Annotated in this window: 42 protein-coding genes (2 of these 42 running past the window's edge); 34 read left to right on the forward strand and 8 right to left on the reverse strand. The window is 61.7% G+C overall.

Annotated features, from left to right (window positions below):
* The 26 genes from HRU71_15570 to msrB form a co-directional block, all read left to right on the forward strand.
* Positions 1-1,304, forward strand: partial view of an oligosaccharide flippase family protein gene (locus HRU71_15570; GenBank protein QOJ04821.1) — the 3' portion only. The gene continues 163 nt to the left of window position 1, outside the view; only the last 1,304 of its 1,467 coding nucleotides appear in the window; its start codon lies off the left edge, out of view; it ends in the stop codon at positions 1,302-1,304.
* A gap of 15 nt (positions 1,305-1,319) precedes the next feature.
* Complete coding sequence (asnB, locus tag HRU71_15575) at positions 1,320-3,230, forward strand: asparagine synthase (glutamine-hydrolyzing) (protein QOJ04822.1); 1,911 nt, start codon at positions 1,320-1,322, stop codon at positions 3,228-3,230.
* Between the two features lie 68 nt (positions 3,231-3,298).
* Positions 3,299-4,249, forward strand: coding sequence for a GDP-mannose 4,6-dehydratase (locus HRU71_15580; protein QOJ04823.1), 951 nt, complete (start codon positions 3,299-3,301; stop codon positions 4,247-4,249).
* 45 nt (positions 4,250-4,294) lie between these two features.
* Complete coding sequence (locus HRU71_15585; protein QOJ04824.1) at positions 4,295-5,482, forward strand: glycosyltransferase family 4 protein; 1,188 nt, start codon at positions 4,295-4,297, stop codon at positions 5,480-5,482.
* A 210-nt stretch (positions 5,483-5,692) separates the two neighbouring features.
* On the forward strand, positions 5,693-7,045 hold the full coding sequence (locus tag HRU71_15590) for a hypothetical protein (GenBank protein QOJ04825.1): 1,353 nt from the start codon (positions 5,693-5,695) through the stop codon (positions 7,043-7,045).
* A gap of 20 nt (positions 7,046-7,065) precedes the next feature.
* A complete protein-coding gene (locus tag HRU71_15595) occupies positions 7,066-8,238 on the forward strand; it encodes a glycosyltransferase (protein QOJ04826.1) in 1,173 nt (390 codons plus the stop codon).
* Positions 8,239-8,259: 21 nt separating this feature from the next.
* A complete protein-coding gene (asnB, locus tag HRU71_15600) occupies positions 8,260-10,179 on the forward strand; it encodes an asparagine synthase (glutamine-hydrolyzing) (GenBank protein QOJ05043.1) in 1,920 nt (639 codons plus the stop codon).
* The gene (locus HRU71_15605) at positions 10,176-11,321 is read left to right on the forward strand and encodes a glycosyltransferase family 4 protein (protein QOJ04827.1); all 1,146 of its coding nucleotides are present in this window, start codon (positions 10,176-10,178) and stop codon (positions 11,319-11,321) included. Before asnB (HRU71_15600) ends, HRU71_15605 begins: the two co-directional genes overlap by 4 nt.
* A 1-nt stretch (position 11,322) precedes the next feature.
* Positions 11,323-13,266, forward strand: a complete 1,944-nt coding sequence (gene asnB / locus HRU71_15610) for an asparagine synthase (glutamine-hydrolyzing) (protein QOJ04828.1) — start codon at positions 11,323-11,325, stop codon at positions 13,264-13,266.
* Positions 13,267-13,301: 35 nt separating this feature from the next.
* Positions 13,302-14,363, forward strand: coding sequence for a hypothetical protein (locus HRU71_15615; GenBank protein ID QOJ04829.1), 1,062 nt, complete (start codon positions 13,302-13,304; stop codon positions 14,361-14,363).
* The gene (locus tag HRU71_15620; GenBank protein ID QOJ04830.1) at positions 14,360-16,402 is read left to right on the forward strand and encodes an alginate lyase family protein; all 2,043 of its coding nucleotides are present in this window, start codon (positions 14,360-14,362) and stop codon (positions 16,400-16,402) included. Before HRU71_15615 ends, HRU71_15620 begins: the two co-directional genes overlap by 4 nt.
* The gene (locus tag HRU71_15625) at positions 16,399-17,667 is read left to right on the forward strand and encodes a glycosyltransferase family 4 protein (GenBank protein ID QOJ04831.1); all 1,269 of its coding nucleotides are present in this window, start codon (positions 16,399-16,401) and stop codon (positions 17,665-17,667) included. The genes HRU71_15620 and HRU71_15625 overlap by 4 nt, the downstream gene beginning before the upstream one ends.
* 12 nt (positions 17,668-17,679) lie before the next feature.
* Complete coding sequence (locus tag HRU71_15630) at positions 17,680-18,747, forward strand: GNAT family N-acetyltransferase (GenBank protein ID QOJ04832.1); 1,068 nt, start codon at positions 17,680-17,682, stop codon at positions 18,745-18,747.
* Positions 18,748-18,814: 67 nt separating this feature from the next.
* Positions 18,815-20,005, forward strand: a complete 1,191-nt coding sequence (locus tag HRU71_15635; protein QOJ04833.1) for an ATP-grasp domain-containing protein — start codon at positions 18,815-18,817, stop codon at positions 20,003-20,005.
* A gap of 527 nt (positions 20,006-20,532) precedes the next feature.
* Positions 20,533-21,552: a MoxR family ATPase gene (locus HRU71_15640; protein QOJ04834.1), complete on the forward strand. Its 1,020-nt coding sequence runs from the start codon at positions 20,533-20,535 to the stop codon at positions 21,550-21,552.
* A 264-nt stretch (positions 21,553-21,816) separates the two neighbouring features.
* Positions 21,817-22,917 carry a hypothetical protein gene (locus HRU71_15645; protein QOJ04835.1) on the forward strand — a complete coding sequence of 367 codons (1,101 nt, stop codon included), beginning with the start codon at positions 21,817-21,819 and terminating at the stop codon, positions 22,915-22,917.
* A gap of 27 nt (positions 22,918-22,944) precedes the next feature.
* The gene (locus HRU71_15650) at positions 22,945-23,223 is read left to right on the forward strand and encodes a small basic protein (GenBank protein QOJ04836.1); all 279 of its coding nucleotides are present in this window, start codon (positions 22,945-22,947) and stop codon (positions 23,221-23,223) included.
* Between the two features lie 6 nt (positions 23,224-23,229).
* A complete protein-coding gene (locus HRU71_15655) occupies positions 23,230-24,348 on the forward strand; it encodes an aminotransferase class I/II-fold pyridoxal phosphate-dependent enzyme (protein ID QOJ04837.1) in 1,119 nt (372 codons plus the stop codon).
* Positions 24,349-24,637: 289 nt separating this feature from the next.
* Positions 24,638-25,369, forward strand: a complete 732-nt coding sequence (locus HRU71_15660; protein ID QOJ04838.1) for a hypothetical protein — start codon at positions 24,638-24,640, stop codon at positions 25,367-25,369.
* A gap of 5 nt (positions 25,370-25,374) precedes the next feature.
* A complete protein-coding gene (locus HRU71_15665) occupies positions 25,375-26,475 on the forward strand; it encodes a PAS domain-containing protein (GenBank protein QOJ04839.1) in 1,101 nt (366 codons plus the stop codon).
* 411 nt (positions 26,476-26,886) lie between these two features.
* Positions 26,887-31,368, forward strand: coding sequence for a DNA-directed RNA polymerase subunit beta (gene rpoB, locus HRU71_15670; GenBank protein ID QOJ04840.1), 4,482 nt, complete (start codon positions 26,887-26,889; stop codon positions 31,366-31,368).
* A gap of 50 nt (positions 31,369-31,418) precedes the next feature.
* On the forward strand, positions 31,419-31,892 hold the full coding sequence (locus HRU71_15675; GenBank protein QOJ04841.1) for a hypothetical protein: 474 nt from the start codon (positions 31,419-31,421) through the stop codon (positions 31,890-31,892).
* A gap of 125 nt (positions 31,893-32,017) precedes the next feature.
* The gene (gene rpoC, locus HRU71_15680) at positions 32,018-36,460 is read left to right on the forward strand and encodes a DNA-directed RNA polymerase subunit beta' (protein ID QOJ04842.1); all 4,443 of its coding nucleotides are present in this window, start codon (positions 32,018-32,020) and stop codon (positions 36,458-36,460) included.
* 163 nt (positions 36,461-36,623) lie between these two features.
* Positions 36,624-37,016 carry a 30S ribosomal protein S12 gene (locus tag HRU71_15685; GenBank protein ID QOJ04843.1) on the forward strand — a complete coding sequence of 131 codons (393 nt, stop codon included), beginning with the start codon at positions 36,624-36,626 and terminating at the stop codon, positions 37,014-37,016.
* Positions 37,017-37,139: 123 nt separating this feature from the next.
* Positions 37,140-37,616 carry a 30S ribosomal protein S7 gene (gene rpsG, locus HRU71_15690; protein QOJ04844.1) on the forward strand — a complete coding sequence of 159 codons (477 nt, stop codon included), beginning with the start codon at positions 37,140-37,142 and terminating at the stop codon, positions 37,614-37,616.
* A 371-nt stretch (positions 37,617-37,987) separates the two neighbouring features.
* Positions 37,988-38,440: a peptide-methionine (R)-S-oxide reductase MsrB gene (msrB, locus tag HRU71_15695; protein ID QOJ05044.1), complete on the forward strand. Its 453-nt coding sequence runs from the start codon at positions 37,988-37,990 to the stop codon at positions 38,438-38,440.
* Positions 38,441-38,572: 132 nt separating this feature from the next.
* On the opposite strand, the gene HRU71_15700 is transcribed toward msrB, so the two are convergent.
* From HRU71_15700 to HRU71_15710, 3 genes are read right to left on the reverse strand one after another with little or no spacing between them, the layout of a single operon-like run.
* On the reverse strand, positions 38,573-39,538 hold the full coding sequence (locus HRU71_15700; protein QOJ04845.1) for a hypothetical protein: 966 nt from the start codon (positions 39,536-39,538) through the stop codon (positions 38,573-38,575).
* Positions 39,539-39,576: 38 nt separating this feature from the next.
* Positions 39,577-40,122 carry a zf-HC2 domain-containing protein gene (locus HRU71_15705; GenBank protein ID QOJ04846.1) on the reverse strand — a complete coding sequence of 182 codons (546 nt, stop codon included), beginning with the start codon at positions 40,120-40,122 and terminating at the stop codon, positions 39,577-39,579.
* Positions 40,119-40,544 carry an RNA polymerase sigma factor gene (locus HRU71_15710; protein ID QOJ04847.1) on the reverse strand — a complete coding sequence of 142 codons (426 nt, stop codon included), beginning with the start codon at positions 40,542-40,544 and terminating at the stop codon, positions 40,119-40,121. Before HRU71_15710 ends, HRU71_15705 begins: the two co-directional genes overlap by 4 nt.
* A 598-nt stretch (positions 40,545-41,142) precedes the next feature.
* On the opposite strand from HRU71_15710, the gene HRU71_15715 reads away from it, so the two are divergent.
* The 4 genes from HRU71_15715 to HRU71_15730 all read left to right on the forward strand — a co-directional run bounded on the left by HRU71_15715 (position 41,143) and on the right by HRU71_15730 (position 44,898).
* The gene (locus HRU71_15715; GenBank protein QOJ04848.1) at positions 41,143-41,418 is read left to right on the forward strand and encodes a hypothetical protein; all 276 of its coding nucleotides are present in this window, start codon (positions 41,143-41,145) and stop codon (positions 41,416-41,418) included.
* 36 nt (positions 41,419-41,454) lie between these two features.
* Positions 41,455-42,444, forward strand: coding sequence for an SPFH domain-containing protein (locus tag HRU71_15720; protein QOJ04849.1), 990 nt, complete (start codon positions 41,455-41,457; stop codon positions 42,442-42,444).
* A gap of 229 nt (positions 42,445-42,673) precedes the next feature.
* Positions 42,674-43,699 carry a methylated-DNA--[protein]-cysteine S-methyltransferase gene (locus tag HRU71_15725; GenBank protein QOJ04850.1) on the forward strand — a complete coding sequence of 342 codons (1,026 nt, stop codon included), beginning with the start codon at positions 42,674-42,676 and terminating at the stop codon, positions 43,697-43,699.
* A 158-nt stretch (positions 43,700-43,857) separates the two neighbouring features.
* Positions 43,858-44,898: an EamA family transporter gene (locus HRU71_15730; protein QOJ04851.1), complete on the forward strand. Its 1,041-nt coding sequence runs from the start codon at positions 43,858-43,860 to the stop codon at positions 44,896-44,898.
* Positions 44,899-44,916: 18 nt separating this feature from the next.
* Here HRU71_15730 and aspS read toward each other — a convergent pair whose 3' ends face one another.
* Both aspS and HRU71_15740 read right to left on the reverse strand, forming a co-directional pair.
* The gene (gene aspS, locus HRU71_15735) at positions 44,917-46,737 is read right to left on the reverse strand and encodes an aspartate--tRNA ligase (GenBank protein ID QOJ04852.1); all 1,821 of its coding nucleotides are present in this window, start codon (positions 46,735-46,737) and stop codon (positions 44,917-44,919) included.
* A gap of 52 nt (positions 46,738-46,789) precedes the next feature.
* On the reverse strand, positions 46,790-47,962 hold the full coding sequence (locus HRU71_15740; GenBank protein ID QOJ04853.1) for a hypothetical protein: 1,173 nt from the start codon (positions 47,960-47,962) through the stop codon (positions 46,790-46,792).
* Between the two features lie 333 nt (positions 47,963-48,295).
* Between HRU71_15740 and HRU71_15745 the strand changes: the two genes are divergently transcribed.
* A complete protein-coding gene (locus tag HRU71_15745; protein ID QOJ04854.1) occupies positions 48,296-48,853 on the forward strand; it encodes a hypothetical protein in 558 nt (185 codons plus the stop codon).
* 14 nt (positions 48,854-48,867) lie between these two features.
* Here the strand turns inward: HRU71_15745 and HRU71_15750 are convergent, their stop codons facing one another.
* Together HRU71_15750 and HRU71_15755 are read right to left on the reverse strand one after the other, a co-directional pair.
* Positions 48,868-49,542 (reverse strand): 1-acyl-sn-glycerol-3-phosphate acyltransferase, encoded by a 675-nt coding sequence (locus tag HRU71_15750; GenBank protein ID QOJ04855.1) that lies wholly within the window; start codon positions 49,540-49,542, stop codon positions 48,868-48,870.
* Positions 49,543-49,575: 33 nt separating this feature from the next.
* Positions 49,576-50,247 (reverse strand): (d)CMP kinase, encoded by a 672-nt coding sequence (locus tag HRU71_15755; protein ID QOJ04856.1) that lies wholly within the window; start codon positions 50,245-50,247, stop codon positions 49,576-49,578.
* Between the two features lie 109 nt (positions 50,248-50,356).
* Here HRU71_15755 and HRU71_15760 point away from each other — a divergent pair, with 109 nt between their 5' ends.
* The gene (locus tag HRU71_15760) at positions 50,357-51,457 is read left to right on the forward strand and encodes a hypothetical protein (protein ID QOJ04857.1); all 1,101 of its coding nucleotides are present in this window, start codon (positions 50,357-50,359) and stop codon (positions 51,455-51,457) included.
* A 127-nt stretch (positions 51,458-51,584) separates the two neighbouring features.
* On the opposite strand, the gene HRU71_15765 is transcribed toward HRU71_15760, so the two are convergent.
* Complete coding sequence (locus HRU71_15765) at positions 51,585-56,033, reverse strand: hypothetical protein (protein QOJ04858.1); 4,449 nt, start codon at positions 56,031-56,033, stop codon at positions 51,585-51,587.
* A 646-nt stretch (positions 56,034-56,679) separates the two neighbouring features.
* Between HRU71_15765 and HRU71_15770 the strand changes: the two genes are divergently transcribed.
* Positions 56,680-57,651 carry a hypothetical protein gene (locus HRU71_15770; GenBank protein ID QOJ04859.1) on the forward strand — a complete coding sequence of 324 codons (972 nt, stop codon included), beginning with the start codon at positions 56,680-56,682 and terminating at the stop codon, positions 57,649-57,651.
* A gap of 9 nt (positions 57,652-57,660) precedes the next feature.
* Positions 57,661-57,671, forward strand: partial view of a DUF962 domain-containing protein gene (locus tag HRU71_15775; protein ID QOJ04860.1) — the beginning only. The gene runs 280 nt beyond the window's last position; 11 of the gene's 291 nt are visible here — the first part of the coding sequence; it begins with the start codon at positions 57,661-57,663; its stop codon lies beyond the right edge, outside the window.

Genomic DNA, 57,671 nt, shown 5'->3' on the forward strand with positions numbered 1-57,671 from the left:
TGGAGCGCCGGCTTCCCGGGATCCTCGCCCGGGAGCATCGCGAAGGGTTGATTTTGATCGGCGTCTTTGTCGTCGTTGTGATTGCGAGCGCGGCGGTCGTCGCGTTCGGGCTGTATGGCTGGTGCGACGCACTGGCAGTCGCATTGATGAAAGACCCTTTGAAGAGCGGGGTCATCCTGTGGGGCATACCGTTTGCCATGGCCGTCATGTGGCGCAGCGCGCTGTTTTGTGTGATGCGCGGCACCAATTGTTTCGGACGCCTTAGCATTCTCTCGCTGTCGAGCCAGATTTTCTTTGTCGCCGGGACCGTCGGCGGATACCTGCTCATGGGTCTGAAAGGGTTTCTGATCGGAGCGGCAATCGCGTATGCGTTGCCGTGTGCCTACGAAAGCTGGAAGCTTCGAAGGTATTTCAACGTTGTGCCTGCGTTCCGCGACATCTGGCGATATCTCAAGTATTCGCGTTCCATGCTGGGAGAGCGGGTGGTGAACGCCGGTTACTCCTTCGCGGATCAATGGGTCATCGGGCTCGTGCTGCCGGCGGCGTCGCTGGCGACGTACAACGTACCGCGCAGCTTTTTCGATCGTTTCCAAACGCTACTGGATGGCATGTGGATGGTGCCGACGACGCTGTTGTCGCGTGAATCGGCTCGCGGGCCGGATGCGGTGCGCGCCGCCATGCGTCGATTGAGACGGGTCTTTACCTACCTCTTTGTCCCGATCGGCGTCGGGCTTCTGGCATCGAGCTACTTTCTCGTGGACATCCTCGGCGGGAGCAAGTATCACGACGCCGTAGAACCGTTTGCCATTCTTGCGCTTCATTACCTTGTGTTGGGCCTTGCTGCCGCCAACGCCATCATCGGAATCAGTACGATTGCGCCGCCGGGGGACCGGCTTCGATCGATCCTTTCCAAGAATGTGGCGTACCTGATATGTCTGCCATTGCTGGCGAAGTGGTTCGAGCTGAACGGCGTCGTCGGGGCGAAGCTGATGGCGACCGTTGTGGAAGCGATTGTCGCCGCGATGCTGATGCGTCGCGTTTTGCAGGTGAACTGGGAGTGGGATTCGCTGCGAGCGGTCGCGCTGCCGGCAGCCTTGTTGTTTGTGGTGGTCGCCGGCGGCCAATATTACTTTTACAGCCGACTCGTTGCGCCGCTCTTCATGGCAGCGGGCACGGCGATCTATCTTTACTTGTTCTTTCGGCGTGTTGCGGAGGAGGACCTCCTGTTTTTGGAGCACATACTTCCCGACCGCGCGCGCCCGCTGGTCAAACTCGGGCGCTGGTGTCGTCCTGGCGCGAAATAGGGGGTTGAGCGAACAATGTGCGGCATTCTGGGCATTGTGACGTTTCGCGGTGAGCATCCGAGCGAGCGATCGTTTGATCGCGCGCTGGGGCAACTGGACCACCGCGGCCCCGATGATCGCGGGGCGCTGCACGAGACGCTCCCGTCGGGCGGGCGCATCTCGCTGGGCCAGACGCGCTTGAGCATCCTCGATCTGTCCCCGGCGGGGCATCAACCGATGGTCAGCGATCGCACCGGCACGGCGATCGTTTTCAACGGCGAGGCCTACAACTTTCGGGAGGTCCGCGCCGACTTGCAGAGTGCCGGACTGTCGTTTCACAGCGAATGCGATACCGAGGTTCTTCTGGCGGCGTACGACGAACGTGCGGATCGATTCATTGAGCCGTTTCGCGGGATGTTCGCGATCGGGCTATGGGACCGCGGGCGAGACCGTCTGCTGCTGGTGCGCGATCGGCTGGGCATCAAGCCGCTCTATTACTACTGGGATGGTCGCGCGTTTGCATTTGCATCGGAGCTGACGGCCATCGCGGCGCTGCCGGGATTAAAACTTGACATATGTCAGGATGCGATGCGTCAATTCCTCTGGCGCGGGTTCATTCCGTACCCGTTGTCCATCTTCAAGCAAATCCACAAGCTTCCGGCCGGTTGCATGGTGCGGCTCGATTTGGCGAATCCGCGGCCTGACGTCGTCACATACTGGAATGCGCTGGATTATTACGCCGCACCGGGCCGCTACTCGAACCCGACGGAAGCGGTGGACGCCATTGAAGCGGTGCTGCGAGAGTCCGTGAAGTTGCGTTTGATCAGCGACGTTCCGCTTGGGGCCTTTCTAAGCGGAGGGATCGACTCTTCACTGGTCGTGTCGTTGATGCGGCAAGTGCATGGGGGGACGGTTCGGACCTTCTCGATCGGCTTTGATGAAGACCGATGGAATGAGGCGCCGGCGGCCAAACGCATCGCCGAGTATCTGGGAACCCAGCACGAAGAGATGTACATCTCGCGTGCGAACCTGCTTGAACAGGTTCGCACGGTGAGCCGGCATTACGATGAACCGTTCGCGGATTCGTCGGCCATCCCGACGCTGGCGCTGGCGAAGTTGACGCGGCGGCATGTAACGGTTGCCCTGTCAGGCGACGGCGGGGATGAGCTGTTCTGGGGGTATGATCAGTACACCGCCAAATCGAACCGAGTGTTTCCGTGGGTTCGCAAGGTGCCGACGGCGCTGCGGAAGGTGGTTGGTGCGGGCTTGCGGGCCTTTCGAGGCAGTCCGCTGGAGCGCTGGGGGCATTTGATTGCGTTTGAAGATTTCGCCCAGTTCTATGCCCGAACGGATCTCTGGCATCCGTGGACATTTGCCGGCCTGCACCGGGCGCACGTCACCTTGAATCGGCAGCTGGAGATTGGTCGAGAGGTCGCTGCCCGATTGGGAGATCGAGATCGGGACCGTCACATGAGTGCGACCGACTTGAAGTGTTATCTCGTGGACGACATTCTCACGAAGGTGGATCGTGCCACGATGGCGGTCGCGCTGGAGGCGCGCGTGCCGATCCTGGATCACAAATTGGTCGAACTGGCGGCCGGGATTCCGTACTCGATCAAGAAACACGGGAACGAAAAGAAACACCTGCTCAAGGCGCTGCTTGAGCGGTACGTGCCGAGGTCGCTGTGGGATCGCCCCAAGATGGGTTTCGGCGTACCGTTGGTTCACTACTTCCGTGGGCCGCTGCGGGATTGGGCTCATGACGAGTTGTTCAGCGGCGGGCATTCCCTTCCGGAATGGCTGGACATGCGAATCGCGCGCGCCGTGTTGGAAGAACACGTGAGTGGGCGGCGTGACTGTGCGAGCTTGCTGTGGGCGTGTTTGCAGTTGGCAGGGTGGGATCGGCGGATGCGTGAGATTCGGCGCGGCGCAGAGGCGCCCTGCTGATGGGTTAAGGCACCCCCGAATCCGTGGACCGCGGAACGAGGGATACCGGCGCGGTGAAAGGGAATGGGATGAAAAAGGCATTCGTTACTGGTGCAGCGGGCTTCATCGGCTCGCATCTGTGCGAGTCCTTGTTGCGGGACCAATGGCACGTCCTGGGCGTCGATTGCTTTGATGACTTTTATGATCCTTCTGTGAAGCGGCGAAACATCTCTGGATTCAGCTCCCATCCGCATTTTGAACTGGTCGAGGCCGACATTCGCGACGAGCCGGCAATGGAGGCTGCCCTGGGTCGCGGAACGGATGTGATTGTTCACTTGGCCGCGCGGGCCGGCGTGCGCCCGTCGATCGAACGGCCGTTGCTTTATCAGGATGTCAATGTTCGCGGGACGAACGTTCTGCTGGAGGCGGCGCGAAAGCACAGGATCGGGAGGTTTGTGTTCGCGAGCAGTTCGAGCGTTTACGGCAACAGTCCGAAAGTGCCTTTCAGCGAGTCGGATCGCGTGGATCATCCGATCTCACCTTATGCGGCCACCAAGAAGGCCGGCGAGCTGCTTTGTCACACGTATCATCATCTGTTTGGAATGAACATCACCTGCCTGCGGTTCTTCACGGTGTATGGCGCGCGGCAGCGGCCGGATCTGGCGATTCACAAGTTCACGCGGCTCATCGAGAGCGGCAGGCCGATACCCGTGTTCGGCGATGGCAGCATGATGCGCGATCATACCTACATTGACGACATCATCGCCGGCGTGCGCGCGGCGATGGAACGATGCGCGGGTTTTCATGTTTACAATCTGGGCGAATCGCGGCCGGTGTCCTTGGCCGACTTGATCGCGGCCATCGAGCAAGCACTGGGGAAAAAGGCGATCATCGAGCGGTTGCCGGTGCAGCCGGGTGACGTGGATCGGACCTACGCGGACGTGTCGCTTGCGGTGCGAGAGCTGGGGTATGAACCGCGCACCGAGTTGTCCGTCGGCCTGGCGAAGTTCGTCGAGTGGTTTCGAGCCGCAGGGAGCTGAATCGATCGGTGCGGCGTTGAGGCGCCGAACGGAACCCGTAGCACGATGCGAATCGCCCAAGTCAGTGCCACCTTTCTGCCGATCGTCGGCGGCGTCGAATGGAAAGTGCACTACCTGTCACAGGAGTACGCGCAGCGCGGCCATGTGGTCACCGTTTTCACACTGCGTCAGCCGGGAGGAATCCCCGACGCGCCGTTGCCGGCTGCGCCGCGCTACCGCGTCGTGCGGTGCGGCTATTCGTTTCGCGGTGCAGGCCGATTGGGTGTGAACAACTGGCTGCTGGCGCGCGCGATCCTGGCCGAACATCGCCGCGATCCGTTCGACGTGATTCACGGCCACCAACTGGGGCCGATGGCGGCCTGCTGCGCGAGCGTACGCCGAAGGACGGGGCTACCCGTGGTGGTGACCACGAGCGGAGATGACGTGAACACGATTCCATCCGCGGGCTACGGCATTCGGTGTCAGCCGCGCCTGGATCGCATGGTCCGTGAGAACGTGCGGGCGGTCGACGTCATCGGCAGCGTCAGCCGCGGCATCCGCGCCGAGCTGGAGGCCATCGGGACGACCGCGAAGATTGTCGATATACCGAACGGCGTGCCGTGGGAGGACTTTCAAACCGGCCCCAGCCGGCTGCTTCGGGACAGGCTCAACTTGAGCGATGACACGGTCATCATCCTGTCGGTGGGGCGGAATTTCAGGTTGAAGCGTTACGACGTGGGAATTGAGGCGTTCGCGCGAGTTGTGCAACCGAGGCATTCAGTCACATCGGGCGATGTCCGTACGCACGCAAAAGCGCACTATGTCATAATCGGGCGCGAACTGGATTCGTTGCGACCTCTGATTGACCGGTTTAACCTGGCTGACCATGTTTCATTGGTGGATCAGATGCCGATGTCGCAATTGCCTGCGGCCTATCACTCGGCCGATGTGTTCTTTAACCCTTCCGAGACCGAGGGGTTTGCGCAGGTGAACGCACAAGCCCTGGCTTGCGGCCTGCCCCTTGTGGTGACCGACGCCTCGGGCAACGTGGATGCAGCCGATCATGGCGGGGCACTCGTCGCGCGCTGCAACGACCCGGAATCCATGGCGCGGTGCCTCGCAAAACTGATCAATGACGCGTCGGCGCGCCGCACACTGGGCGCCGAGGCACACCGGGCCAGTCGGCATTATGCCTGGTCGCGCATCGCGGAGCAGTACCTTGAGATTTTTTCGTCGCTTTGTCGAGACCGGTAGTTCGATTCAGGCAGCCTGCGGCAAATGGGTCCGATGCGCTCGTGGCGGCATGCCAGAGCCTTCAGGCCCCTTCGGAGCGGCCATGCGCCTACAATGTGAGGCTGCGTGGAAGGGGCGATCCGATCGCCCCGCCCGGGTACCGGTTCGGCACATCGATTGGTTCAACTCGGCGCGGCGGAGAGTTCGATGAATAGGGTGAGATCAGCCTGAATGAGCATCGGTAGCTTCACATATTCAGCGCCAACCGCCCAGACGTGGTCCGCAGACGCTGTCCAGGGCACGATCCCGGTCGAACTGGATGAGCCGCCGGCGGTTCTCCGCCGGGTGGTTGAAGTTTTGGTTTACATTCCGGTCATCGTCAGCGCCTTCCTGGGTGTTTTGGGGCTTCAACAGATTCGGTTCTTTGGTGGTGGGGTGGCTTTTGCGTCGACCCTCCTGACGATCTTTACCGTGCTGCTTTCCGGGCATCGTCCACCGCTCTCGGTCTGGTTTGGTATCATCATCTGGCTTTGCGCAAACCTTTCGCAGTCCATCGGAAACGGCCAGACGCCCGTGACGGGTCCCGGCTTGCCGATGCTGCTCTTTCACATTGGAACACTCCTTGGGACGTGGTACATCATCTTGAACCCGGCCGCTGAGCGGCGAATGTTTTTCTTCTATTCAGCGCTGATGGTGACGCTGGCGGTGATGGGTGGTCAATACATGCGCAGCCACGCATCGGTCGAGCGATTGGAACTGGAGGGCGTCGGCGGACTGATGGCCAATCCCAATTCCATCGGCTATATGACGGGTTTGTTCGGCGTGGCGATGCTGTTTCGGTCGTTGCGTGAGCGGGCGGTGCTGAGGCCGGTCTTGTGGATATTGACTCTTGTAATGTTTGTCCTGCTGATGCGGACGGTTTCGCGCACGGCCCTGGTCTTGTTCGCGGTTGGCGTCATGGCCTTTCTTGTCACCGTCATGGCGGGGCGCGGGATGCGCGTCAGCGGGTTGATTTTCCTTTGCGTGGTGGTGCTGTTCGCTTCGCAGTTTGCTTATCTCGTCGCCGATCAGCTGATTTACTACCAGAAGCGCGTCCGGGTGGATACGGAAGGCCGTCTGGGGGTTTTTTCGTTGGCGACCCTGACCGATTTCATGAATACTTTTGTCTTCGGGCGAGGCCCGGACCGGGCGATCGCCAGCGCCACCGGCATCACCCCGCATAATACATTTATCTATATGCACCTCGCGTTCGGCGGCATCACGGCGTACCCCTACCTGCTCTGGTTGACCATCCTGGCGGTGCGAATTCTCCGCATGCTGAAATCGCCGGATCTCCCTCTCGATATCAAGTCATTTGTCGTAGCGATTTATCTCATGGCGATCGGCGGCGAAGGCACCAACAACATCAATTTCACGCTCTACTCCAGCGTGTACGCATGGGCCATCATCGAGAAATACACGGCGATGTACAGCCGCCGCGCCATGGAGCAACGTGCCGCCGCGCAGGGGTGGTTCCCTCAATCGAGCGATCCCGGCGCCATGGACTTCCATCCAGTGCGTGGTCGTCGCGCTCGTGCCCTGTGATCGGTTTTGCGCGCTCCTTCATGAAAGTCGTCATCTTAATCGACTCCTTGATTCGCGGCGGTGCGGAACGCCAGGCGCTTCTGACGCTGAAGGAGTTGGCGCATCGCGGGATCGATGCCCGGCTGATTCGGTATTACGAATCACCCGGCGGATACGACTGGCCCGCGGACCTGGACGCGCGCGTGGTCCTCATGGAGAAGGCGGGACGCACGCTTCGTTTCATGTGGCGGCTTTGCCGTTACCTCCGGCGCGAACAGATCGACGTGGTTCACGGCTTCAAGGAGGTGCCCGGCATTTATGCCTGCGTCTGCGGATGGCTGACCGGCGTGCCAGTTCGAATTGTTGGTCACCGCACGCAATCGCTCCCGGGAGGAATGATCCGGAGAGTCTACCGATGGATCCGGTATTTTGCGACAGCTTGGATTGGCAATACGAAGGCGGTTGTCGATGTTTTGCGACACGAGTTAGGCGTGCCGGCCGAGCGCTTGTTCGTGGTGCCCAACGGGCTTGAAACGGATCGATTTCAGCCTTCCGATCAATTGCGTGCATCCGTCCGCGGACGATTGGGCATTGCGCCCGATGCCGGTGTTGTCACGATGGTTGCGGTCCTGCGCAAGGGGAAGAACCACCGTATGTTTGTGCGAATGGCTGCGCGCGTTCGGGATCGTAAACCGAACGCGGTCTTTCTCATTGTGGGCGATTCGGATCCCGCCGAGCCGGCCTGTTTGAGTGAGGTCGAAGCCGAAGTTCGAAGCGCGGGGCTGGAGGGGTCGATTCGATTCCTGGGGATGCGAGCGGATGTCCCGGATATCCTCTGTGCGACCGATGTCTCCGTTCTGACAACCAATTTCGAAGGAATGTCCAACGCCCTTCTGGAATCGATGGCGGCAGGCGTCAGCATCGTCTCGACGGATTACGTCGGAGCGCGCGAACTGGTGGTGGACGGGGATCAGGGATTTCTCGTGCCGCTGAACGACGACCAGGCAATGGCAGATCGCGTTATTCGATTGCTGGATGATCCGGGCCTTCGATCCCGGATGGGGCGGGCCGGTGCGGACCGCGTGAAGCGGGAGTTCAGCGCACAAGTCATGGGGGAACGGCTGGAAGCCATTTACACGCGGTTGGCATCGGGACGTGGAGCCTGGTCGGCTCGGGCGTCGGATGGCGGGTCGGCGACCGTCGCGAAGCATTGATATGGTTGTTTCGGGAGCAGTCTGATTTGCGGCATCTGCGGCATTGTTGACCTGGCGTCGCCTGTTGCGTCGGCAGACGTCGAGCGGATGGTGGCGTCGATCCGTCACCGCGGGCCGGACGACTGCGGTGTCGTTGCGCGCGGTCCGGTCGGGCTGGGGCACGCGCGATTAAGCATCATCGACCTGTCCCCCACCGGGCGGCAGCCGATGTCGACGCCCGATGATCGCTATACGATTGTATTTAACGGAGAAGTGTACAATTTTCCGTCGATGCGCCGGCGACTGGAGGAGCGAGGCGTCGCCTTTCGCGGCACGTCGGACACCGAAGTGGTGTTGCACGCGTTCGCCGAATGGGGTGCCGATGCATTCGCGCAGTTCAATGGAATGTTCGCACTGGCGATCTGGGACGCGACCGCAGAGCGGCTCACCCTCGCCCGAGACCGATTCGGCATCAAACCGCTGTATCTGCATCAGGACGTTCGAACGCTGGCATTCGGCTCGGAGATGAAGGCCCTGCTGTGCAGCGACCGGATCGCACGGCGGATGAACTGGGCAGCGCTTCACGAATACCTCTATTACGGATACCCCATCGGCTCGAACACGTTTTATCAGGGTATCCGCGAACTGTCGCCCGGTTCCTATGCGACGTTTGATGCCGCCGGATTAAGGGAGACACGTTACTGGCATCTCGAGCGAACACCGGCGGTGCGGGATGCGTTCCAACCAGCCGCGCGCCGCGTGGCGGACTTGCTGGACAAGGCGGTTCAGTCTCATCTGATCAGCGATGTGCCGGTGGGCGTGTTTCTTAGCGGCGGAGTGGATTCGTCCGCCATTACGGCGCTGGCCAGTCGACACTATTCAGGGCGGCTCCAGACGTATTCCGCGAGTTTTGATTTTGACAAGGGAGTGGACGAGCGACCCAAGGCGCGCTTGATCGCGCAGCGTTTCGACACGGACCATCACGAGGTTCGCGTGGAGGGGCGGAGGATGCCCGACGTGATCGAGACGCTGGTGCGCTGCCACGATGAACCGTTCGGCGATGCTGCGGACATCCCGTTGTTCCTGTTGTGCGAGCAGCTTCGCGGCAGTGTGAAAGTCATCTTGCAGGGCGATGGCGGTGATGAAATTTTTGCCGGGTACCGCCGATACAACGTCTTATCGTTCAACCCGCTCTGGCAGGCCATGGCTGCGTTTCGCGGAATGCTGAAGCTGCTGCCGCGCGGGCCGCTGCATCAACGGGCGACGCGGTTCTTCCGGGCGATCGGCCATTCAGATCCTGCGTTGCAGATGGCGCTGTACCTGACGCAGGAAGATTTCCTCGATCCGCCGACGCGACTCTTCAGTCCAGACGCGCAGCAACAGCTTGCCTTGCACGATCCGTTTGCTGCATATCACGAGGCCTACAGCCGGCTGAAGGACTTCGATACCGTTCAGCGAGCACTTTATACCGATTGCCTCATCCTGCTGCCGGACATGTTTCTTGAGAAAGTAGACAAATCCACGATGGCGCACGGCATCGAGGTGCGCGTGCCGTTTCTGGACGCGAACTTAACGGACTACGCGCTGGGGCTGCCGTCCGGGATCAAAGTGAAATACGGCCAGAAGAAACGAATCCTCCGAGCGGCTTTGCGCGGCATCGTTCCGGACGAAATTCTCGACGCACCCAAGGAAGGCTTCGGCGTTCCTTATCAATACTGGCTCCGCGATTCGCTGGCGGGCTATCTGCGATCGGTGTTGCTGGATGATTCGATTCATCAATGGGGCATTTTTGATCGCGCCGCGCTGGAACGCACGATTCAGGAGCATACCTCCGGTCAGCGCAACCACGGCTTTTTGCTCTGGAAGCTGCTGAATCTCGGGCTGTGGTATTGCATGTATCTTCAAGGCCGCACCGAACCTGATTCGGTGCGCTCAACGGCGGTCACCGCCACCCGCATATGAACGAGAAATCGTCTGCGCTCGCACGGCCCATCCGCGTGATGATCATCGGCACGTTGCCGCCGCCGATCGGCGGCGCCGGCGTGTCGTTGCAGCACCTGGTGAATCTGCTCGGCGAGCGAAGCGATGTTCGCGTGACCATGGTGAACACCTCCGGCGTACGCGGCCGGCCCCTGACGGCGCCGTTTCGCTTTGCGAGGATCGTCTGTCGCATGCTCGTGGGCGCGGCCCGCGCAGAGGTCGTCAGCTTGCAATCGATGCCGAGCGGCATCCCGTTCATCGGCCCGTTTGCCTGGCTGGCGGCGCGGATATGGAAGCGGCCCCTGATGATTCGCATGTTCGGCGGTGAGAGTTTCCTGGAGGGTCAGGGCCTCGGCGCAGCGCTCATGCGGTGGATCGTTCGACGCTGCGACCTGTACCTGGCACAAACCAAACAACTCGTCGCCGAAGCCCAGGCCGCCGGGTTGCGACGCGTCGAGTGGTACGCGACCAGCCGGCCGATGTCCGACGCCGCGCCGACGGTGGAGGCCTCGCGCCCTTGTCGCAAGTTTGTCTTTCTCGGTCACGTCAAGCCGCTCAAGGGCATCGAAGAGTTGATTGCGGCCGGCGAGCGGATGGAGAACGATGTTACGATAGATGTATACGGTCCTCTGATGGACGGATTGACGGAATCGCGCTTTGCGAAGCTGACCCGCGTGCGCTATCGCGGGACCATCCCGGCCGGGACAGGCGTTCGCGTGTTGCAGGATTATGACGCGATGGTGTTTCCGACGTACTGGCCCGGAGAGGGGTATCCGGGCGTCGTCATCGAGGCGTTTGCGGCGGGGCTGCCGGTGATCGCGACGCGCTGGCGGAATATCCCGGAGATCGTGGATGATTCGTGCGGCCTGTTGATTGAGCCGCGGAATGTGGACGCGCTCCATGATGCGATGCAGAAGCTGGTGCGGGACGCTGCGTTGTTCCGTCGTTTGCGACAAGGCGCCTTGCGCCAGCGCGATTTCTTTGATTCGCGGCGGTGGGTGGAGAAGTTCGTCATCTGGTGCCGGGAGCTGGCGAACCCAGCGCGGGATCAGGGTGCAGCCGTCGAGGAATCACAATCGCGTCAGACTGTGACGCGCGATCGGATATCGGAGCCTCGATCCTAATATGTGCGGCATCTGCGGATATGTTGGCGATCATCGTCCCGAGCTGCTGGAGCCGATGTGCAACGCCATGCGCCATCGGGGACCGGATGATTCCGGCATGTGGCATGATGCCGCGGCGCGCGTGGGTCTGGGCCATCGCCGGCTATCGATCATTGATCTTAGTCCGGCGGGGCACCAGCCGATGGCGACGCCGGACGGGCGCATTCAGATCGTCTTCAACGGCGAGATCTACAATTTCGAGGAACATCGCGAGCGAATGATGGCGGCGGGTCGAACGTTTCGCGGGCACAGCGATACGGAAGTGTTGCTCTATCTGTACGAGGAAATGGGTGCGGATTTCGTGCACGCGCTCAACGGCATCTTCGCGCTGGCGATCTGGGATGCGCGCGATCGGTCGCTGCTCCTGGCGCGCGACCACGCCGGCATCAAGCCGCTCTATTACTGGCTGGACGGCGAGCGGTTGTTCTTCGCGTCGGAGATCAAGGCACTGCTTCGCGCGCCGGGTGTGCCACGCGAACTTAACCTTGATCGCCTGCCGGATTACCTGACGTTCCTGTGGGTGCCGGGCGAGGAGACCATGCTCAAGGCGGTCCGCAAGCTTGAGCCGGGCCATGCGATGCGATGGCGTGACGGGCGGGTGCAATCGTGGAGGTGGTTCTCGCTAAGGTATGAGCCGGACGACGGACCGTGCGAGTCGGACTGGATCGACCAGGTGCATGACACATTTATGGCAGCTACGCGCCGGCAGATGATGTCGGACGTGCCGCTGGGCGCGCTGCTCTCGGGAGGCACGGATTCGACCGCCATCGCGGCGTGCATGAGGCATTCCTATCCCGACCGCGAGATCCGCTGCTACACGTTTGAGACGCCCTCGGAGGACATGGCACGCGATCAGTTCGAGGCCGATCATCCCTTCGCCGTGCGCGTCGCGAAGCACCTGAATATCACGCTGCGAAGCTGCGTGCTTCGCCCAAACGTGATTGAATTGCTACCGAAAATGGTTTATCACAACGATGAGCCGGACGCCGACCCGACGGTGTTCCCGTCGTACCTGCTCTCGAAAATGGCACGAGATGACGGCACGACGGTGCTGCTGTCGGGCATGGGTGGCGACGAGATGTTCTTTGGCTATCGGAGCCATCAGGCGCTGCGACGGCTGGAGCAATTCGGTTGGATTCCGCGGTGGCTGCTGGCGCCGGCGCTGGCGTCGGCGTGCGGCGCGGCATCAGCCATGATGGGGGCGCAGAGCGCGCTGCCCCGACGGCTGCGAAAGTTTCGCAAGGCGTTGCTCGGCGACGGCGTGGAGCGGTTCGAGGCGCTTTCGGACTGGTCCAGCGCGGCGACGCGTGAACGATTGTTTGGCCCGGCGTTGACAACCGCGGCGGCGAATGGCGGCGCATCGCGGGGACGCTCGGCGATTCTCAAGTATTACAACGAATTCGCCGGTCGCGGCGAACTGAACCGGCGCTCACACATTTTGATCCAGACGTTCCTCGCGGCACACAATTTCATGTACACGGACAAGTCGAGCATGGCGACCTCGGTGGAGGTTCGCGTGCCGTTTCTCGACGTGGAGTTGATGCGGTTGTGCGCCCGCATCCCCGAGCGACACAAGCTCAAGGGCATGACGACAAAGTACTTGCTCAAAGAAGCCATGGCGCGCTACATCCCGCGCGATATTCTCTATCGCAGCAAGACCGGTTTCGGCCCGCCGCTGCGAAAATGGATGGCCGTCGATTTCAGCGGCATCACGAACGATCTGCTGGGCGAGCGCGTGCTGCGCCGGCGCGGACTTTTTGATCCCGCCGCCGTTGCGGCCGTCATCCGAGAGAACGCGGCCAACACGGCCGACCACGCATACCTGTTGTTTGCGCTGCTTACGCTGGAAGTATGGATGCAGACATTCATCGACCGCCCCGGCGAGGAAGTGACGCTCTCCGCGTGAGATCCAATTCTCCCATGGTTGAGCCGGCCGCGAACATGCCTGCCGTGACCATGCGGACCCGCCGGTATACGGCCGGCCGTGCGCTGCGCGCGATGCGTGATGGGACGCTGTACCTCGGCCGCAATTATGAGATCCATCGCTCCGATGATGACGGCGCGACGTGGGTCTTCGTGACACGGATGCCCTCGGCAGGGATTCGTCGATGGGCGGGTTGGTCGCGCCTGGCATCGCGGCTGCTGCGGCATGAAGTGCGCGCGATGAATGTGACGCCGGGTGGTACGGTGGTGGCCTCGAATCGCGAGTGGGTGTATTACGCCGCGCCGGGCGAGCCGCTGATGCGCCGCGCCAAGGTGGACGCCGGGTCGCAGCCGCTGGCGCCGCCGATGACGATGACGGTTGGGCCGGATGGCCGCGTTTTGTGGGGCGAGTACGATTCGACGACGAGGCACGGCAAGCCGGTGCGCCTGTTTGCGTCAGAGGACGGCGGGAGTAGCTACGAAATCGCTCGCGTGTTCGAGGGCGGCAGCATTCTTCACCTGCACAACATCGTGTGGGACACGGGTCGCGGGCACTATTGGGTGTTGGCCGGCGATCACGACGATGAACCTGGCATCGGCGTGCTCTCCGCGGATTTGAAATCGTTCGACTGGTTGGTGAAGGGCAGGCAGTTGTACCGTGCGGTCGAAGTGTTCGACGGCGGCGACCGGCTAATTTATATCATGGATTCCGAGAAAGAGCGCAATTACCTCGTTCATCTCGACAAATCCTCGGGAAAGGCCGAGACGAGCGCGGAGTTCGAGGGCAGTTGCATTTACGCATGTCGATTCGGCAAATGGCTGACCTTCACCACGACGGTGGAACCGTCAAAAGTTAATTCAGCGCGGCAGGCTTCGCTGTACGTCTCGCGCGATGGCGCGACCTGGTCGCAGGTCCTCCGTGCGGAGAAGGACGGCTGGCACCCCGTCTATTTCCAGTATGGCTCGATCATCCTGCCGCGCGGCGAAAGCGATCGTGACACGATCTTTTTCAGTGGGCAGGCCGTGCGAGAGTGGGACGGCCGCGCCGCAACGGCGACGCTGGAGGCCCGCGGCGCATGAGCGGATGGTTGCGCAAGGTCGAGGCGGTCCGCCGGATGGGCTGGGGCTGGGGGTTGTGGCGCGCGGGGTACGAGCTGCGGCGGCGCACCGGCTGGTTAAAGCGACAGTTTCCGACGCCGGTGTGGAGCGAGGTGTCGCTTCATTCACTGCTGCGCGACGGGGTTCCGCCGGAGCCGGAGGCCTACCGCGCGTACCGCGAGCAATCATCTGGGACGTTTCTGTTCGGCCTCGGGAAACTTCCATCGCGGGAAGTTCTCGAGAGAATCGCCGGCGCGAGCGGCGTCCGGCGCGCGGTGCAAGTGGCGGATGATTTCTGTACCGGCAAGTTTCTCTATTTCAGTCGACATGTATTTGATCTGGGCACTCCCGTCGATTGGCGGCGGAATCCGTTCCTGAACAGACGCTTGGCCAGCGACGCACACTGGTGTGACTGGACGGCCTTCTCGCCGGAGCAGGGCGACATCAAGGATGTCTGGGAACCATCGCGTTTTAGCTGCGCGTTTTGGCTGGTTCGTGCCTACGCGATGACGGGTGACGAAAAATACCCCCAGGCATTCTGGCGGCTCTTTGAATCGTGGTGCGAGCAGAATTCGCCGAATCGCGGGCCGAATTGGCGATGCGGGCAGGAGACCGCCTTTCGCATCATGGCGTGGTGTTTTGCGTTGTGGGGGTTCTGGAAAAGCCCGGTGACGACGCCGCAGCGCGTGGCGGCGATGGTCGCGGCATTGGCGGTCAGCGCTGCGCGAATCGAGCCGAACATCGACTACGCGGTCTCGCAGAAGAATAATCACGCGATCAGCGAAGCGCTTGGGTTGTTCACGGTCGGCGCGCTCTTCCCCGAGTTGCGCGATGCGACCCGGTGGCAGCGGTCGGGGCGCCGAATCCTCGAGCGCGAAGTGCTGCGGCAGACTTACGCCGACGGCAGCTACGTGCAACAGTCGATGAACTACCACCGCGTCATGTTGCACGATTGTCTTTGGGCGTGGCGACTGGCGGAGTTGAACGGGATGCCGCTCTCGTCCGATGTGCGCGCGCGGGTGGCGGCGGCGGCGGAATTCCTGTTTGAGATGCTGGACGAATCGAGCGGAAGCGTGCCGAACTACGGCGCGAACGACGGCGCGCTGGTGCTGCCGCTGTCGAGCGGGGGCTATCGGGATTATCGTGACACGATCGGCGCGGCGATGTTTATCGCTACGGGAAAGCGCGTGCTTCCCGCCGGCCCGTGGGATGAGGCGATTCTGTGGTTGTGCGGTGCGGGAGCAGTTGAGAATACGCCCGCGGTTCGGCATCCGGCCGCTCGGCGATTTGACGTTGGCGGGTATTACACCCTGCGAACCGGCCGAACGTGGGCGATGATCCGTTGTCATCGGTACCTGGATCGCCCGGGCCATGTGGATATGTTGCACCTGGACCTCTGGCACGATGGCGTAAACGTATTGCGCGACTGTGGGACGTATCGATACTACGCACCGCGCGAGCCGGGGATGGAGAAGTATTTCAAGGACATCGCCGCGCACAACACCGTGCAGGTCGGCGAGGGTGGGCCGCTTGAATTGGTTTCGCGCTTTATCTGGCTTCCGTGGCCCGGCGCGCGATGCACGCGTCATAGCGCGGACAGTTTCGTAGGCGAACACGATGCCTACGCTCGGCCGCCGTGGAACGTGATGCACCGGCGCAGCGTGGACGCATCCGACCCGCGCAAATGGATTGTCACGGACGATCTCATCGGCGGCGGTGAGCAATCGCTAATACTGCGTTGGCATCTGGTGGACGGACCGCATGAATTGGAATCGACCGGTCACCGGGTGATTCTGCGGGCGGCCTGCGGTCGTGTTCGGATCGCCATCGAAGGGCCGAGCGGAACCGCCCTGCGGGTGAAGCGCGGGGTTGAACGCGACGGTGAAATTGCCGGCTGGGCGTCGGAGTATTACGGCGAGCGGGCTCCCGCACCGGTGCTGGAGGCGACCTGCCGTGCGGTGCTGCCGACACGATTCGTGACGACGATCGAACTACCGGACGCCGGGGAGGCACCCGCGTGAAGTTGATTTATATTCACGAGTATTTCGTGACCAACGAAGGCACGAGCGGAACGCGCAGCTACGACGTGAGCCGACACTTGGTCGAGATGGGCCATCAGGTGACGGTCATCACCGGCTTGCACGATCAGAGCGGCCTGCCGCCGATGCCGCGCTGGCGGCTGTTTCGTACGCACGCGATCGACGGCATCAAAGTCGTCGTCTGCAACGCCTATTACAGCAACAAGCTGCGCGTCGTGGCGCGGCTTTGGTGCTGGGCCAAATTCGCCTTGTTGGCGCTGTGGGCTTGTCTTCGAGAGAAGCAGCCCGATCTCATCTTTGCCACGAGCACGCCGTTGACGGTGGGCATTCCCGGTCGGATTGGAGCTGCGCTGAAGCGCGTGCCATACGTGTTTGAAGTTCGCGATTTGTGGCCGGAGGATTTGCTCGATGCCGGGCGCATCAAACCGGGCCTGCAATACTGGCTCTGGGAGCGGCTGGAGAAGTTTTGTTACGCCAGGGCGAAGAAAATCCTGCTCGTCTCGCAGGGTTTTCACAATCGCCTGCTGGAGCGAGGCTTCGACCCGGCGCGGTTGCAGACGATACTGCTGGGCGCGGATGGCAGCCTCTTCGCGGAGGCGCAACCGGATCATGCATTCATGCAGCAGCAGGGCCTGGGCGGCAAGACGATAGCAATTTACACGGGGGCGCATGGCGATGCGAACGGATTGTTTCAATTGCTCGACGCGGCGGAGCGACTGAAGGATCGGCCCGACATCGCCATCGTGCTGATGGGCGAGGGAAAGATGAAGGAGGCGCTTCGCACGGCAGCGCGCGAGCGGGGTCTGACGAATGTGTACCTGATGGACCCCGTGCCCAAGCATCGCCTGCCTGGCGTGCTGCGGGCGGCGCACGTCGGCTTGATGATCCTCAAACAGATCACGCGTCCGCGATGGGTGACGCCGAATAAGATATTCGACTACATGTTCGCGGGCCTTCCGAGCATCGTGAACTTCGCCGGTACGACGGCGGACATGATCGTGGCCGACGGCGCCGGCGTGGCAAGCAGGCCCGGCGATGCGGACGATCTGGCCGCAAAGATTCGCCATTGGGCCGATCACCCGGCCGAGCGCGAGGCCGTCGGCCGGCGCGCGCGGGAGATCGCCTTTGCCCGATACGACCGGCGCATGATCGCTCGACAGCTAGCAGAAGTTTTTGAGGACGCGGCGCGCAATGAAGAGCGTGCTTCCGCGGTTTTTTCAACTGGGGCGACGCCCAAACGACGCTGAATCGATCCGACCTTGGCAAATCGGTACTGGACAATTCGGCTTGCGGAGGCTGCGGAACTGGAATCCCTGCTCGCGCTCGTGCGCTCGCTGCCGGGCGAGCGTTACCAAGGTGCGTCGAGTGAATACTGGCAATGGCGATACCTGAACGACGCCGGCTTCGCCGCGACCATCGTGGCGGCCGTACACGATGGGCAGTTGATCGGCGTGCAACCGGTGTCGTTCTTTGATTGGCAGTGGGGCGACGTGCGATTGACCGGCGCGATGTATACTGGGGTAGTAACGCATCCGGACCACCGGCGCAAGGGAGTCTTTCGCTCCCTGATCGACGCGTCGAACGACCTCGCGGCGCAGCGCGGGGCGCAGTTCTGCATGACGCTGCCGAACGATGCGTCGCTGCCGGGCTTCCTCAAGTTCGGCGACTGGAAGTATCCCGGCTGCATTCCCATGTGGATGAAGGTGCTCGATGGCGGCAAGCTGCTCGCCTCGAAGATCGGGCCTTTGGGGCGGCTCGTCGGCTGGATTCCCGATCTGTTGTTCTCCCGGCGCAGTCGGTCGAACGGCAGCGCAGCAATTGAGTTGGCGGCGACGGCGAGCGTTTCGACAGAGCTTGAGGCGGTGAGCGAGCGATTCGCCCGGCTCGCCGGCGGTTGCATGATTCGTCGGACCGCGGCCTACTGGAACTGGCGTCACTCGGGTCCGCTTTCGATGTATCGAACGCTGATCGCAGGAAAGAACGGTCGCCTCGTTGGCGCGATCTGCACGACCAGTCAGCCGCGAATGGGTGTGGAAATCGGATTGATCGTCGATGTCGTCGCGGAGGATTCGCAGGTGTTGCGGGCGTTGATTGCCGCCGCGGATACCGAATTCAGGCGACTGGGCTGCGCCATTGCGACGTGTCAATCAACGAGCCTGATTTTGAACGATGCGCTGCGTGAAGAAGGGTATCGCCTTCCTCCTCGCGCGGTGATGCCCAAGCAGTTTCATTTTGTGTATCGGCCCACCGGGGTGCCGGGCCTCCCGCGCGAGCCCGCATCGATGAATGACTGGCACCTGACCTTTGGTGACTCGGACAATGTCTGACGCTTCACAGCGCGATCCGCGATTGGTTCCACGGCACGTTGCGCCGGTAAGGCCCACCGTGTTCGTGATGGAATCGCAGACCAAGGCGTCTTTGCCGGTGATCGAGTCGATGGCGCGGGCCGGTGTGCGCGTGGCGTGCGGCAGCGAAAAGCGCTTCAACAGCGGATTCATGAGCCGGCGTTGCCGGGAGCGACACGTCTATCCATCGCCGCGCGATCGCAAGCGTGAGTTTCAGGAATGGCTGCTCGCGCTGTGTGAGCGGCGGCGGTTTGAAATGCTCTTCGCTGTGGGGCATTACGGCGCGCTGGCGGTTTGCGAGATTCAAGAGGAACTGCGGCGGTTCACGAAGTTATTGATCCCGCCGTTGTCGAACTTCCGCGAGGCGTACGAAAAAATCCCGACGATGAAGGCGGCGCAGCGCGCGGGTGTGCCCATCCCCGATTCGTGGTTTCCGGAGGACGAAGGCGGGATCGGGGCCGTGATCCCGCGCATTGAACGTTGGCCTGTTTTGGTGAAGCCGAGCGTCGGCGTTGGCGCGCGGGGGATCACCTGGTGTTACAACGCGGACGAACTGCGCGAGAACTACACGCGCATCAGCGCCGAGCAGGGCGTCTGCTACGTGCAGGATTTCGTTCCGCCCGGCGGCATGCAGTACAAGGTGGACATGCTCGTGGGCGACGAGCAACGTGTGCTCGCCGGCGTCGTCTATGGCAAGACGCGCATGTATCCGCCTGATGGCGGCAGCAGCGTGTTGAATTTCTCGGCGGATCGCCCGGACATCATCGAACTATCACGCCGCATGCTGATCGAGTTGAAGTGGACGGGATTCTGTGATTTCGATTTTGTCGACGACCCGCGCGATCGCGTCGCGAAGCTCATGGAGATCAACCCGCGCTTTCCCGAGAGCTTCAACATGGGCTGTTCAATCGGGATTGACTTCCCCGGAATGATGCTGCGACTGGCGCGCGGTGAAGCGGTCCAGCCCGTCACCGACTACCCGAAGAATCGATTCCTCCGATTTCTTCCAGGCGACTTGCTCTGGTTCCTGCGCGTCTCGAACAAGCAGCGCTTCTCCACGTGGCCGAGCTGGTTTCGATTCTTCGACCGTGATACGGCCTATCAACTCATCCGCGCGAAGGATCCCGGCCCGATTCTGGGTTACGCGCTGGAGAATCTTGCCGCGCTGTTTGATCGTCGAACGCGTCGCGAGCGACTGCGCCTGCAAAGCGGCGCGCGTCGTCCTCTTGGCAATCCCTGATTTGCTCCCTCCCTGGGCGATTCTGCCCGGCCGGCGCCTTCTCTCCGCGCCGAGGTTTCTTTCAATCTGATCGTCAAGCTCGCAAGTCCTTGTGAGCGGCACTGCGCTGCGCCGTCGCCGGTGTTGCGCCTTGGCTTGCGCCGACTACCGCCGGCGGAGACCCATCCGCCAGCCGGTCCTGCGGAAGGTGCCGAAAACATGACTCTGGCGGCCTCTCGCTCCAACCACCGCAGACGTCAACACCCTCGGAATCGGTGCATATCAATGGGTGATCGACTGGTTGCGCGAGTGACGCGCCGTCTTCCTCCCGGCAGGTTTGCGCTGCCATCTGGCGAATTCCGGAGCCTTGATCGACGCGCCTTCTCAATTCCCCCCAAAACCGTCAGAATCCACCCTGACGAAGTGACGGATGGCCGAAGCCCGCGAAGGGCGCTTCGAGTCATTGCCATCCGGTGGCAAGACGGTCGAACGATTCGGCGATCCGCTGATCGCCGCCACAGGCGACCGATCGCGTCAGGAGTTCCTGCATGGCGGCACAAGTTGACCCGGCGATTGCCAAGGCCACCGAAGAATTTCGCGGCAAGTTCAAACTCGTCCGCGATGAAATCGGAAAGGCCATCGTCGGCCACGCCGAGATCGTCGAGGGTGTGCTGACCTGTCTCTTCACCGGCGGTCACGCACTGCTCGAGGGCGTTCCCGGATTGGGCAAGACCTACCTTATCCGCTCGATGGCCGATGCGCTCAAGCTCAATTTCTCGCGCATCCAGTTCACGCCCGATCTCATGCCCGCCGACATCATCGGTACGAACATCATCATCGAAGACCCGGAGACCGGCCGCCGGCGGTTCGAGTTCCAGCGCGGTCCGCTCTTCGCGCAGATGATCCTCGCAGACGAAATCAACCGCGCCACGCCCAAGACCCAATCAGCCTTACTCGAAGCCATGCAGGAGAAGACCGTCACCGTCGCCGGCGAGCGCCACACGCTCGAAGCGCCGTTCTTCGTCATGGCCACGCAGAACCCCATCGAGCAGGAGGGCACCTACCCGCTGCCCGAGGCCCAGCTCGACCGATTCTTCTTCAAGCTCATCGTGCAGTATTCTTCGCGCGAGGAGATCGGCACAATCCTCCAGCGCACCACCACCGGCCACAAGCCCGACATCAAGCCCGTCATGACCGGCGAGCAGATCGTCGGCGCGCAGAAACTCGTTCAGCGCGTCGTCACCGCGCCGCACGTGCAGGATTACGCCGTGCGGCTTGTTCTTGCGACGCATCCCCACGGCCCCTTCGCCACCGAACAGACAAACCGCTACGTCCGTTGGGGCGCCAGCCCGCGCGGGGCGCAAGCCGTCATCCTCGCCGCCAAGGTCCAGGCCCTGCTCGACGGGCGGTACAACGTCAGCTTTGACGATATTCGCAAGGTTTATCTGCCGGCACTGCGGCACCGCGTTCTGCTGAACTTCGAGGCCCAGGCCGAGGGCATTGAGACCGACCGCGTGTTGAGCGACATTCTTGACAAAACGCCCACTGACGCCGAGAAAGCAGCGTAGGCTGTTTACCGAACGACCTGTTCTCCGGTCTGCTGAACGCCTCCATCTGGCTTGATAATTCCGCGGCGAGACGTCCACGTTTACTCGGAGCAGCTCACTCCTCCCACCGGGGTCGGCTGGTTGATCAGAAGTGCTTTAAATCAGTATCTTTTCAGGGGTTGTTGAAAGCTTGAGCCATTCGGTTAAACTTGTGCGAACAGGAAACGGGGGCGTGCGTAAGACTTTCGCCGTCGCATGTTCGGCCCCGGAAGAAGGCAGGAAGCCGTGGCATACAAGAGACGAGGACCAACCCTCTTTGAGGTGTTGAACAAGCGCAACGTGGGCGGCTTGCGATCGCCGGCGGTGCCCGTGCGCGGAGCCGGTCATCATAACGACGCGGCCGGTCATCGCAGGCAGGCGTCGGTCGGCCCATTGGGCGGGCTAACGGCCCCTGTGACCGGGGTGGCCCAGCCCATGACGGAGGAAGAAGCGGCAGCGGAATTGGCCGCAGCGCGACAGGCTGCGGAACAAGCCCGTCGTGAGGCGGAAGCGGCAGAACAAGCAAAGAAGGCACGGCACGAAGCGCGTCGCGCCGAGAAAGAAGAATTGCGTCGGGCCCGTCAGGCGGCGAAGGTCGCCCGTCTCGAAGCCAAGCGCATCGAAGCGGAACGTCGGGCGGCGAACCCGGCAGCGTATCCGTCTCGGCGGATTCCACTCACGACTTCGACCGCGTTGTTGTTCGCAGGTGTGGCGGTGGCGGTCGGCATGGTGGGATACTCGTTGGGGCGCGGGCGGGGCGATGGCAAGGCCGAACTGGCGACGGTCGCGGCGGTGACGGACTCGGCGCCGAGCGCATCGCATCGTTCGCCGCTGGGCAAGAGCAAAGTGGCGTCACCGGAAGTTAAGACGGCTGTCGCACGAGAAGTGGCCGGCGGGCAGAACGCGGACCTGGAGCACATGCTCCAATCGGCGGCTCCCAAGGGCGAGGCGGCCCAGGTAGCGTTGAACAAAGCGGTCGGCGTTGAACCGGCAAACGGGGCTTCGGCTGCTGCGGCGCTGCCGGAGAATTTGAATTACTTGCAGATTGAATCGTTTCGCGTGACGCGCGAGCGAGACAGCGAACAACTGGCCAGGGACGTGGCCGATGCAAGGGAGTTTCTGTTGCAGCGCGGGATTCGGACGTTCGCGCGGCGCAAGAGCAACGGGTTTGTGCTGTTTGCCGAACAGGGGTACCCGCCGAGCAAGGAGCACGCGGCGTCGCGCGAGGCGTTCCGCCGGAAAATCGAATCGTTGGGCCAGGAATATCGCAAACAGGGCGGGCCGTACCAGTTCAAGGGCTGCTTGTTCGTGAGCTACGGCGTGACGCAGTCCGGCGAGCCGATGTAAGACAAGTATCGAGGAGTGTGTGACACCATGAGCATGGATCGATCCCTCAAGAGCAAGGCGTCGCTGTCGCGTCATCGCAATGTGCTGACGCGGACCGAGCGCATCAAGGCGCTACAGGACTTGGACGAGTTCAAACCGGGCGAAAGTCGTCCGATCGGCCTGCGCAAGGTCGCGCATCGCAAGGCAGCGGTTGCCGCCAAGGTCAAGAAGGCCAAGGACGAGACCGCGGGGGCTGCGGCCGGGGCTGCTGCGCCGGCTGCGGCAGCGCCGGCAAAGGATGCCAAGAAGGACGCAGGCAAGAAGTAACGCGCGATGGACTACAGCCGGCGACTGGCTGATCGAACGCGTCGAGTGGAATACTCCGGCATTCGCAAGTTCTTTGAGCTGGCGGGCCGGCTGAAGGATCCGTGCGACCTGTCGATCGGCATGCCGGACTACGACGCGCCCGAAGTGGTGAAAGAGGCTGCCATCGCGGCGATCCGCGCGGGAAAGAATCGTTACACGCCCAGCAGCGGCTTGCCGGAGCTGCGCGAGCGACTGATCGCCGAGATAAAGAAAACGTCCGGCGTCGAGGCCTCGGTGCTGATCACGTCCGGCGTATCGGGCGGGTTGACGCTGGCGCTGTTGGCCGTCACCGATCCGGGCGATGAGATCATCTTTCTCGATCCGTACTTCGTTTCGTACGTCCACTTGGTAAACATGCTTGGCGGCCGGCCCATGCCGGTGTCGTCCTATCCGGACTTCGCCTTTCCCGTCGAGCGCGTTCGGGCGGCGATCTCGCCTCGCACCAAGGCCATTCTCATTAATTCGCCGGGCAATCCGACCGGTCGTGTCATGAGCCGTGCCGAGGTGCAGGCGGCTGCCGATCTGGCCCGGGCGCACGATCTTCTTCTCATTTCCGATGAGATCTACGACAAGCTGTGTTACGACGGCGAAAACGTCAGCCCGCTGGCCTTGGCGCCCGAACACACCGTGGTCCTGCGCGGCTTCGGCAAGACCTACGGCATGACCGGCTGGCGCATGGGCTACGCAGCCGGGCCGAAGGCAGTCATCGACGAGATGACCAAGATGCATCAATATACGTATGTCTGCGCTCCGTCCATGGCCCAGGTGGCCACGCTGGCGGCGCTGGATACCGACGTGTCGCACCACCAGCGCGACTATGCGAAGAAACGTGATCTCGTCTGCTCGCTGCTGGAGCCGTGTTTTGAGATCGTCCGGCCGAGCGGGGGGTTTTATGTCTTCCCGCGCGTGCCGCGGCGATTCGCAAGCGGGACGGCCTTCGCGGAAGCGGCCGCCGCCGAGAACGTGCTGGTCATTCCCGGCGGCATTTTCTCGGCACAGGACACGCACTTTCGCATCAGCTATGCCACAACGGATGCGATGATCCAGCGCGGGTGCGACGTAATGTGTCGACTGGCGCGAGGATGATTCGGCCCGAATTGACCGTCGCGGAAGCGCGTCATACAGTCTGGTTAGCATGATCTCGCATACACCGCCCGCCGCCGCACGAGATTGGCCCGCCCGAATCGTGTGTCTGATTCTGACTGCGTTCTGGGGGATCGCCTCCGGTTGCAGGGGCGTTGAAAAGCCATCGCCTGGTGATGACGGGTCGATGAGAGCCGAGGCGCGCCGAACGCCATCGACGGACGATTCGCTTGCATTACGACGGCCGGACGAGGAACCTTCTGTTTTCAACCGGCGTCCGGAGCGGCGACTGGTGGAGTTCAAGGTCCATCGAATCTCTGCGCCGCGCGGCGTCTTCACAACGCAGGAGGCGATTTGGAAACTGGTCGCCGGCAAGCTGCCCAGTGCTGCCTCCACGATGCACCTGGCGGACAATGGATTCCGCGCCGCGGTCGGCCTTGAGGCGCACCGTCAGGCCCTGCTGGCGGAATTGCAGTCGCTTCCCGATTTGCGCATCGCGGTGGATCAGGTCGTCCCCGACGTTCAGCGAACCATTGAGCTGGAAATCGGAGCGTGCGGCGAGCACCAGGTCGTCTTCTATCTCGATCGCACCGGAGGGCTGCACGGCATGGATTTTGTGCAGGCCAAGGCGCGATTGCGACTGATGCTGGAATGGCGCTCGGTGAACCCCGACGAGCTGTGGTTGCGCCTGACTCCGGAATTGGAAGAGCCGCCCGGCCCGATGCGGTGGGAAATGACGCCCAGCGGGCCGCAGATGGCGCCGGAGCGCCGCTCACGCACGTTTGAAGAGCTTTCGTTCGACGCAGCCATTCCGCCGGGCGGATTTCTGCTTTTGGGGCCGACCCCGACCGTGTATGATCGACCCTTGCTGGCGAGGCCATTCTTCATTGAAGAATCGGCACAGGCTGGCGCGGAGGCAGCGGCCGAATCGCGGGAAAACATCTATGTGATCAGTCCGATTCTTCGGATCGTGACGCCCGAACCGCACGCGCCGGGCAGCGGAGCGACCGCACGGGGAGAGTGACCGACATGGAGGCGACGTCGGACCGCTACTTTGAATCAGCCTGCCGTAATTTGGCTTTTGTATTTATAACAGTCGATGACCAGCTGAACGTTCAGTTCTGGAACGAAGCCGCCTCGCGCCAGTTTGATCGAACGGCCGAACAGATGCGGGGCCGGCCGATTTTGGAGATCCTGCCGGACGACCAGCGTGCGACGGTTCAGGAATCGCTCTCTCGCGCGATCACGACGGGCGAAACGGCGGACATCGAAATCAAGCTGCCGGGGGTGGATCACACCGTTGCCCTGGTGATGATTGTTTCGCCCATCGTGGACGAGCAGGGGCGTACAATCGGGGCGTCGCTGGGCATGCGTGACATCACGGAGCGCAAGCGCCTGTCCCAGGAGGTCGCGCGGACGCGGCGCATGGCAGCGCTGGGCCGCGTCGCCGGCAACGTCGCGCATCACTTCAACAACATCTTCGGCGGCATCAGCATGAAGATCGACAGCGTTCTGGGGAGCAACAGTCCGCTGGAGATGCGGCGCGTGCTGCGCGGCTTGGCCGAGTCGATCGGTCAGGCGACCCGAATCACCAATCAATTGGCGGCGTTCGCCGAGTCGGAAAACACGACGTACGCGATGGTCGAGCTGAATCCTCTGCTCACGAAGTTCATCGAGGAGCTTCGTCGCCGGGCCAAGCCGCTGCGCATCGAGATCGTGACGAATATTGACGACGTGGCATCGCAACCGTTCGAGACGACGCGCTTGATGCCGGTCCTGGAGAGCATTTCACAAAACGCGATCGACGCCATGCCGAGCGGCGGCACCCTGACGATTGATATGAAACGACAGGGCGACGATGCCGCCATTGCCATCCGCGATACAGGCGTCGGAATGTCCAAGGAGACGTTGGAGCGTTTGTTTGAACCGTTCTTTACGACCAAATCAGGCGAGGACGTCGGCAGCGGGAAGAAGATCGGCTTGGGCCTCGCAGCGGTTCACGGACTGATTTCAGAAATGGGAGGCAAGATTGAGATTCAAAGCAAAGAGGGGATGGGTACCACGGTCCATCTGCTGCTGCCCCTGAAAGGAACACCCGTCTCCGGAAGTGATATGAGCGGCGCGAAATGACGGCCTCGCCCGGCTTGTTTCGCAACCATTTGCAGGACAACGACTTGCGATAGATTGGTGGCGGGAAAGATTCTCGGCGGGTCTGGGTTGCGTTCAGGATTATCGGGATTATACTGATTGGTCTCTCCGCACCAGGGGCGGAACTAGCGCGGTCGGGAGCGGGACTGGTCGCGGCTTCTTGAATGGCCCCTGGCGTGGGAAGTCCCCACAGATGTTTCGGTTCGGGTAAAAGAATACTTTTGTCGATTATTGGCCGGGTCGATCGCCGACGTTTTCCCTGTTCCACGATCAAGGTTGTGGTGCGCGCCGCGCGCGGCGCCGCGCTGGCGGGAGCGGTTCGGCGTGCGATTGCGCGCTGAGTTACGACAGGTTCCGAGGCGTCGCCGATTCGGCGCGCCGGCACCAGGGTGCATGATGACCATCAAATCCAGAGAGATTCGGAATTTCGGCAAGGTCGGTGACGCGCTCCCGATTCCCAACCTGATCGCCATTCAGGTGGAATCGTACAAGCGTTTCTTGCAGGCGGATGTTCCACCGGAGAAGCGCACCCCGACGGGACTGGAGGGCTTGCTGCGAGAGGTTTTCCCCATCTCCAGCTACGACGAAAACATCGTCCTGAATTACAAGGATTACGAGCTGGGCAAGCCGCGCTACACGCCCGACGAGTGCCGCCAGTTGCGTCTGACTTACGGCATGCCGCTGCGCATTGCATGCAGCCTGCATCGCAAGGACAAGGACGAGATCACCGAGGAGCGCATCTACCTCGGCGAGATTCCGATCATGATCGGCGGCGGCGAGTTCATCATCAACGGCGCCGAACGCGTCATTGTCTCCCAGCTGCATCGCTCGCCCGGTGTCGACTTCATCAAAGAGACGCTCGAAGCCGACCGCCCGCTGCACGCCTGCCGCATCATCCCCGAACGCGGAAGCTGGATTGAGATCAACATCACACGACGCGACGTCATGGCGGTCCGCATCGACCAGTCCGGCAAAATTCCCGCCACGTGTTTCCTGCGGGCGATGGATCATGCCTACGGAACCGATGAGCAGATCATCCGCGCTTTCTATCAGACGAAGGTCGTCCGCACGTCGGCGCTCAAGCCCGACATGTACGTCGTGTCCGATGTCTGGCCCGATGGCGACGTCGCCGACCGCGGCGAGCCGCTGGTTCGCGCCGGCTGCCAGATCGGTGACGCGGTGGGGCGCATCCAGGCGACCAGCCTCAAGCAGCTCGAAGTGATCGAACACGTGGCGGATCCGCTCATCCTCAATACCCTTGCCGAGGACAGTTGCCACAGTCACGAAGACGCCCTGATGAAAATCTACAAAGCGCTTCGGCCAGGCAACCCCGCGCAGCTCGATAAGGCCGTCAAGCTCTTTCACGAGAAGTTCTACGACGAGAATCGCTATCGCCTGGGCCGCGTGGGCCGATTCCGCATCAATCGCAAGTTCGGCCTGTCGCTGCCGACGTCGTTCAACACGCTCACAACGGCCGATTTTGTCGCTTGCCTGCGTTACCTGCTTGATCTGCGCAGCCAGGAGCGCGTCGGTTTCAGCATCCCCAAGCGCGTGCCGTTTGAACTGTGTGTGCTCAAGTGGACACGCGAGCTGTGCGAGCAGATCGCCGCGTACCAGGTCCGGGGCAACAAGCCCAAGGATCCGAAGGAGGGCGTCGTCCTCGGTGAGTTGGATGCCATTCGCGACGGCCGCAAGAAGCTGGCCCCCGCCGACGTGCTGAAGGAATTGCTGAGACAGGTTCGGAGCATTAATGACGCTCCCGGTGAATGGGTTCCGACGGCGACCATCAATCTGGATGTGATGCGGCCGCTGCTGGGGCGAACGAAGTCTGATCCCGGTCGCGACAGCGAAGTGAACAAGGCGGCGCGGGATTTCATTGTTGCAACGATCCGAACCCGCGCGGTGCGAATCATCGAGGGCATCGAGGCGTTTCTGAACTGCGAGAAGATCGCCCATCCGGACCTGGCGCAACTTGAGTTCATCAATTACTACGCTCGCCCGGGGCAGATTTATACCTTTGACGAGGAAACATCGAAGAAGGCCGCCGCGGCGCTGGAAGCCGAAGTCGAGTCGGAATGGCGCGAGTTGTTCGGCAACGCCGCCCGCCACATCGCCTTCGAGCCTTTTGAGAAGACCAACGACGTGCTCGACAAGTATGGCCAGAAGGATCAGCTCTCCATCGGCAACGTCCACGAATACGCCTGGAAGATGACCCGCGTCATCGTGCAGGAGGACGACATCGACCATCTCGGCAACCGCCGTTTGCGCACGATCGACGAGCTGGCCTGCGACGAAATTCGCAAGGGCTTCCTCAAGCTGCGGCGCACCGTGCAGGAGCGCATGAGCATGCGTGAGCCGGACCAGCTTGGAAAAATCGCCGAACTGGTGAACTCCAAGGCCATTTCCGGCGCAATCGAGTATTTCTTCGGCCGCGGCGAGTTGTCACAAGTCGTCGACCAGACCAACCCGCTAAGCCAGTTGACGCACGAGCGTCGCCTGTCGGCCTTGGGTCCCGGCGGGTTGAACCGCAAGCGCGCGGGCTTCGAAGTGCGCGACGTACACATTTCTCACTACGGCCGCATCTGCCCGATTGAAACGCCGGAAGGCACGAACATCGGCCTGATCGCCTCGTTGAGCATTTACTCGGCCGTGGATGAGTACGGATTTCTTATAACGCCGTACCGAAAAGTGGACAAGAACCACGCGGTGAACGGAGTCAGTGAGTTTCTGCGCGCCGACGAAGAGATGAAGACGGTGCTGGTGCCGCCCGATGCCGTCGATATCAAGACCGGCAAGGTCACGGGCGATCACATCATGGCGCGGGTCCGTGGCGACTTGGCGGTCGTCAACAGCACGGATGTGGAGTACGTCGATATTTCGCCCAAGCAGACGGTCGGCGTGTCGGCCTCGCTGATTCCCTTCCTCGAGCACGACGATGCCAACCGCGCGTTGATGGGCAGCAACATGCAGCGCCAGGCGGTCCCGCTGCTGATCACCGATCCGCCAGTCGTGGCGACGGGGATGGAGCGCGTTGTCGCGCAGAACAGCGGCATGGTGGTGCAGGCGCGGCAGGACGGTACCGTCACCTATGTCGATGCAATGCGGATCGTCATCGACAACACGGACGAATATGAGCTGCGCAAGTTCCAGGGTCTCAACGAGCGGACCTGCCTGAACCAGGTTCCGATCGTTGCCTTGGGCGACAAGGTCAAAAAAGGACAGATCATCGCCGACGGTCCTGCGACGCGGCAGGGCGAACTGGCCCTGGGCCGAAACGTCCTGGTGGCGTTCCTCACGTACGATGGTTACAACTTCGAAGACGCCATTCTGATCTCCGAGCGGCTCGTGCAGAACGACACCTTCACGAGCATTCACATCGAACAGCACGACATCGAAATCCGCGAGACGAAGCTGGGCCGTGAGGAGTTCACGCGCGACATTCCCAACGTCTCGGAACGAGCGCTTCGCAATCTCGATGAGAGCGGCATCGTTCGGGTCGGCACCGAGGTCGGCCCCGGCGATATCCTCGTCGGAAAAGTATCGCCCAAGAGCAAGAGCGAGTTGTCCCCCGAAGAAAAACTGCTACATGCGATCTTCGGTCGTGCCGGTGAGGACGTCAAGAACGATTCGCTGGAAGTGCCCAGCGGCATCTATGGCACCGTGATCGACACCAAGCGCTTCAGCCGACGCACGAACGTTTCGGAGGAGCAGAAGCGGCTTCTCAACAAGCGCATGAAGGACATGCGCACGGCCTTCAACGCCAAGGTCATCGGCATTTTCCGGCAGATGATCGAGGAGATGGAGGCCGTGACCGGCCAGCCGATCGTCGACCCGAACACGAAACAGGTCGTCGGTCGCAGCGACATTCAGGAAGTTGTCATGGAGCAGATCGGCGAGCCGGGCAATTGGGCGTTTGATCTGAAATGGGTCAAGCCGGTCGCCAAGCGCGACGAATGCGAACCGATCTATCGAAAGTACTGGGCCAGCATCGAGGAACACCTCGCCGAGCGCGATCGCAAGCTCGCCCAGGTCAAGCGAGGCGATGAACTCCCGCCCGGCGTGCTCGAGATGGTCAAGGTCTACACGGCCACCAAACGCCGCCTGTCCGTGGGCGACAAGATGGCGGGGCGACACGGCAACAAGGGCGTCATCGCGAAGATTCTCCCGGTCGAAGACATGCCGTACCTGGAAGACGGCACGCCGATCGACATCTTGTTGAACCCGCTGGGCGTACCCAGTCGCATGAACGTCGGCCAGATTCTCGAGACGCACCTCGGCTGGGCGGCGCGCATCCTCGGCTTCCAGGCGATCACGCCGGTTTTTGATGGCTGCAAGGAATCCGAGATTCACGCGGCCGTGGAAGAAGCCAATCGCAAAGTTGCCGAGCAGGCGGCCGATCCGAAGGTGGTGGCCAGTGCGGATAAGGACCGGCTGATCTTGAGCCAGATGCCGTTCGGCGGAAAGGTTCGACTGGCCGACGGTCGCACGGGTGAATTGCTCGATCAGCCGGTGACGGTTGGCTACATGTACATGATGAAACTGCACCACCTCGTGGATGACAAGATTCACGCCCGAGCGACCGGTCCGTATTCGTTGATCACGCAGCAGCCATTGGGCGGCAAGGCGCGGACCGGCGGTCAGCGCTTCGGGGAAATGGAAGTGTGGGGTCTGGAGGCGTACGGTTCGGCCTACATCCTTCAGGAATTGCTGACGGTGAAGAGCGACGACGTCGAGGGCCGCACGAAGATTTACGAGTCGATGGTCAAGGGCGAGAACACGCTCGAGGCCGGCACGCCGGTCAGCTTCGATGTGTTGTGCAACGAGATTCGCGGCTTGGGCATGAACATCCAGTTGGAGAAAGGCCGGACGATTTAGGTAAGCGATCCTGGGCGGCGCCGAAGGGCAAGCGCCGGGAGGTTGCGAGCATGACCGGAATCAAGTGCGAAGTGGTCCAGAAGCTGGACGTCGCGGAGTTGAAGAACTTCTACGACGCGCAGGGCTGCATGATGCCCCAGTCGGTGGACAAACTGTCGAAGCTGGTCGACAACTCGGTGTGCTTCGTGACGGCGCGTGACGCATCGGGCCGGTTGATGGGCATTGCCCGCGGGCTGGCCGATGGCGTGCGGGGCTACCTGACGGAATGCAAACTGGATCCGTCGATGCAGGGCCCCGGCGCAGTCACGCACATCGACGGCCGCATCGAGCACGATCAGTACGGCATCGCACGACAGATGGCCGAGTTGGTGATCGGGGCGTTGGCGAAGATGGGCTGCGAACGGATCGACGCGGCGGCCTACGGGACGGAAGTGGATTTCTGCGAGGAGATCGGCTTCAAGCGCGCGCCGGGCATCGTACCGATGTCGCTGGACGTGCGGGCGCACGTGGGTGCGTCGGCTTGAAGAAGATGCCGGCGGCGACCGGCGGAATTGGTGAATCACGGCGCGATCAGGGATGCGCGTGCGGAACAGATAAACCCATCGGCCTGCGACTTCGCGGGCCGGAGCCTACTCGAGGAAGAAGATTCATGGCTGAAAATGTTTACGATCGCGTAAACGATTACGGTGCAGTGAAAATCTCCCTGGCGTCGCCGAACGACATCCGCAGCTGGTCGTATGGCGAAGTGCGCAAGCCGGAGACGATCAACTACCGCACCTATCGGGCGGAGAAGGACGGGCTGTTTTGTGAGCGCATCTTCGGCCCCGAGCGGGACTGGGAATGCTTCTGCGGTAAATACAAAGGCACGAAGCACAAGGGCATGATTTGCGACCGCTGCGGCGTGAAGGTCACGCACAGCCGCGTGCGGCGCAAGCGCATGGGGCACATCAACCTCGCCGCGCCGATTGTCCACATCTGGTTCTTCAAGGCCATGCCGTCGCGCCTGGGCGCGCTGCTGGACATGAAGACGTCGGACCTGGAGAAAATCATCTACTTTCAGGACTACGTTGTCACCGATCCGAAGGACACGCAACTCAAGCTGGGCCAGGTGCTGTCGGAGGAGGATTATCGCAGCGCGATCGAGAAGTACGGCGACGATTTTGACGCGCAAATCGGTGCCGAAGCAGTGAAGACGCTTCTGTCGCGCATGGACCTGAAGACCTTGAGCGCTCAACTCCGTGAGGACATCGTCAACACCAACAGCAAACAGAAGATCAAGGACCTCTCCAAGCGGCTGAAGATCGTCGAGAGCCTGCGCAACAGCATTAACGACCCGACGTGGATGGTCATGGAGGTGATTCCGGTCATCCCGCCGGATCTGCGACCACTGGTACTTCTCGATAGCGGCAACTTCGCCACGAGCGATCTGAACGATCTGTACCGCCGCATCATCAACCGAAACAACCGGCTCAAGAAGCTGATCGACCTGAACGCGCCCGAAGTCATCATTCGCAACGAAAAGCGCATGTTGCAGCAGGCGGTCGATGCCCTGTTCGACAACGGGCGCTGTCGCCGGCCGGTTCTCGGCTCGTCCAATCGCCCGCTCAAGTCGCTCACGGACATGATCAAGGGCAAGCAGGGCCGCTTCCGCGAGAACCTGCTGGGCAAGCGCGTGGACTACTCGGCGCGCAGCGTCATCGTCGTCGGCCCCGAATTGAAGCTGCACCAGTGCGGTCTGCCGAAGAAGATCGCCCTGGAGCTGTACCAGCCGTTCATCATTCGTCGGCTGAAGGAGCGCGGCTTGGCCGACACGATCAAGTCCGCCAAGAAGATGCTGGAGCGGCGCGATCAGGAAATCTGGGACATTCTCGAGAGCGTGATTTATCAGCACCCGGTGCTGCTCAATCGTGCGCCGACGCTTCACCGCATGGGCATTCAGGCGTTCGAACCGGTGCTGGTCGAAGGCAACGCGATCAAGATTCATCCCTTGGTCTGCAAGGGGTTCAACGCCGACTTCGACGGTGACCAGATGGCTGTTCACCTGCCGTTGTCGATCGAAGCCCAGGTCGAGGCGCACGTGCTGATGATGGCGACGAATAACATCTTCAGCCCGGCCAGCGGCTCGCCCATCATGTCGCCGAGCCAGGACATCGTCATGGGGATTTTTTACCTGACCTGTGACCATGCCACCGAGGCGACGCAGAAACCGCGGCGCACCTTCACGAATCCGACCGAGGCCTTTCTGGCTTACGAACTGGGTAAGGTCTCGATTCATGAAGCGATCCGCGTTCGCATCGCGCGCACAAAGATCGTCGAGGGCCAGAAGAAGATGCCCGTCGACGTGCCCCAGGACCACATCATCACCACAACGGTCGGCCGGCTGCTCTTTAATGACATCCTGCCGCCGCAGATGCCGTTCTACAACTACCCGCTGACGGGCAAGGGAAGCGGCCGCGTGATCGCGGATTGCTACGCCTTGCTGGGTCGTGGAGAAACGATTGATTTGCTCGATCGCATCAAGGAGCTGGGCTTCAAACGCAGCACGCTGGCAGGGCTTTCGTTCGGCCTGAATGACATGCGTATTCCGGACCGCAAGAAAGACATCATCGAGGAGGCCCAGAAGAAAGTTGATCGCATCACGCGCGCGTTTCAGGGTGGAGCCATCACCGATATGGAGCGTTACAACGCACTGATCGACATCTGGGTGCATGTGCGCGAAGCCGTGACCGAGGCGATGATGGCCGATCTCAAGGCCGACTTCCGAACGCCCGACGGCAAGTATGCCAAGTCAACCGATGAAGGCGCCAAGAAGTACTTGAATCCGATTTACCTGATGACCGACTCCGGCGCTCGCGGCAGCGTCGATCAGATTCGCCAGCTAGCCGGCATGCGCGCGTTGATGGCCAAGCCCAGCGGCGAAATCATCGAGACGCCGATCAAGGCGAACTTCCGCGAAGGCTTGAGCGTTTTGGAGTACTTCAGTTCGACCCACGGCGCGCGAAAAGGCCTGGCCGATACGGCGCTCAAGACGGCCGATTCGGGCTACCTGACGCGCAAATTGGCCGACGTGGCCCAGAACGTCATCGTTTCTTGCCACGATTGCGGCACCATTCAGGGCATCACCAAGGGGGTCCTGTACAAGGGCGAGGAAGTGGACATCACCCTGGCCGAGTCGATCGTCGGCCGCGTGGCCCGCGACACGATTCGCCATCCGGTGACCGATGAGATCATTGTGCGTGAAAACGAAGTCATCACGGCCGAGATCGCCCGGCGAATCGAAAGCCAGCCGGCCGAAGGCGGCTTGGGCCTGGAAAAAGTTCGCGTCCGAAGCCCGCTGACTTGCGATGCCGGGCAGGGCGTCTGTGCTCTGTGTTACGGCATTGACATGTCGACGGGCAGACTGGTGGAATGCGGAATGGCCGTGGGCATCATCGCGGCCCAGTCGATCGGCGAGCCGGGCACGCAGCTCACCATGCGGACCTTCCACACCGGTGGCGTTGCGAGCCGATCGGTCATCGAGAGTGAAATCAAGTGCAGCGTCGGCGGCCGAGTCCATTTCCACGATCTCAAGGCCGTGGAGATGGAAGATCCGGAGACCAAAGAGACGCACCTCGTCGTTCTGAAGCGCAACGGCGAGATCTCCATTGTCGACGAAAAGAGCCGGGAACTGGAGCGCCACAAGATTCCGTATGGTGCCCGCGTGTTCGTGCGCGACGGCAGCGAGGTCAAGGCCCGAAGCACCCTGGTCCAGTGGGATCCGCACTTGACGCCGATCCTGGCCGAGGCGGCCGGTTTCATCCGCTTCCAGGATGTCATCGAGGGCGAGACCGTTCGGCTTGAGAGCGAAGGCAAGGCCTCGAAGTACGTGGTGGTCGAGCACCGCGGCGACAAGAATCCGCAGGTCATTATCGAGGACAAGGACGGCAAGATCATCGAGTATCACTACCTGCCGGCCAAGGCGCGTATCGAAGTGACCGAGAAGCAGGAAGTGAAGGCCGGCTGGCTGCTGGCGCGGCGTCCGCGCGAGCTGGCGGGCACGCAGGACATCACCGGTGGTCTGCCGCGTGTCACGGAGATCTTCGAGGCGCGCAAGCCGAAAGAGCCTGCCGTCATGGCCGAGATTTCCGGCACGGTCGAGATTCGCAGCGACAAGCGCCGTGGAAAGATGACGATTGTCGTCAAGCCCGATACCAAGGAACTGGAACCGCGCGATCACCACGTCCCGCAGGACAAGCACTTGCTGGTGCACGCCGGAGACCGCGTCGAGGCGGGCGATCCGCTGTGCGACGGCCCGCTTGTGCCGCACGATATTCTCACGATCAAGGGCGAAGAGGCCCTGCACCAATACCTGTTGCATGAGGTGCAGTCGGTCTATCGCTCGCAGAACGTGAGCATCAACGACAAACACATCGAGACGATCATCCGCCAGATGCTGCGCAAGCTGAAGGTGGACCAGCCCGGCGATTCGAATCTCTTGCCCGGCGAAATCGTCGACAAGTTCCGTTTCCGCGCGGAGAACGAACGCCTCGCCAAGAGCGTGCGGATCAAAGACCCCGGCGATTCCAAGTTCCATGAGGGGCAGATCGTCTCACGCGACGAACTGAACAAGGTCAACGATGACCTCGAGGCAGCCGGTAAAGCGCCCGCCAAGGGCGGCAAGCCCCGCCCGGCTACTGCGTCGGCTGTGCTGCTGGGGATTACCAAGGCGGCTCTGCAAAGCGAGTCGTTTATTTCGGCTGCCAGTTTCCAGGAGACGACCAAGGTTCTGACCGAAGCGGCCCTGGGAAGCGCGGTTGACCGCTTGACCGGTTTGAAGGAGAACGTGATCCTGGGGCACCTGATCCCGGCGGGTACGGCGTTCAAGTCGTTCCAGGAGATGAATGTGGAGATCCTCGGCGAGCCGATTGCCGAGCCGCAGATGCCGGTTCGGATGCCCGAACTGATCGGCGGCCCGAGCCCGGACGACCTGGAGGTCGCCCGGGAGGAACTGGCCCGCGTCGTCTCGAAGGCCTCGGTGCCGCTTGAAGGAATCCAAGGCAAACCCGAAAGCGGAGCCGGCGCATCGACTGCTGTGGAACAGAGCGAACCGTAATGCTGATACGACAAGGGGTTGCCGCCGCCGGGGGCTGGTTGCGTCGGGCGGGCTTTGGTTGACCGAACGTCGAATCCGGCCTTACAATGCGGGGCTTTCCCCGCCGAATGGCCGGGAGTGAATCGCGAACACCGGTCCGGCCGGTAGTGAGACAGAGGTAGCAATGCCAACGATTAACCAGTTGTGTGCCCGGCCTCGCCGAGCGGAAACGCGCAAGAGCAAATCGCGTGACTTGGAGAATTCGCCACAGCGGCGAGGCGTGTGTCTGATCGTGAAGACGATGACGCCCAAGAAGCCGAACTCGGCCTTGCGGAAGGTCGCCCGCGTTCGCCTGTCAAACGGGCGCGAAGTGACGGCCTACATTCCCGGCATCGGTCACAATCTTCAGGAACACTCCATTGTGCTGGTGCGCGGCGGTCGTGTGCGTGACCTGCCGGGTATTCGGTATCACATCCTGCGCGGCGTACTGGACTGCGCCAGCGTCGAAGATCAGGACAAGTTCGGCGTTCGACGGAACAAGTCGCGCAGCAAGTACGGCACTAAGCGCAAGAAATAGGCAAAGGCACGCAATCCGATTCAGACAAACGGCCGGATGTTCCGGTCGAGTATGGGGCCAGGCGAATTTTCGTCGGCGACGCGTGTGGGATTTCCCCGCACCCCAGAAACATGAGGAGAGATCATGGCATTCAAGAAGTGGACTCGATCGGGAGAACAGCTCAAGGGCGATCCGAAGTACAACAGTCGTCTGGCTTCCAAATTCATCAACTGCATGATGTGGAACGGCAAGAAATCCGTCGCGCAGAAGATTTTCTACGACGCGCTGGATCGCATCAGTGAAAAGGTGAAGGACACGCCGCCGATTCAGGTTTTCGAGCAGGCGATTCAGAACGTCCGCCCGAACATTCAGATCCGCAGCAAGCGCGTCGGCGGAAGCAACTACCAGGTTCCGATGGCCGTTAATCCCCGGCGCAGCCAGTCGCTTGCCATTCGCTGGATTCTTGACGCAGCCCGCAGCAAGAAGGGCCGGCCGATGCACGAAAAGCTGGCGGCCGAGCTTCTTGACGCCTTCAATCGCACCGGTGCCGCCATCACGACGCGCGAAAACGTGCACAAGATGGCCGACGCCAACAAGGCCTTTGCTCACTTCGCCTGGTAACACGCTGCGGAGCGGCCAACCCATTCGATTGCCCGATTATTCCCATGCCCGCGGTCGAAAGACGGCGGGCTTTTTCATGCGCGGTCAAATCGCCTCGCATGTGACTAAGATTCATGGAATGTCGCTGCCGCCTGATCGGTATAGAGAGAGCACAGGCGAGGCGTTCTGAAGGCGGCATTCGAAAATGCGGCGGACCTTGCGATCGTGGAGGACGGAGGAAACCGAGCGTGACGAGACACCGGACGAATGTTGAGAGCGGCGATTGGGTTCATTATGTACTGATCGGCGCGGCTGCGCTGGCGGGGTGCGAGGCGAAATCGCCGCCGCCGGTCGGGCAGCCGGTGGTTGAGCAAGTGAGCGGGAGGATGGAAATGGACAAGGATGCGGGTCACAAGACGGCGGCCGAATCGAGTGAGCAAGTGAACGCAGCGGGCACCGTGCAAAAGTCCGACGAACAGTGGAAGGCATTGCTGACGCCGGAGCAATACTACGTGACGAGGCAGAAGGGAACCGAGCGAGCGTTTACCGGGCAGTATTGGAACCACCACGAAAAGGGCGTCTATCGTTGCGTCTGTTGTGGCGAAATGCTGTTTCAATCCGAGGATAAGTTCGACTCCGGCTGCGGATGGCCGAGCTTCGATGCTCCGGCCGACGCGAAGGTGATTCTCGAAGCCGAGGATCGCAGCCACGGCATGATCCGTACGGAGGTCATGTGCAAGAAGTGCGGGGCGCACCTCGGGCACCTGTTCGACGACGGTCCGACCGAGACGGGAATGCGGTACTGCATCAACTCGGCGTCGCTGAAGTTCGAGGGAAAGAAATAACACGCCGGACTGAAATTGCGTGACACAGGGTGCCGGTACGACCAAGTAATCGGTTGCCCGCAGGCATGCAGGAAGCCGACGGATAGCCATCCGCCGGCTTCGTTCTCACACATCGCTTGACGGGGCAGCGCCTCACCACGACGCACGGACCACGAGAACCAGCGACGATCCGACGTGTGCGCCGGCGGGTGCCACTCCAACGGCCAAATCGTGGTTCGCCTTAAGTTGAAGCGTCGTGCGGATGTTGTAGGTGCTGGTTTGGGGCAGGGCCGTGGGCGGGCTGCCAGAACCGGACGCTTCATTCACCGACGGAGCGCGAAATGCGATGGCCATGGCATCCAGCTCTACCAGGGCGCCCTCGCCGTGAACGCTCATCAATCGGCCTTTGACGCGAACCGAAAACCTTTCGGCGATCATTCCCTCGATTTCGAATTGCTGATCCTTGGTGGTAACGGTCCGAAGGCGACCCATCAGTTTGATCGTCCCGAATCGAGCAAGCTCCTTTCCGACTTCGGCCAAGTCTGGCGGCAACTCCAGCCCGGCATCGGGTTTGTCTGGGCCGGCTGTGAGGAATGAGAATTCAAGCGAAACATTCGGTGAAGCAACGTCCATCTCGTTAACCAAGTCAGCAATCTCCCGCACAGACTTCTCCATGCCGCGCACGAGAAGTGATGAACACCGGCTATCGATGGATAAGGTGACGCCACTCCGGGCATAGGCTGCGGAGAGCTGGGTGGCAACGTCCTGGGGCCGGGCGGAACGCAAGTGAATAAGTCGTACCATGGTCGCGTCTCCTCCACGATCCGCGTTCGTGATTTGATCGATCAAGGCGCGAGCCTGGTCGACTGACTCGGCCGGGCCTCGCAGCACCAGCACGGAGGTATCATCGACCGCGCTCAACACCAGATCCGGGAAGACCTCGCCAATCGTTCGTGCAACGGCCTGTGGGTTTGCATTTTGTAACCGAACCACAACGGGGATCTGGGGCAGCCCCTTTTCACGTTCGGGATTGGTCGGCGCCGGGTGCGCCTGGGGCGGCTCTGATTGGGCCCCGTTTGCGAAGAATGCGATCAGAACGGTGATGAAGGCTTTCGTCATATTTGATCCTTTCCAAAGTGTGTTGCCATTCGGGCGATTCACGTTCCCGGAGCCGTCGTGGTCGAATGCTCGGCCGCATCCGGAAGCGGCGCGTACAGCCAAACAATCTGCACGGCGGGATTCGTGGTTGCGTATTGAACGGCCATTTCGTGTGAAGGATGTCTCAACACAATCCCCTCTGCATCAGCGAGCTCGGTAATAGCCGGTGCGTTATCGCGGGAAGGCCCGACAACAACGACGCTGGACGGTGACGTCGAATCCGCCGGCCACCACCGCCAGCCAATGGAGATTGTCGTCGCGAGTACCAGGACGGCGGCAATTCGCCACTTCCAGGCTTGCCCTGCCTGGTGTTTCGCGAATGCTGATGAGCGCGCGCTACTAATCGAATGCGGATCCGAGCAAATGCGTTTGGCTGCGGCAGCGAGTTGAGCCATGTCGTCTCGGAAGCGACTGGCCTCGGCTCGTGCCCGGCGACACGCTTCGCAGGCTTCGCAATGACTCGCCAGCCGCGCGGCATCCTCATCGCTCAACGCGTCGTCGAGCCACGCATCAATCCATTCCGTCGCCTGTTCGCAGAGGGTCATGGCCGATAGTCCTTGAGCGATTCCACCAGCGCCTTTCGCGCGAGATGAACGTGCGTGCGGACCGCAGCGACGGACAACTCCATCACGCGCGCCACTTCTTCGTATGAGAGTTCTTCTAACATGCGGAGCGTGATCGCCAATCTCTGCTGATTCGGCAATCCGGCAATCCGGTCGCGCAGAGCATGCAGTCGTTCAGCCATCATGACGGAATCCATCGGCCCGCCGCGTGAAGCCGGCTCGAGATGGTCGTTCAGCGCCTCGGGGTGCCGCCGCCGCCGATGATTCATGCAAAGATTCGCCACCGTGCGCATCAACCACGGCATCGCGTCCCCGTCAGACACGTTCAACCCGTTTGTCAGCGCGAGTCTGAACGCGTCCTGCACAATCTCCTCCGCGTCGTGTCGGTTCCAGATCAGCTTCACGGCAAAGGTCTCGAGGCGTCGTCGAATGCCATCCAAATTCTGTCTTGCCGGGTCCGTCTCCGTGACGGGGCACGTAGGTTCGTCACGCCGGCGGCAGGGCGGCACGGTTGCTCCGAGGTCTGGATCGTTTCCCGCGGTTGACATGGATCCTCGGGGCGGCGGGTCGGCCGCGATAGGGATATGTCTCAAGACAGGCGGATGTTTAGTCTACCACCGAAACAACTTTCAGTTTTATTCAGCCCATGAGGTAGCGGTCTCTGGGAGATTGCCGGTTCGGCGGCTATCCTCCCGTGAGGTCGGTGGTTAGAGAGATCGCCGGGTTTTATAGTGGTATGACCCGGAAGCGGATTCTTACAATGTTCAGACAAGGCGGACGAGAATGGTAAGTTCGGACAAGCCCTTGGACCCACCGCAGGCCGGCGGACCGTACTGTGACCGGTGCAGGGAGTCGGCTCGCCCGGGTGCGATGTATTGCCCGCGCTGCGGGGAGCCGCTAGGGCTGGCCGGTATGACCGCCTCCGCGACGGCGCCAGCCCCATCTTCCGAGGCTCCTGGAGCGAAAGGATCTTCCTGGCGGGCCTGCGACAACGCGGCAGACGTGCAGTACCGCTGGGGTTCGGCCTGGGGCGGTCAGCGGTTGCTGGGAACGGAGAATATCGAAGTGGCGATCATCAACCGGGGACGGCCGTTGCGGTCGGTGGTTCTGGAGATCCGAGGGCGGTCGCCCAACGGGTTGCCGCCGGTGCGGATGTTTCAGGAGATCGAGGAACTGCCGCGCAACCGAGAGGTGCGATTCGAACTGGCGTCGTATGAGATGCCGGACGAGATCGAAGAATTAAACCTGTCGATTGTTTCGTCGACAGCGGTAGAATAGCCAACGCCCCGCGCCGCGGGAGAAAGGTAGGCTGCCATGCCAATGTTGATTTTGCTGGGCGCCGGCGCCCTGTTCTTCTTGCTGATTCTCCTAAGCGGATTCTTCACCGTCGAGCAGCAGACGCATGCGATCGTCGAGCGAATGGGCAAGTTCAATCGGATCGCGCGACCGGGCCTGAACTGGCGAATCCCGATCTTCGACCGCGTGGCCGGGCGGATCACCCACCGCGTGCGCGAACTGGAAGTCAAGGTCGAATCGAAGACCAAGGACGACGTGTTTGTCGATCTGCTGATCGCCGTGCAGTATTTCGTGCGCGAGGTGGACGAGGCAATTTATGCGGCGAATTACAAGCTGACCAATCCGGCACAGCAGATCAGCTCGTACGTGTTTGACACCGTCCGTGCTCTGGTGCCCGAAATGCTCGTGGACAACGTGTTCGCCGAGAAGGAGAAGATCGCCTTGGCGGTGAAGGAACGGCTGGAAGATGTCATGTCGCAGTTCGGTTTCACCATTCTCCAGGCGCTGGTCAACGACATTCAGCCCGATGCGGCGGTCAAGACGGCCATGAACCAGGTCAACGCGACAGCCCGCATGCGCGAGGCGGCGAAGAACGAGGCTGAAGCGAAGAAGATCCGCGTGATCGCCGAAGCCGAAGCGGAGGCCCGCGCCAAGGAATTGCAGGGTGTCGGTATCGCCCGGCAACGCCTGGCCATCGCTCGTGGTCTGAAGGAATCGGTCGACGCATGCAGCGAAGCGGGCATCAGCCCGGAGGAGGCGACCAAGATGGTGTTGCTGACCCAGCACTACGATACGGTCGCGGCAGTCGGCGGTCGCAGCAAGGCGACGATCATGATGATCCCATACACGCCGACCGGCATGACGCAGGTCAGCGACCAGATCATGCAGGCGTTGATGACCACCGGCGAGGCGCAAACCGGTGAACCTGCCACGCCGCATAGCCCGCCGGTTCGCGAGGCGCGGCACCCCACGCCGAAACTGGGAAGCGGCACGGACTTCGGAGCCTGATGGCCTGGTCGCCTGATGCTTAAACCGACCGTCCCGGCATGGCCGTCGCTTGCGGCGGCTATGCCTTTTTTTGTTTCTCGCAGGGCGATTCTCATGCTTGGAAATTTGAATATCGCGCTCAAAAATCGGTAGCCGCGCCCTCCCGGCACGCTCTAGACTTTGCGGCATGGTTGCGATTCAGCAGTCACGAGAAACGGTCCCGCGGCGGACGCTTCCTCGACCCGGCATCATGCGACGGGCCATTCAGCGGCGCGACGCGGGATATGACGGCGCGTTCTATTTCGCCGTGCGAACGACTGGCGTGTTCTGCAATCCGTCCTGTTCGGCGCGCAAGCCGCATGCGCGCCATTGCGTCTACTTCCGAACGCCGTCTGAAGCGATTCGGGCAGGGTATCGCCCGTGCAAACGCTGTCGGCCGGAGCAGGCGGACACGCTTGCGCCGGACTGGATTCGCCCGTTGCTGGCGCGGGTTGATTCCGGCGACGGCGAACGTCTCACGGACCGCGATCTGCGTGCCATGGGATTGTCACCTTTTCGCGTACGGCGGTTTTTTCGCAGCAAGTTCGGCATGACGTTTCAGCGGTTCGCGCGGCAGCGCCGCCTGGCATCCGCCGTTACCCACATCAGGAAAGGCTTGGACGTGACGACGACAGCACTGCGAAGCGGATACGAATCGATCAGCGGGTTTGAGTCGGCCGCGCGCCGCGCGTTCGGCACGTCGGCCCGCCGCGTGACAGCCGTGCAGCCAGTTTTTTCGAAAACAATCAACAGTCCGATCGGGCCTTTGCTTCTCGGGGCAAACGATGAGGGATTGTGCGTTCTTTCGTTCAGCGAGGGACGGAGCGTCGCCGCGAATTTGGCGCGATTATCCCGGCAGCTAAAGTGCCCGGTCCTCGCCGGTCCACACGAACTCCTCGACGCCGCCGCCGATCAGTTGACGGAATACTTCGCGGGCAAGCGGCGCGAGTTCGACTTGCCGCTGCATTACCCCGGCACGCCGTTCCAGCGGGCGGTCTGGTCTGCGCTGCGACGCATCCCGTACGGCAGGACAACGTCTTACGAGCAATTGGCCAGGGCCGTGGGGCGACCGGGCGCCCAGAGGGCGGTCGGGACGGCGAACGGCTCGAACCGAATCGCGATCATTATCCCATGCCATCGAGTGGTAAATAAAAGCGGCAAAATCGGTGGTTACGGTGGGGGAGTCTGGAGGAAGGAGTTCCTGCTCGAGCTCGAACGGTCGGCCGCAAGTCGGTAGGCTTGGGCTTGCAAGGTAGCTTCCACTGTGCAAGCCGTCGCCGGCGGAGCCTCCACAGCGGGGAAGCGGACGGAGCACTAGAATAAGCCCGTTATCCGCGCGAACCGGCCCGTTCTGACTGGCGTATGGAGCGAGTCGAGGAGAGGAAAGTACACTGAATGACGAACTCCCCACTGGATCGCCCCCCGCGACTATCGTCTATTCTCTTGGCTTATCTCGGCGTCTATGTCGTCTGGGGATCGACGTATCTTGCCATTGCCATCGCCGTAAAATCGATCCCTCCCTTCTGGATGGCGTCGGCACGATTTTTGATCGCCGGTTTCATCCTTTATATCTATGCACGATGGAAAGGCGCGCCGCGCCCGACGCGGTTGCATTGGCGCAATGCGGCGATCATCGGCACGCTGCTTCTTCTCGGCGGGAACGGCGGCGTCGTCTGGGCGGAAAAACACGTTCCATCCGGACTTGCAGCGCTCATGGTGGCGACGGTGCCGCTGTGGTTCGCGTTGGTGGAATGGGTGCGTCCGGGCGGCAAGCGGCCGCCGACGCGTGCATGGCTGGGGATCGCGCTGGGATTCGTCGGTCTCGCGGTGCTTTTCAATCCTGCAAAAGTCCTGGGCGGCGATGCGATCCACTACGGCGGCGCGGCGGCACTGGTGATGGCGTCGTTCCTCTGGTCTTGCGGGTCGATCTATTCACGCCACGCATCGCTGCCCGAATCGGGTTTGCTCACGACTGGGATGGAGATGCTGGCCGGCAGCGCGGCGCTGGGCTTCTTCGGCGCGATCGTTGGAGACTGGCGCGGGTTCAGCGTGACCACGATTACCACTGAAGCGCTGCTCGCGGTCGCGTACCTGATTGTGTTCGGCTCACTGATCGGCTTTACGTGTTACATGTGGCTGTTGAAAGTGAGCACGCCGCATCGGGTTGCAACGTATGCATACGTGAATCCGGTTGTGGCGGTCTTTCTCGGATGGTTGCTGGCGGGCGAAAAACTCACCTTGCCGACTCTGCTCGCCACGCCGGTGATTGTGCTGGGCGTCGTGTTTATTACCACGGCGCGCGCGGCGACGTCGAGCGAGGCGGTTCAGCCCGAGCCGAGACCGTCAGGGAGCGCCGGGTTGCCTTGTGACGAAGTGAAACCGCACGAAGTCATCGACGCTGCACTGACGCGAGCGCCGGCGCAGAGCGGTTGCTGATGGCGATTCTCCGCAATGCTATTTCTTTTCCGCCACGATCGCGATGCCAAGTTCCTTCAACTGCTCGGGCGACACCTCCGACGGCGCCTTGGTAAGAGGATCGACCGCGCGCGCGTTCTTGGGGAAGGCGATGACGTCACGAATGGAGCTGTAGCCGCCGAACAGCATGACGATTCGATCCAATCCCAGCGCCAGCCCGCCGTGCGGCGGGGCACCGTATTGGAGCGCGTCGAGCAGGTATTCAAACTTCAATTTCGCCTCTGCGTCGGACAGGCCCAGCAGCCTGAAAATCTTCGATTGCACGTCGCTGCGGTGAATTCTGATCGAACCGCCCCCCAGCTCGGTGCCATTCAGCACGATGTCATACGCCTTGGCGCGGACCTTCAGTAAATCCTCGGCCGGCGGCGGCGCGGCATCCTCAAGCCGCAGCAGGTGCAGGTCTTCGTCCTTCGGACTTGTGAAGGGATGATGCATCGGGAAGATGCTCTTTGAATCCGCGTCCCAGCCGAACAGCGGAAAATCCACGACCCAGCAGAACGCCCATTTGTCCTTCGGGATCATGCCGCGCCGCTCGGCGACGGTCGAGCGCAACCAGCCCAGGTGCTTGCAGACATTCGCCTCACTGCCGGCTGCGAACAGAATCAAATCGCCGGCCTTCGCGCCGGAGGCGTCCATAATCGCCCGTTGCACGTCGGCGTTCTCCAGGAACTTGGCAATCCCCGTTTGAAATACAATCTTGCCGCCTTCTTCAACCACCTTCACGAGCGGCAGGCCGCCGGCACCGACCCCTTTGATCTCCTCGGTGAGGCCGTCGGTCTCCTTGCGCGTCATGGCGGCCCCGCCGGGGACGACGATGCACCGCACGATGCCTCCGGAAGCGATGGCGTCGGCGAAGACGCGGAACTCGCTTGCCTTCACCGCGTCGGTGACGTCCTTGATGGTCATGCCGTAGCGCAGATCAGGCGCGTCGCGGCCGTAATCGCGCATGGCTTGTGCGTAGCTGATCCGTGGCAGGGGAAGGTGCATGTCCAGGCCGATCGCCGCCTTGGCGATTTCCGCCATGCAGGCTTCGACGTGGTGCATGACGTTTTCCGGCTGCACGAAAGCCATCTCGATGTCCACTTGGGTGAACTCTGGCTGGCGGTCGGCGCGAAGGTCCTCGTCGCGGAAGCACCGGGCGATCTGCATGTAGCGATCCAGCCCGGCGATCATCAGCAGCTGCTTGAAGATCTGCGGCGATTGCGGCAGTGCGTAGAACGAGCCGTGTTGCAAACGCGAGGGAACGAGATAGTCGCGGGCGCCCTCGGGCGTGCTCTTGCACAGAATCGGCGTCTCGATCTCAAGGAATCCATGGCGATCGAAGTAATCGCGCACCGTCTTGGTGATGCGATGCCGCAACATCAGTGCCTTTTTCATCGGCGTGCGGCGAATATCCAGTACGCGGTTCTCCAGCCGCAGGTCCTCGTTGGTTTCGATGTCGTCGGCGATCTCGAAAGGAGGCGTTTTCGATTTGCTAAGCAAGTCAATCTCGCGCGCGGCGATTTCGATCTCGCCCGTCGGCAGATTGGGATTCACGTTGCTGCCACGGCTGATGACTTCGCCGCGCACGGCGATGACATACTCGCTCCGCAAGCCGCGGGCGATCTCATGGGCCTTCGGATCGGTGTCGGGATTGAATCGAATCTGGGTGATGCCGCCGCGATCGCGCAGATCGATGAAGACCATGCCGCCGTGGTCGCGGAAATTATCCACCCAACCGGCCAGGAGGACGGTCTTACCAACATCGCTGCCTCGCAGCGCGCCGCAATCGTGGGTTCGTTCGTTGTAAGGCAGTGGCACAGCATTCTCCAATTGCAATCATCCCGACCAAGACACGGACCAAGCCTGGATTCTAAGGGGTTCCCAGAATGGTGGTTGGCTTCACCGGCGGCTTTGCCGGAGACGTTTCAGCGAACCAGTCGCGCAACACTTTTTCGGCCGGCTTGCCCCGGGGGGTGTAGTTGAAGTCGTTCATACCGCCTTCGGACGTATCCCACTCCCACCAGATGATCCCGCCGATCGCCGGTTCATTTCCCCAGGTTCGAAGAAACGATTCGTACAATCGGCGTTGTTCTTCGTGGCCGGCGGGCGTCGCCTTCTGGTTCGCGTAATAATTCCAGCCCTCGTGGGCCGCGCCTTCCTGCGAACACCAGCCGACCTCGGTAAAGATAATGGGTTTCTTCACCTCGCGCTGGAACGAAAGTATGTCGCGTTTGATTCGCGCCCAATTCTGATCGATTTCGGACGGCAGGGGGTTCCCCTTTCGCGCCAGCTCATAATACGATGTCATCCCGACGACATCGAGCCGTGGCCAGAACCCGATCTTCGTCGTCTGATAATGATCCCAATTGGCGGAGTAGCCCAGCTTGCCGCGATAGTTCTGCCGGACCTCCTCGATGATGCGCAGCCAACGCTCGGTGTAGGTTTCGGTCTTAACCAGCTCGGAGCCGATCATCAGCACGTCGACGCGATGCCGTTCGGCGATCTTCGCGAAATGGACGATGAAGTCCCGATAGCGCGTGAACCAGCCGTCCCAGTCGTGGTTTTCCGGGACAATTCGACCGCGCCACTCGCTGTTTCGCGGGTTCTTCAGCAGCACGATCGGCATGAGGATCACGCGCAGACCGTGTTGCGTCGCGTGATCAATCAGGCGACCCAGATCCTTCGCATCAGGTGTGCGACGTGTGTCGATATGCAGGTCCACCGTGCCCGCGTGCTCCTGCCAGCCGTGGACGACAAAGAGTACCGTGTCGGCCCCCAACTGGGCGATCTCCGGAATCAGGCGATGGTAATGGTCGTAGGCGCTGACGCCGTTGACATGGAGCTGCATGGCCATGCCGCGGTACTGACCGCGCGGCGGCGGCGTGGAGCCGGCGGGTGACTCCAATCCGCTGACAACCTGGTGTGCGCGCTGCGTCGCGTCATCCTCCGGGGGGGCCGCGTCGCTGGCACCTGGCGTGCGCACCGCCTGCCAGACCACGCCGATGGCGAATAGCGCCGCGAGTATTTTCAACAAGGGTTGCATGGGGCTTCCCGGTCGTTGCTGTTTGGCATTCGCCGGGAAAACCCGGCAAACCGGGAATCGTAGGGCAACCCGATTGTTGGGAAAAGCGGCGGATCTGAAATGGCTGAAAATGCGATGCGTTCCTCGGTGGACCGGTCGCGCAACAATTGCAGGCTCACACGACTCGGCGGAGTTTCCCGATACTCAAGTATGAAGCGGGGTCGATCGCTATCCTGGTGGGTCACGTGGGTCGCGTCCTTCTTATGCGCTGCGTGTGACCGGTCGACACCGGCCCCGGTTGCGTCCGGGACGACGCCCGCTCGTGCGGCGAGGGCGTCATCTCCCGCCGAAGCGGTGGCGCGGTTGCAGGAAGCGTATCGCGCCAGGAACTACGACGAACTCGCCGCACTGGTCGCGCCGAAGCAGCGGCTGGCCACGGTCGATTTTCTTGCCGCCGTGGATGAAGTCCTGAAGGCCAACGCCCGGTTGCGCCGCGTGGCGGAGTCGGTTTATCAGGGGCCGGTCAGCGAGACGTGGTCCATCGGGGAAATCGAGAACAACCTCGGTCCGTTCTCGGCGCACGTGACGCTCATTGGTCAGGAGTTGCGGGGCAACGGCGCCGTCGTGACGCTTCAAGAGGGCGATCACATTCCGCTCTTCAAGGCTCGCTTTGTTCACGACGGATCGGGCTGGCTGTATGACGCCGAGCCGATCCCGGCCGCAATGATCGGCGAATTGCGCAAGCTCGCCGCCACGCTGGACGATGTCACGCGGAAAGTTCGTGAAGGGGCGGACATCCGTTATTATATGGATGTATTCTTTACCCAGGTGGCGCCGCAGATGTGCCGCGTCCTGACGGCGACGGACCCGGTCGTCCAAACCGCCCTATCGACCGACGCGAACCAGCCCTGACGTTCCAAGTTGGGTCATGCCGGAGGCTTCGAAGACGACTCGCCGTGCCGGCGGTCCTTTGAAGCTTCCAGCGCCGCTTGCATCCGTTTGGTGATGGTTTCCGTGATTTGTTCCAGCGTCCATTCCCGCACTTGTTCGACTTGGATCGGTTCAGCATACGTTACATGGACCGGCCTGGGTGACGGCCATCGCTGCGAGCGCGGCCACGCTTCAAATGCACCATCCACGATCGTCGGCACAATGGGCACTTCGGCACGCTTGGCGATCGCGAGGCTGTTCGGGTTGATCGGACCGAGGCGGCCGTCCGGCGAGCGCGTGGCCTCCGGAAAGATGACAACCGCCCAGCCGTTCCGCAGTTGCCGAAGCGCTTCCTTGACCGCGCCGACATCGGCGGCGCCGCGGCGCACGGGGAAGGCATTCAACGCGCGGATCAGTCGACCGAAGATCGGATTGCGAAACAGGGTGTCGCGTGCCATGAAGCTGATTTCGCGCGGCAGCGCCTGCCCGACGGCCACCGGGTCGAAGTAGCTCTGGTGGTTCGAGACGATCAGCACACCGCCCGCGTCCGGCACGCGCTCGACGTGAAAGGCGCGCCCTCGGAAATAAATCTTAAACAACATCCGGGACAGGAACCGCATGAAGCGGTAGAAGCATCGCATGCGCGGCGGCGCGGTGTCCATGGTTGGCAAGATGCAATCGGCGTGATGGGCGATCGCGTCAGATCAACGGGCGACCAGTTGCCGCTTGCGTACCTCTTCGAGCAGCCGCTCCACCACTTCGTGAATGGTCATCTGCGTCGTGTCAATGGCAATGGCCGTGGCAGGGTGCAGCAGCGGCGCCCACTGGTGCTGATCATTGCCGTCGCGTTCGCGCAGGTTCTCGAGAATCAGGTCGTAAGACGTCTCTTCGCCGTCCGCGATCAGTTCCTGGTAGCGCCGCATGGCACGTCGCTCCAGGGATGCGTCGAGGAAGAATTTCAAGTCCGCATCGGGAAACACCACGCTTCCCTGATCGCGCCCTTCGGTCACCAGCGAGCCGAGCTGGCGGCCGATCTCCCGTTGCTTTTCCACCAGCAGCTTGCGAATCTCCGCAATGCGCGCCACAAAACTCGTGGCCTGATTGACCGCCATGCTGCGCACCTCTTCGCTCACGTCGACGCCGTTGAGCAGCACGCGCGTGAACGTCGGGCCGCAATCCACATGGACGTTACTCTGTCGGGCGATTTGGATCAGCGCCGCGTCGTCTTTCAGGCGGGCGCCGTTCTGGATTGCCGCGAGCGCCAGCGCGCGATACATCGCGCCCGTATCGAGGTAGGCAATCGACAGTTTGCCCGCCAGTTTGCGTGCCGCGGTGCTCTTTCCTGAACCGGCCGGCCCGTCAATCGTGATGATCATGCTCGGCTCCTTGAGCGTTGCGGGCATTATAAGGAGCGGATCCATCGCGCCAAATCAGATTGAAGCTCACCGCGCGATCGGTACAATTCACAGGACAAGGAGGTGGCGCATGTCTAGTGCCATGCAACGCCGGGCGGCCCTCGTCGCTTGCCTGATCGGCCTCGGGATGGCTGCGGGATGCAAGGATCGTTCCAACGGCGTGCCGGCCAGCGCGCCGGCGGCGGAGCTGACGAACACGCGTGATCAACCTCCCCGTGTATCCGGCGCAGCGCCCGTTGAGCCGTCATCCGCCTCCGCGTCGCCGGATGCGGGCCGAAGCATCGGCGTGGACAATCAGGATGATCCGCGCGGACCGGACTGCCTCCCGAAATCGGGCAAGAACGGCCCCTGGATCAAGACCGAGCCGGTGCGCGTGTATGACCCCGGTGAGCTGTCGACCGCGTTGATCGCGGATGATACGGCGCGACTGGGTTATTTTCGGATCCGTTCGGTTGTTCGATGCGTGTACGAGTTGCCAGGCAGCGCAGCGGGAAGCCGACTGGCGCGGGTGATCATCATCAACGCGGAAACCCCGGATGACGCCTATGGCATCCTGACCTGCCGCGCGCCGGCGACGGAACAGTTTCGCATCGCCGGTGAGACGCGCGTCACAAGGCGGGATGGCATCGGCTTGCATGCGTGGCAGGGGACCGCCTATGTCAACGTTACCTGTGATCGATCCGATTCCGAAACGACCGAGGAGTTGATCCGCCTGACCAACTTCATCACCGGGCGAATTCGTCGCGAAAGTCCGCCGCGCATGCTCGATGCGATGCCGCGCGACAATTCGACTGTTTACTTTCGGTGGTTGCTGCGCAACCTGGCAAGCCTGCCGCCGGATGCATTCGAGCTGGCCGGCCGGCTGGACCCGCGCAAGTTGAGTGAAGTGCTGGGGCTTTCGCGTGAGACGCTGATGTGCGTCGGGGCTTATTCGGTTCGTGGCGGCGAACCGAACGTCGTGTGGATCGTGCAATACCCCAATGTCCGCGCGGCGCACGATGCCGCGGCGCGGTACAAGAAATACCTCGATGAGAACGCGAGCGACCCGCTGGCGATTTCCACCAATCTCCTCGCCCCGCAGGGCGTGTATCTCGCCGGCACCTGGACGGCGGAACTGGAATCGATGCAATACATGCTCCCGCGGATTCAACAATTGCTGCCGTCGCCATGAGTGCGGCGTTCCGTTGCGGCGGCTGGGATGTGTGGCGCCGTGATCCGCAGGAATGAGCAGGGCCTTGCATTCGCTTGGAATGCAAGGCCCGTGCTACGCTTCCCTTCCCTCGATACTCAAGTGGGTCTTACGGCAACAGAATCTCCATCACGACCGGCAGGTGGTCCGAAGCGCCGTGCAGCGCGTCGGCGATCACCGCGCCTTCGGGTATCGTTGGCGGGTCGTTGATGTCGTTGTTGAAATGATTGCCGTCGTTGCCAAAGGCATGATATGACCCGGTGCGGTACGTCAACGCCACGCCGTCCAGCAACGCCTGCGAACAGAGAATGAAGTCAAACCGGTCATCCAGCCCGCCATTCGCCGCGCCGGCCGGTGCGCCCGAGTTGTTGTTGTGCGGTGACTGGGTGTGGATATCCCGGAAGCTGCTGTTCGCGCTCCAGTTGCCGGGCCGATTGATCGGATCAAACACGCGGCCGTCGTTGTCGACTTGTGGGCCGATCAACTCCTGATAGGCCGTTTCCGTGCTCGTGTACAGATTCATGTCGCCCGCGATCATGAAGTTGCTGCCGGCCGGCAGGGCATTGGCGTGGGTGCGAATCAACTGCGCCGCCGTCGCGCGATCGTTCGCATCACCGGCGGTGTTCCCCGCCTTCAGGTGCGTCGAGTAGATATAGAACGACGATTCGGGACCGGAGAATCCGTTGATGGTCAGCCGCCAGCGATCGGTCTGCCGCGGACTGGTCGATACGATTGCGTGATCAGCCGGACCGGCAAAGGTCAGCCGGCTGGTGCGATAGTAGCAGGCGTTGTCCGAATCAGGTCCGTTGGAGAAGGTGGCCATGTTGTAGCCGCCCGGTCCGCCGGCGCCGTTCAAGACCGTGTTCAGGAAGGTGTTAGCGGCCGAAGAGCCGTTTACTTCCTGGCACACGATCAAATCAGGCAACACGGCATTGAGAATCGCCTGATACTGCGTGGTCCGATCGGACCCGCTGTAGTTCAGCAGGTTGTAGCTCATGACCTTGATGGCCAGCGGCGGTGGCGCATCGCTGAAGCGCTTGCCCGACGGACAACTCTGACATGACCCGGATACAAGCGTTGCGTAAAAGATGCAATCGTTCCCGAGGCCGTCGTAGTTGACCCAGCGGAAGCGGACGCGGTCTCCCGGCGTGCCGCAGGTTTCGCTGTCGGGGCATTCGACGCAGATCAGTTCGCCTTCCAGCAATTGATTGGCACCCGGATTGGACGTGACGACACATGGCGAAATCCCCGCCTGGTTCAAATCCACCTGGTACTGGCAGAAGCCGGTCGGTGAATCGGGGCAGTTGTTCGGCGGGTCGGCGTTGTCGCAGCGGGAGATGTCCTTCTGCGCCGCCGGCAGGCAGGACGTCCCCGCGCCGCCGTTGGCCAGAATCAACTGGAGGAACCGGCGGATGTCCAGACCGTTCACCGCGCCGTCCAGATTGACGTCGGCACAGACGTTCGACTCCAGACCGAGGACCACATCAACAAACTCGTCGATGTCGTCCACGTCCACGCGCTGCGACTGGTCGACGTCACCGTAGCAGGTGAGGCAGGCGTTGCTGCAATCGTTCTCGTCGCCCGGCGTGTCGTTGCCGGTCGGCGGGAGATCGCCGGATCCGATGATCCAGTCGTTCAGCGCGCCGGCACAGCGAATGACGTGGAACGGTGCGCTGCCGAACGGCGTCGGGCCGACCGTCGGACCGTAGTACCACTCGGTGCCGACCGGCGGATTGTTGACATCCTTCACGATGGCGATCGAGTCAAGCACGCGCGTCCACGGAGTGATATCGAGGATGCCATCGTCATTCGTGTCGAGATCCTGGCCGCTCGTGCCCGTGAAGCCCTCGACGAGCATGTGCGTGACGTTGTCGTCGTTCTCGAAGCTGACGGCCGCAGACACGAGATCGGGCGTGCCGATCGTCAGCGTATTGCGTGCGCACAGGAACACGCCATCGGCCGGGGTAATCGCACCGCTCAACGGCACGATGGTTTCAATCACGCCGCTGCCGGCCGCCGCGGCGCCGTCTCCGAGAACGATGTAGCTCAACGATCCAAGCGGGACGTTCGCCGGCCCCTTGATCTCGAAGTACTCGTCGTTGTCCACGCCGTCCTGGTCAACGCGGATTTCGTTGATGACCATGCCGTCGGCCGTCGGACAGGTGACGTTGGCACACACCGTGGCCGCACCCTGGAAAACGCCGCCGATGCCGGCGCACAACGTCGCAGTCAGATTGTCATTGCAGGTGCCACCACCGAGACAGCATGCGCCGACCTCCCCGCACATCGGCGCGGTGTCGAGGTCGGACAGGATGCGGGGGAGCAGTTGATAGTTGCTGTCAAACGGTGCGGTCGTATCACTCTGGCTGAAGACGCCGGTGATCGTGACCGGACCGGACGGAATGGTCATGCCCTCGAAGTCCAGTTGATTGCTGGAAATTCGTACGGTGGCAAAACCCAAGCCGTCGGTCACCACGTAGTTGCTCGACGCCGTGCCGCCGACAAACGTGCCGCCGGCATCCAGGAAGGTCACGCAGGAAAGCGTGACGATTTCGCTTTCCAGGCCCTCGGCGGAGGCGCTTTGATCCTGGAAGTCGCTTGTCGTCACACTGACTGGTGCCGTCGTGCCCACGAAACTTCCGAGCGTGATTCGCTTCAGCGGAAGCGAGCCATCAACCACCTCAAGGAGTCCGTTAAACTGGTCCGTCACTCCCTGCAGGTCGATCTGCGTCCCTTCCGCCGCCGCGGCAAGGAGCGGGTCGATGATTTCATTCGCACCAAAGACGGTGAGTCCGCTTCGGCCGCCGGGGCCGGAAGCGTCCTCGATCTGGAACGACTTAACCGTCCCAGACTGAATCAGGTCGGTTGTGGAAGAGATGACGACGTTGCAAAGCTTGACGCGTGAGCCGACCGGCAGGGCGCGCGCCTGGGCGATGGTCATACATTCGCCACAGGCCGGGACCGGCGCGGGCGTGCAGGTCGTGCCTGCGCCCTGGAACACGCCGCCCTGGCCCTGGCAGGTCAAAGGATCGAGCAATGTGCAGTCGTTGCCGTTGCAGCACGCGCCGGTACAGATCGACCCGTCGCCGCAAACGCTGCCAACGCCTTTGAAGATACCGCCCAGTTCGTTGATACAGACGTTGCGTTCCTGGATGTCGCAGAAACCACCCTGGCAGCACGCGCCGGTGATGGCGTTCGCCACACCGGGCGTATCGACGCCGGTCGCAGGGTCGAAGATGCCAATGTTCCACGGCAACCCGCCATTCGGCAGGCGATAGACGTGTCCGGGTACGAATGTGCCGTCGGGTCCGACGACCTGGCTGGGATCGGTGAAGTAGTACCATTCCTGGTCACCAGTTGGAGCTGGTGGATGAATGCTCTCAATGACACAGACGCGATCGACTTCGGTGGTCCACGGTGTCACATCAAGTACGCCGTCATTGTTCGTATCGAGGTCATTTCCGCTGGCCCCCGTAAATCCGGCGACGAGCATGAAAGTCAAATTATCGCTGTTCTCAATCATGTCTTGAGTGACACCAATGTTCAGATCGGCGGGTGCGCCAAACGTGTCATTGTCGCCGGCGATCAGGAAATACCCGTCAGCCGGAATCGTCTGGCCGGCAAGGTTGATAACGCGCTCAATCACGCCGCTGCCACCGCCTCCACTATCGCCGATGATGAAAAGCGTCAGACCGTTGAGGCTTGTGCCGGGGACACCGGTCAGCTCGATGTATTCGTTGGTATCCGTGCCGGGCATGTCGATGCGAATCTCGTTGATCTTCACGCCGGGGAACGAGACGGGGCAGAGACCCGGAGTGCAGGTCGAGCCGAGGCCGACAAAGACCGCGCCGCTGATGGCGGCGCACTGGGCTGGCGTCACTTCGGTGCAGTTGCTGCCGTCGCAGCAGGCACCGGTAGTCGGCGGGCAGCTCGGGGCCGCGCCGGGCGACGGCGTGGTCAGTGCGTAGGAGGTCGTGTTTCGCAGGCCGCCCGCGCCGTTGGGGCAGCGGTGCATCGAGACAACCGTAGCGTTACCGCTGCCCGCCTCGTTGACCTGCGGCTGGCCGGCGTTCAGCAGGACAAGCAATTCCACGTCATCCGGTTGATTGGCGCCGTACACCAGCGCATCAACCAGATTTGTCGTTGTCACGGCCGTGCCGTTCGGGAAATCGGAGCCGTTGGCCTGATAGAGCGCGACCGCATCCGCGCCGTTTTGAAGCGTATTGTCGTTGAAGATGATCGATGGGGTCGGCGTCACGCCGGCGTTGCCGATCAGGAAATAACCCTGTGCGTTCGTTTGGAATCCGTCGAGGTCGAACGCGGCGTAGGAGGTGTCACTCGATCCGTTGTAGAACACCACCACCAGGCCGTTCAGCGAGGTGTTGCCCACGCCGCCGTCGTACAGTTCGACGAACTCGGCGGCATCCGTCCCTTGCTGATCTGCGTCCACTTCATTGATACGAATCTGCTGCGCCTGAACCGGCGAGGCGACGATACACATGCAGGCGACCAACGCCAATCCTGCCAGAACGATCTTTCCCAGTCCTCGAGTCAACATTCCCTTGTCTCCTGGTGTTTAGATGGCCGCGTCGCGACGGACCGGCACGCACTTTTCCCCATTCTTCTCGCTTGATCGACAAGACCGCGCGGTTATCGCGTGCGGCCGTTGCTTTTGCTCCCGCGAACTCTAGTCCACCCCGGTCAGGATTCCACGAGCGCCCGGTTCAGTTCGCGCTAAATCGTTCGCAGTCGAACCGGCGCGTTCTCCAGTCAGCCTAGGCACTCGCCAAAGGCGGCTGCGGCGCGTTGAACCTTCATCCACTCCACAGGGCCGTAAACAGGGTCGGCGAATAGCGGGGTCCGCTTTCCCTGACATGCCCACGAATACGCTCCAGTTTACCACAAACCATATGGCCGAAGATACCAAAACAGCTGGAAATAGCGGCAAATGTTGGTGTGTATCAACCCATTCATAATCAAAGACTTACGGATGCTCAAGCCGCCTCTAGAACTGGTTTCAAAACTCCTCTCCCCCTTGGGGGAGAGGTTGGGCGAGGGGGAAAAGTGGTTCATACGAATTGATTCACCCTCACCCCAACCCTCTCCCTGGAAGGGAGAGGGAGTTTTGAAACAGCTTGTAACAACGTTTCACAGGCTGTCCGGCGCGGGTTGATGCCGATTTTTTCGGGCCTACAGTGAAGACCATGCGCGAACGCATCATCCTCGCAGGGATCGACGAAGCGGGATACGGACCACTCCTGGGTCCGCTGATCGTTTCGGCGGTGGTCTTTGAATGCCCGGCCGATTGGGCGGACCGGTCGTTGTGGGACGTCTTGAAGGCAAGTGTCTGCGCTGCGCCGCGGGATCGCAAACGACGAATACCCGTTTGCGACAGCAAAAAGCTGCACAAACCCGGCGAAGGCGTGGCGAGGCTGGAGCGCACGGCACTGGCAGCGATCGGCGCGGGCGGCATGCTGCCGGGTAGAATCTCTGAATTACTGGAATTGCTGTCGCCCGGCGCGGCGCAGGCCGTGCGAGCCGAGCCGTGTTACCGCGATCTGGACGTATCGGTGCCGCTGGCCTGCGACGGCGGCGCGATCGCCGTGGCTTCGGCGACGATGCGGCGCGATCTTGCCGCGCACGATGCACGACTTGCTCAAATCTTTTGCGAAATCGTGCCCGAGGGTCGCTTCAACGAGCTGGTCGGCCACACTCACAACAAAGCAGCCGTCCTGCTGGGACTGACGTTCCGCCTGATCGACCGCATCGCACGGGCATACCCGAATCAGCCGCTGGTGATTCAGGCGGATCGCCAGGGCGGACGAACCACCTATGGCCGGCCGCTGATGCGTTCATTTGAGGATCGGCGGTTGAAGATCGACGCCGAAGAAGACCGGTACAGTTGTTACGAGCTGATTGACAGCCGGACCCGCTGGCGGATCAGTTTTGATACCGGCGGGGAGTCGAAGCGACTGCCGATCGCACTGGCGAGCATCGTGAGCAAGTACGTGCGCGAGGCGTTGATGCACTGTTTCAACGCCTTCTGGTCGCGGGAGGCGCCGGGGGTGAAGCCGACGGCGGGCTATTATACAGACGGAAGTCGCTTTATGCTGGAGATCGCGCCGCACCTGAATCGGCTGGGCATTTCGCCGCAGCGGCTCATGCGGCAGCGTTGAGGTGGACCGATGCCACGATG

It is taken from the genome of Planctomycetia bacterium (assembly GCA_015200345.1).
Taxonomy (GTDB): Bacteria; Planctomycetota; Phycisphaerae; order UBA1845; family UTPLA1; genus PLA3.

Excerpts from the sequence above, each read along its gene's own strand:
- HRU71_15725 (QOJ04850.1), top strand. The coding sequence starts at position 42,674 with ATGCGACGGGCCATTCAGCGGCGCGACGCGGGATATGACGGCGCGTTC.
- HRU71_15760 (QOJ04857.1), top strand. The coding sequence starts at position 50,357 with ATGTCTAGTGCCATGCAACGCCGGGCGGCCCTCGTCGCTTGCCTGATC.
- HRU71_15720 (QOJ04849.1), top strand. The coding sequence starts at position 41,455 with ATGCCAATGTTGATTTTGCTGGGCGCCGGCGCCCTGTTCTTCTTGCTG.
- HRU71_15595 (QOJ04826.1), top strand. The coding sequence starts at position 7,066 with ATGAAAGTCGTCATCTTAATCGACTCCTTGATTCGCGGCGGTGCGGAA.
- HRU71_15580 (QOJ04823.1), top strand. The coding sequence starts at position 3,299 with ATGAAAAAGGCATTCGTTACTGGTGCAGCGGGCTTCATCGGCTCGCAT.
- HRU71_15585 (QOJ04824.1), top strand. The coding sequence starts at position 4,295 with ATGCGAATCGCCCAAGTCAGTGCCACCTTTCTGCCGATCGTCGGCGGC.
- HRU71_15675 (QOJ04841.1), top strand. The coding sequence starts at position 31,419 with ATGACCGGAATCAAGTGCGAAGTGGTCCAGAAGCTGGACGTCGCGGAG.
- HRU71_15635 (QOJ04833.1), top strand. The coding sequence starts at position 18,815 with ATGGAATCGCAGACCAAGGCGTCTTTGCCGGTGATCGAGTCGATGGCG.
- asnB (QOJ04828.1), top strand. The coding sequence starts at position 11,323 with ATGTGCGGCATCTGCGGATATGTTGGCGATCATCGTCCCGAGCTGCTG.
- HRU71_15640 (QOJ04834.1), top strand. The coding sequence starts at position 20,533 with ATGGCGGCACAAGTTGACCCGGCGATTGCCAAGGCCACCGAAGAATTT.
- asnB (QOJ04822.1), top strand. The coding sequence starts at position 1,320 with ATGTGCGGCATTCTGGGCATTGTGACGTTTCGCGGTGAGCATCCGAGC.
- HRU71_15700 (QOJ04845.1), bottom strand. The coding sequence starts at position 39,538 with ATGACGAAAGCCTTCATCACCGTTCTGATCGCATTCTTCGCAAACGGG.
- HRU71_15685 (QOJ04843.1), top strand. The coding sequence starts at position 36,624 with ATGCCAACGATTAACCAGTTGTGTGCCCGGCCTCGCCGAGCGGAAACG.
- rpoC (QOJ04842.1), top strand. The coding sequence starts at position 32,018 with ATGGCTGAAAATGTTTACGATCGCGTAAACGATTACGGTGCAGTGAAA.
- HRU71_15705 (QOJ04846.1), bottom strand. The coding sequence starts at position 40,122 with ATGACCCTCTGCGAACAGGCGACGGAATGGATTGATGCGTGGCTCGAC.
- HRU71_15765 (QOJ04858.1), bottom strand. The coding sequence starts at position 56,033 with ATGTTGACTCGAGGACTGGGAAAGATCGTTCTGGCAGGATTGGCGTTG.
- HRU71_15650 (QOJ04836.1), top strand. The coding sequence starts at position 22,945 with ATGAGCATGGATCGATCCCTCAAGAGCAAGGCGTCGCTGTCGCGTCAT.
- msrB (QOJ05044.1), top strand. The coding sequence starts at position 37,988 with ATGGACAAGGATGCGGGTCACAAGACGGCGGCCGAATCGAGTGAGCAA.
- HRU71_15755 (QOJ04856.1), bottom strand. The coding sequence starts at position 50,247 with ATGATCATCACGATTGACGGGCCGGCCGGTTCAGGAAAGAGCACCGCG.
- HRU71_15770 (QOJ04859.1), top strand. The coding sequence starts at position 56,680 with ATGCGCGAACGCATCATCCTCGCAGGGATCGACGAAGCGGGATACGGA.
- rpsG (QOJ04844.1), top strand. The coding sequence starts at position 37,140 with ATGGCATTCAAGAAGTGGACTCGATCGGGAGAACAGCTCAAGGGCGAT.
- HRU71_15605 (QOJ04827.1), top strand. The coding sequence starts at position 10,176 with ATGAACGAGAAATCGTCTGCGCTCGCACGGCCCATCCGCGTGATGATC.
- HRU71_15665 (QOJ04839.1), top strand. The coding sequence starts at position 25,375 with ATGGAGGCGACGTCGGACCGCTACTTTGAATCAGCCTGCCGTAATTTG.
- HRU71_15590 (QOJ04825.1), top strand. The coding sequence starts at position 5,693 with ATGAGCATCGGTAGCTTCACATATTCAGCGCCAACCGCCCAGACGTGG.
- HRU71_15740 (QOJ04853.1), bottom strand. The coding sequence starts at position 47,962 with ATGCAACCCTTGTTGAAAATACTCGCGGCGCTATTCGCCATCGGCGTG.
- HRU71_15655 (QOJ04837.1), top strand. The coding sequence starts at position 23,230 with ATGGACTACAGCCGGCGACTGGCTGATCGAACGCGTCGAGTGGAATAC.
- rpoB (QOJ04840.1), top strand. The coding sequence starts at position 26,887 with ATGATGACCATCAAATCCAGAGAGATTCGGAATTTCGGCAAGGTCGGT.
- HRU71_15730 (QOJ04851.1), top strand. The coding sequence starts at position 43,858 with ATGACGAACTCCCCACTGGATCGCCCCCCGCGACTATCGTCTATTCTC.
- HRU71_15615 (QOJ04829.1), top strand. The coding sequence starts at position 13,302 with ATGCCTGCCGTGACCATGCGGACCCGCCGGTATACGGCCGGCCGTGCG.
- HRU71_15620 (QOJ04830.1), top strand. The coding sequence starts at position 14,360 with ATGAGCGGATGGTTGCGCAAGGTCGAGGCGGTCCGCCGGATGGGCTGG.